At 64.8% G+C, this 55,092-nt stretch carries 55 protein-coding genes (2 of these 55 cut by a window edge); 19 read left to right on the top strand and 36 right to left on the bottom strand.

All coding sequences use genetic code 11. The features are described 5' to 3' along the window. The 6 genes from DAEP_RS0117380 to miaB all read right to left on the bottom strand — a co-directional run. Positions 1-848 carry the 5' portion of a hemolysin family protein gene (locus DAEP_RS0117380; protein ID WP_008556035.1) on the bottom strand. It extends 52 nt beyond the left edge of the window, so 848 of the gene's 900 nt are visible here — the first part of the coding sequence; its start codon is at positions 846-848; the stop codon falls past the left edge of the window. A 22-nt stretch (positions 849-870) separates the two neighbouring features. Beyond that, entirely contained in the window at positions 871-1,383 is a 513-nt protein-coding gene (gene ybeY / locus DAEP_RS0117375) for an rRNA maturation RNase YbeY (RefSeq protein WP_027245560.1), read from the bottom strand. 68 nt (positions 1,384-1,451) lie between these two features. Next, a complete protein-coding gene (locus DAEP_RS0117370) occupies positions 1,452-2,462 on the bottom strand; it encodes a PhoH family protein (RefSeq protein WP_008555755.1) in 1,011 nt (336 codons plus the stop codon). 143 nt (positions 2,463-2,605) lie between these two features. Beyond that, positions 2,606-2,911, bottom strand: coding sequence for a hypothetical protein (locus DAEP_RS0117365; RefSeq protein WP_008558037.1), 306 nt, complete (start codon positions 2,909-2,911; stop codon positions 2,606-2,608). Positions 2,912-2,924: 13 nt separating this feature from the next. Further along, positions 2,925-3,503, bottom strand: coding sequence for an OmpA family protein (locus tag DAEP_RS0117360; RefSeq protein WP_036760809.1), 579 nt, complete (start codon positions 3,501-3,503; stop codon positions 2,925-2,927). Positions 3,504-3,782: 279 nt separating this feature from the next. Then, positions 3,783-5,105, bottom strand: a complete 1,323-nt coding sequence (miaB, locus tag DAEP_RS0117355) for a tRNA (N6-isopentenyl adenosine(37)-C2)-methylthiotransferase MiaB (protein ID WP_027245558.1) — start codon at positions 5,103-5,105, stop codon at positions 3,783-3,785. A gap of 126 nt (positions 5,106-5,231) precedes the next feature. On the opposite strand from miaB, the gene DAEP_RS0117350 reads away from it, so the two are divergent. After that, positions 5,232-6,101, top strand: coding sequence for a glycosyltransferase family 2 protein (locus DAEP_RS0117350; RefSeq protein WP_027245557.1), 870 nt, complete (start codon positions 5,232-5,234; stop codon positions 6,099-6,101). A gap of 148 nt (positions 6,102-6,249) precedes the next feature. Beyond that, positions 6,250-6,933, top strand: coding sequence for a histidine utilization transcriptional repressor HutC (locus DAEP_RS0117345; protein ID WP_245595113.1), 684 nt, complete (start codon positions 6,250-6,252; stop codon positions 6,931-6,933). A gap of 75 nt (positions 6,934-7,008) precedes the next feature. On the opposite strand, the gene DAEP_RS0117340 is transcribed toward DAEP_RS0117345, so the two are convergent. Together DAEP_RS0117340 and DAEP_RS0117335 are read right to left on the bottom strand one after the other, a co-directional pair. Then, positions 7,009-8,382, bottom strand: coding sequence for an ammonium transporter (locus DAEP_RS0117340; RefSeq protein WP_027245555.1), 1,374 nt, complete (start codon positions 8,380-8,382; stop codon positions 7,009-7,011). 380 nt (positions 8,383-8,762) lie between these two features. After that, entirely contained in the window at positions 8,763-9,479 is a 717-nt protein-coding gene (locus DAEP_RS0117335) for an SDR family NAD(P)-dependent oxidoreductase (RefSeq protein ID WP_027245554.1), read from the bottom strand. Between the two features lie 220 nt (positions 9,480-9,699). On the opposite strand from DAEP_RS0117335, the gene DAEP_RS0117330 reads away from it, so the two are divergent. After that, on the top strand, positions 9,700-10,254 hold the full coding sequence (locus tag DAEP_RS0117330) for a sigma-70 family RNA polymerase sigma factor (RefSeq protein ID WP_027245553.1): 555 nt from the start codon (positions 9,700-9,702) through the stop codon (positions 10,252-10,254). Continuing rightward, positions 10,255-10,890: a ChrR family anti-sigma-E factor gene (locus tag DAEP_RS0117325; protein ID WP_008555851.1), complete on the top strand. Its 636-nt coding sequence runs from the start codon at positions 10,255-10,257 to the stop codon at positions 10,888-10,890. 39 nt (positions 10,891-10,929) lie between these two features. On the opposite strand, the gene DAEP_RS0117320 is transcribed toward DAEP_RS0117325, so the two are convergent. Together DAEP_RS0117320 and DAEP_RS0117315 are read right to left on the bottom strand one after the other, a co-directional pair. Next, on the bottom strand, positions 10,930-11,655 hold the full coding sequence (locus DAEP_RS0117320) for an SDR family NAD(P)-dependent oxidoreductase (RefSeq protein ID WP_027245552.1): 726 nt from the start codon (positions 11,653-11,655) through the stop codon (positions 10,930-10,932). After that, the gene (locus DAEP_RS0117315; protein ID WP_027245551.1) at positions 11,652-12,422 is read right to left on the bottom strand and encodes a DUF1365 domain-containing protein; all 771 of its coding nucleotides are present in this window, start codon (positions 12,420-12,422) and stop codon (positions 11,652-11,654) included. The genes DAEP_RS0117320 and DAEP_RS0117315 overlap by 4 nt, the downstream gene beginning before the upstream one ends. Before the next feature lie 124 nt (positions 12,423-12,546). Between DAEP_RS0117315 and DAEP_RS0117310 the strand changes: the two genes are divergently transcribed. From DAEP_RS0117310 to DAEP_RS0117285, 6 genes are read left to right on the top strand one after another with little or no spacing between them, the layout of a single operon-like run. Then, positions 12,547-13,896, top strand: coding sequence for an NAD(P)/FAD-dependent oxidoreductase (locus DAEP_RS0117310; RefSeq protein ID WP_027245550.1), 1,350 nt, complete (start codon positions 12,547-12,549; stop codon positions 13,894-13,896). After that, positions 13,835-14,992, top strand: coding sequence for an SAM-dependent methyltransferase (locus DAEP_RS0117305; RefSeq protein WP_027245549.1), 1,158 nt, complete (start codon positions 13,835-13,837; stop codon positions 14,990-14,992). Before DAEP_RS0117310 ends, DAEP_RS0117305 begins: the two co-directional genes overlap by 62 nt. Next, positions 14,985-15,476: a hypothetical protein gene (locus DAEP_RS0117300; protein ID WP_027245548.1), complete on the top strand. Its 492-nt coding sequence runs from the start codon at positions 14,985-14,987 to the stop codon at positions 15,474-15,476. The genes DAEP_RS0117305 and DAEP_RS0117300 overlap by 8 nt, the downstream gene beginning before the upstream one ends. Positions 15,477-15,478: 2 nt before the next feature. Next, complete coding sequence (locus DAEP_RS0117295) at positions 15,479-16,705, top strand: MFS transporter (protein ID WP_027245547.1); 1,227 nt, start codon at positions 15,479-15,481, stop codon at positions 16,703-16,705. Then, positions 16,702-17,250: a DUF3833 family protein gene (locus DAEP_RS0117290; RefSeq protein ID WP_027245546.1), complete on the top strand. Its 549-nt coding sequence runs from the start codon at positions 16,702-16,704 to the stop codon at positions 17,248-17,250. Before DAEP_RS0117295 ends, DAEP_RS0117290 begins: the two co-directional genes overlap by 4 nt. Positions 17,251-17,268: 18 nt before the next feature. After that, positions 17,269-18,816 carry a cryptochrome/photolyase family protein gene (locus DAEP_RS0117285; protein WP_027245545.1) on the top strand — a complete coding sequence of 516 codons (1,548 nt, stop codon included), beginning with the start codon at positions 17,269-17,271 and terminating at the stop codon, positions 18,814-18,816. Positions 18,817-18,854: 38 nt separating this feature from the next. Here DAEP_RS0117285 and phnY read toward each other — a convergent pair whose 3' ends face one another. Genes phnY through DAEP_RS0117270 form a run of 3 tightly spaced genes read right to left on the bottom strand, consistent with a single transcriptional unit; the run spans position 18,855 to position 22,787 of the window. Next, positions 18,855-20,303, bottom strand: a complete 1,449-nt coding sequence (phnY, locus tag DAEP_RS0117280) for a phosphonoacetaldehyde dehydrogenase (protein WP_027245544.1) — start codon at positions 20,301-20,303, stop codon at positions 18,855-18,857. A 16-nt stretch (positions 20,304-20,319) separates the two neighbouring features. After that, entirely contained in the window at positions 20,320-21,579 is a 1,260-nt protein-coding gene (gene phnA / locus DAEP_RS0117275; protein ID WP_027245543.1) for a phosphonoacetate hydrolase, read from the bottom strand. Positions 21,580-21,599: 20 nt separating this feature from the next. Further along, a complete protein-coding gene (locus DAEP_RS0117270; RefSeq protein WP_027245542.1) occupies positions 21,600-22,787 on the bottom strand; it encodes a 2-aminoethylphosphonate--pyruvate transaminase in 1,188 nt (395 codons plus the stop codon). Positions 22,788-22,901: 114 nt separating this feature from the next. On the opposite strand from DAEP_RS0117270, the gene DAEP_RS0117265 reads away from it, so the two are divergent. Further along, the gene (locus DAEP_RS0117265; protein WP_027245541.1) at positions 22,902-23,798 is read left to right on the top strand and encodes a LysR substrate-binding domain-containing protein; all 897 of its coding nucleotides are present in this window, start codon (positions 22,902-22,904) and stop codon (positions 23,796-23,798) included. An 80-nt stretch (positions 23,799-23,878) separates the two neighbouring features. On the opposite strand, the gene DAEP_RS0117260 is transcribed toward DAEP_RS0117265, so the two are convergent. Genes DAEP_RS0117260 through DAEP_RS0117250 form a run of 3 tightly spaced genes read right to left on the bottom strand, consistent with a single transcriptional unit; the run spans position 23,879 to position 26,930 of the window. After that, on the bottom strand, positions 23,879-24,913 hold the full coding sequence (locus DAEP_RS0117260) for an ABC transporter substrate-binding protein (protein WP_027245540.1): 1,035 nt from the start codon (positions 24,911-24,913) through the stop codon (positions 23,879-23,881). Then, a complete protein-coding gene (locus DAEP_RS0117255) occupies positions 24,883-26,268 on the bottom strand; it encodes a sensor histidine kinase (RefSeq protein WP_008555052.1) in 1,386 nt (461 codons plus the stop codon). The genes DAEP_RS0117260 and DAEP_RS0117255 overlap by 31 nt, the downstream gene beginning before the upstream one ends. After that, a complete protein-coding gene (locus tag DAEP_RS0117250; protein WP_027245539.1) occupies positions 26,265-26,930 on the bottom strand; it encodes a response regulator transcription factor in 666 nt (221 codons plus the stop codon). The genes DAEP_RS0117255 and DAEP_RS0117250 overlap by 4 nt, the downstream gene beginning before the upstream one ends. 115 nt (positions 26,931-27,045) lie before the next feature. Here DAEP_RS0117250 and DAEP_RS0117245 point away from each other — a divergent pair, with 115 nt between their 5' ends. From DAEP_RS0117245 to DAEP_RS0117235, 3 genes are all read left to right on the top strand, one after another. After that, positions 27,046-28,029 carry a tripartite tricarboxylate transporter substrate binding protein gene (locus tag DAEP_RS0117245; RefSeq protein WP_027245538.1) on the top strand — a complete coding sequence of 328 codons (984 nt, stop codon included), beginning with the start codon at positions 27,046-27,048 and terminating at the stop codon, positions 28,027-28,029. Positions 28,030-28,266: 237 nt separating this feature from the next. Then, the gene (locus tag DAEP_RS0117240) at positions 28,267-28,761 is read left to right on the top strand and encodes a tripartite tricarboxylate transporter TctB family protein (protein ID WP_027245537.1); all 495 of its coding nucleotides are present in this window, start codon (positions 28,267-28,269) and stop codon (positions 28,759-28,761) included. Position 28,762: 1 nt separating this feature from the next. After that, entirely contained in the window at positions 28,763-30,280 is a 1,518-nt protein-coding gene (locus DAEP_RS0117235; RefSeq protein WP_027245536.1) for a tripartite tricarboxylate transporter permease, read from the top strand. Positions 30,281-30,381: 101 nt separating this feature from the next. On the opposite strand, the gene DAEP_RS0117230 is transcribed toward DAEP_RS0117235, so the two are convergent. The 3 genes from DAEP_RS0117230 to DAEP_RS0117220 all read right to left on the bottom strand — a co-directional run bounded on the left by DAEP_RS0117230 (position 30,382) and on the right by DAEP_RS0117220 (position 32,298). Next, positions 30,382-31,047, bottom strand: coding sequence for an acyl-homoserine-lactone synthase (locus tag DAEP_RS0117230; RefSeq protein ID WP_027245535.1), 666 nt, complete (start codon positions 31,045-31,047; stop codon positions 30,382-30,384). Between the two features lie 61 nt (positions 31,048-31,108). Further along, a complete protein-coding gene (locus DAEP_RS0117225) occupies positions 31,109-31,744 on the bottom strand; it encodes a helix-turn-helix transcriptional regulator (protein WP_084204452.1) in 636 nt (211 codons plus the stop codon). A 197-nt stretch (positions 31,745-31,941) separates the two neighbouring features. Beyond that, positions 31,942-32,298, bottom strand: coding sequence for a helix-turn-helix domain-containing protein (locus tag DAEP_RS0117220; protein WP_245595112.1), 357 nt, complete (start codon positions 32,296-32,298; stop codon positions 31,942-31,944). 333 nt (positions 32,299-32,631) lie between these two features. Between DAEP_RS0117220 and DAEP_RS0117210 the strand changes: the two genes are divergently transcribed. Beyond that, the gene (locus DAEP_RS0117210) at positions 32,632-32,901 is read left to right on the top strand and encodes a hypothetical protein (RefSeq protein ID WP_161787065.1); all 270 of its coding nucleotides are present in this window, start codon (positions 32,632-32,634) and stop codon (positions 32,899-32,901) included. A 53-nt stretch (positions 32,902-32,954) separates the two neighbouring features. On the opposite strand, the gene DAEP_RS0117205 is transcribed toward DAEP_RS0117210, so the two are convergent. The 8 genes from DAEP_RS0117205 to DAEP_RS0117170 form a co-directional block, all read right to left on the bottom strand. Further along, positions 32,955-33,875: a nucleoside hydrolase gene (locus DAEP_RS0117205; protein ID WP_027245531.1), complete on the bottom strand. Its 921-nt coding sequence runs from the start codon at positions 33,873-33,875 to the stop codon at positions 32,955-32,957. A 16-nt stretch (positions 33,876-33,891) separates the two neighbouring features. Continuing rightward, complete coding sequence (gene pth / locus DAEP_RS0117200; RefSeq protein WP_027245530.1) at positions 33,892-34,575, bottom strand: aminoacyl-tRNA hydrolase; 684 nt, start codon at positions 34,573-34,575, stop codon at positions 33,892-33,894. 75 nt (positions 34,576-34,650) lie between these two features. Beyond that, positions 34,651-35,892 carry an NAD(P)/FAD-dependent oxidoreductase gene (locus DAEP_RS0117195; protein WP_008553812.1) on the bottom strand — a complete coding sequence of 414 codons (1,242 nt, stop codon included), beginning with the start codon at positions 35,890-35,892 and terminating at the stop codon, positions 34,651-34,653. A gap of 139 nt (positions 35,893-36,031) precedes the next feature. Continuing rightward, a complete protein-coding gene (locus DAEP_RS0117190; RefSeq protein WP_008554034.1) occupies positions 36,032-36,655 on the bottom strand; it encodes a 50S ribosomal protein L25/general stress protein Ctc in 624 nt (207 codons plus the stop codon). 147 nt (positions 36,656-36,802) lie between these two features. Continuing rightward, positions 36,803-38,545, bottom strand: coding sequence for a di-heme-cytochrome C peroxidase (locus DAEP_RS0117185; RefSeq protein ID WP_027245529.1), 1,743 nt, complete (start codon positions 38,543-38,545; stop codon positions 36,803-36,805). A 96-nt stretch (positions 38,546-38,641) separates the two neighbouring features. After that, entirely contained in the window at positions 38,642-39,808 is a 1,167-nt protein-coding gene (locus DAEP_RS0117180) for an alpha-hydroxy acid oxidase (RefSeq protein WP_008556215.1), read from the bottom strand. Between the two features lie 203 nt (positions 39,809-40,011). Then, positions 40,012-40,803 carry a tryptophan synthase subunit alpha gene (trpA, locus tag DAEP_RS0117175; protein ID WP_008555201.1) on the bottom strand — a complete coding sequence of 264 codons (792 nt, stop codon included), beginning with the start codon at positions 40,801-40,803 and terminating at the stop codon, positions 40,012-40,014. Positions 40,804-40,908: 105 nt separating this feature from the next. Further along, positions 40,909-41,406, bottom strand: a complete 498-nt coding sequence (locus DAEP_RS0117170) for an acyloxyacyl hydrolase (protein WP_027245528.1) — start codon at positions 41,404-41,406, stop codon at positions 40,909-40,911. Between the two features lie 206 nt (positions 41,407-41,612). Between DAEP_RS0117170 and ychF the strand changes: the two genes are divergently transcribed. From ychF to DAEP_RS0117155, 3 genes are all read left to right on the top strand, one after another. Beyond that, on the top strand, positions 41,613-42,710 hold the full coding sequence (gene ychF, locus DAEP_RS0117165; RefSeq protein ID WP_027245527.1) for a redox-regulated ATPase YchF: 1,098 nt from the start codon (positions 41,613-41,615) through the stop codon (positions 42,708-42,710). A gap of 165 nt (positions 42,711-42,875) precedes the next feature. Continuing rightward, positions 42,876-43,253 (top strand): DUF2237 family protein, encoded by a 378-nt coding sequence (locus DAEP_RS0117160; RefSeq protein WP_027245526.1) that lies wholly within the window; start codon positions 42,876-42,878, stop codon positions 43,251-43,253. Between the two features lie 26 nt (positions 43,254-43,279). Then, entirely contained in the window at positions 43,280-43,624 is a 345-nt protein-coding gene (locus tag DAEP_RS0117155; RefSeq protein WP_036760803.1) for a lysozyme inhibitor LprI family protein, read from the top strand. A gap of 69 nt (positions 43,625-43,693) precedes the next feature. Here DAEP_RS0117155 and trpB read toward each other — a convergent pair whose 3' ends face one another. From trpB to DAEP_RS0117115, 8 genes are all read right to left on the bottom strand, one after another. Then, positions 43,694-44,953, bottom strand: coding sequence for a tryptophan synthase subunit beta (gene trpB, locus DAEP_RS0117150; protein ID WP_027245524.1), 1,260 nt, complete (start codon positions 44,951-44,953; stop codon positions 43,694-43,696). A gap of 502 nt (positions 44,954-45,455) precedes the next feature. Continuing rightward, positions 45,456-46,100 (bottom strand): phosphoribosylanthranilate isomerase, encoded by a 645-nt coding sequence (locus tag DAEP_RS0117145; protein WP_027245523.1) that lies wholly within the window; start codon positions 46,098-46,100, stop codon positions 45,456-45,458. 7 nt (positions 46,101-46,107) lie between these two features. Continuing rightward, on the bottom strand, positions 46,108-46,458 hold the full coding sequence (locus DAEP_RS0117140) for a V-type proton ATPase subunit G (protein WP_008555367.1): 351 nt from the start codon (positions 46,456-46,458) through the stop codon (positions 46,108-46,110). Beyond that, on the bottom strand, positions 46,458-46,742 hold the full coding sequence (ihfB, locus tag DAEP_RS0117135) for an integration host factor subunit beta (protein WP_008557618.1): 285 nt from the start codon (positions 46,740-46,742) through the stop codon (positions 46,458-46,460). The genes DAEP_RS0117140 and ihfB overlap by 1 nt, the downstream gene beginning before the upstream one ends. A 244-nt stretch (positions 46,743-46,986) precedes the next feature. Beyond that, positions 46,987-48,210, bottom strand: a complete 1,224-nt coding sequence (locus tag DAEP_RS0117130) for a class I SAM-dependent methyltransferase (protein WP_027245522.1) — start codon at positions 48,208-48,210, stop codon at positions 46,987-46,989. A 200-nt stretch (positions 48,211-48,410) separates the two neighbouring features. Next, entirely contained in the window at positions 48,411-50,090 is a 1,680-nt protein-coding gene (gene rpsA, locus DAEP_RS0117125; protein WP_008554375.1) for a 30S ribosomal protein S1, read from the bottom strand. A 288-nt stretch (positions 50,091-50,378) separates the two neighbouring features. After that, complete coding sequence (locus tag DAEP_RS0117120; RefSeq protein WP_245595111.1) at positions 50,379-50,828, bottom strand: hypothetical protein; 450 nt, start codon at positions 50,826-50,828, stop codon at positions 50,379-50,381. A gap of 234 nt (positions 50,829-51,062) precedes the next feature. Continuing rightward, positions 51,063-51,704: an NAD(P)H-dependent oxidoreductase gene (locus DAEP_RS0117115; RefSeq protein WP_027245520.1), complete on the bottom strand. Its 642-nt coding sequence runs from the start codon at positions 51,702-51,704 to the stop codon at positions 51,063-51,065. 125 nt (positions 51,705-51,829) lie between these two features. On the opposite strand from DAEP_RS0117115, the gene DAEP_RS0117110 reads away from it, so the two are divergent. Continuing rightward, positions 51,830-52,207 carry a winged helix-turn-helix transcriptional regulator gene (locus DAEP_RS0117110; RefSeq protein WP_008557730.1) on the top strand — a complete coding sequence of 126 codons (378 nt, stop codon included), beginning with the start codon at positions 51,830-51,832 and terminating at the stop codon, positions 52,205-52,207. A 111-nt stretch (positions 52,208-52,318) separates the two neighbouring features. On the opposite strand, the gene DAEP_RS0117105 is transcribed toward DAEP_RS0117110, so the two are convergent. Then, on the bottom strand, positions 52,319-55,092 hold the 3' portion of the coding sequence (locus tag DAEP_RS0117105; RefSeq protein ID WP_027245519.1) for a 2Fe-2S iron-sulfur cluster-binding protein. 424 nt of this gene lie beyond the right edge of the window; the window shows 2,774 of its 3,198 coding nt (coding positions 425-3,198); the start codon falls outside the window, past its right edge — the gene reads right to left on this strand; its stop codon occupies positions 52,319-52,321.

Here is a 55,092-nt window from a genome sequence, read left to right as displayed (position 1 = left end):
TCGGCGTCGATCACCTCAAACTCGGCCCCTTCGGGGTGTTCAATGACCTCGCCGCGGGCGGGCACCCGGCCCGACAGCATGAAGACCAGACCGCCCAGGGTGTCGATTTCTTCCTCATCGACCGCGTCATGGCTGGTCAAAGACTGGCCGATCTCGCTCTCGAATTCCGGCAGCGGGGTGCGGGCCAGGGCAATGTAGCTGCCCGGCTTCTCCTGGTACCAGGTTTGCAGCTCGTCGGCGTCGTGCTCATCCTCGATCTCGCCGACCACCTGTTCGATCAGATCCTCGATGGTCACCAGACCGTCGACACCGCCGTATTCGTCGATCACCAGCGCCATGTGGCGGCGCTCGGCCTGCATCTTGGTCAGCAGCACCCCGATCGGCATCGACGGCGGCACAAACAGCAAGGGCCGCAGCATCCGCTGCAGGTCGAACTCGGTGCTGCCGCCATTGAAGCCATGGGTGAGCGAGAAATCCTTGAGGTGGACAAAGCCGAGCGGCGTGTCCAGCGTGCCCTCGTACACGGGGATCCGGGTAAAGCCGCTTTGCCGGAAGATGCCGACCAGGTCGTCCTTGTCGATGGTGACCGGCACAGCGGCAATCTCGGCGGAGGGGATGGCCACGTCTTCCACCCGCAGCCTGCGCAGATTGATCATGCCATGCGCCCCGGAGCCGGCGGCCGGCTGGCCGGTGCCGGGTTCGTCTGCGGCCTGCGGTTCTGAGCTGAACACGCTGAAAAGCCGTGCCCAGAAACCTGTTTTCTCAGTGGCCGGCGCTTCTGGCGCCGTGCCGTTCATGTTCTGCAGCGCGCCCTGCGCCGCGTTAGAACTTCCTTCTATGTCGCCCATCGGTCCTATCCAAAAACCCCGCCTAGGGGGCGTCCTCAATTATATATGGGTTTGCGATACCCATTTTGCCAAGTATCAGCACCTCAATCCCTTCCATTAATGCGGCATCGCGGTCACGGATGTGATCATAGCCCAGAAGATGCAACGTTCCGTGAACAATCAGATGGCGGGCATGGTCGGCCAGCGTCCTGCCTGCCTCCGATGCCTCGCGGGCGCAGGTGCCATAGGAGATGGCGATGTCCCCCAGCGGGATTTCGCCAGTAAAATCAGGCTCCGGCGGCACCGGCGTGCCGCCGTCCGTGTCCGCTGCGCGCTCCTCAGCGGGCCAGCTCAGCACATTGGTCGGCACGGGTTTTTCGCGGAACTCCGCGTTCAGCCCGGCGATTTCGGCATCATCGCAGCCCAGCAGCGAAATTTCGCACATCTCCGCATCCAGCCCGAAATGGGCCAGGACGGCAGCAACGGCCTCCTCTGCCAGCGGCTCGAGTCCGGCCTGCTGCCAGCGGGCGTCTTCGATGGTGATGTCGAGCGTCATGGATATCTTCCGGAAACGGGGGCCGCCCCCCGCACCCCCGCGGCATTTCGGGAAAGAGGAATGCGGGATCAGGCCGGCATGGCGTCTGCGTCATAGGCCTCGATGATGGCCGCCACAAGGGGGTGGCGCACCACGTCGCGGGCGGTGAAGTAGTTGAAGCTGATCTTGGGGATGGATTTCAGCAGCCGTTCGGCATCAGCCAGCCCCGACTGCACCCCGCGCGGCAGGTCGATCTGGCTGCGGTCGCCGGTGATCACCATGCGCGAGCCTTCGCCCAGGCGGGTCAGGAACATCTTCATCTGCATGGTGGTGGCGTTCTGCGCCTCGTCCAGCACCACAAAGGCGTTGGAGAGCGTGCGGCCGCGCATGAAGGCGAGCGGCGCAATCTCGATGCGCTTTTCCTCGATCAGCTTGGCGAGCTGCTTGCCCGGCAAAAAGTCGTTCAGCGCGTCGTAAAGCGGCTGCATGTAGGGATCGACCTTGTCCTTCATGTCGCCGGGCAGATAGCCGAGCTTCTCGCCCGCCTCCACCGCCGGGCGGGACAGGATGATGCGGTCGACATGGCCGGTGATGAACATGGAGACCCCCACCGCCACGGCCAGATAGGTCTTGCCGGTGCCGGCCGGGCCGATGCCGAAGGCCAGCTCGTTTTCAAACAGCGAATGCACATAGGCCTTCTGCGCCTCGGTGCGCGGCTCCACCAGCTTCTTGCGGGTCTTGATCTCCACCCGGCCGCCGCGGAACATCTGCAGCTGGCCGTCTGGTTCGGCCTCGTCAGCCTCCTGGCCCATGCGCAATTCGCGGTCGATGTCGCCGCTTTCGACGCTGCGGCCGGTCTCCAGCCGGTCATAGAGGGCGGTCAGCACGCCGGCCGCCTGTTCGCGTGCCGAATCCTCGCCCATCACAGAGAGCTGGTTGCCGCGGCGGACGATCTGCACGCCTAGTTTCTGTTCGATGTCAGCCAAGTTGCGGTCGTATTCGCCGCACAGGTCGATCAGCAAGCGGTTGTCGGGAAATTCCAGAAGCACTTCATGGGTTGCGGTCTGGTTTTGCGCGTCATTCAGGGCACCGATGGCCAAGCTGATCTCCTCATTCCAAGGTTGCCCTTTCAGTTTGCCGCCCCCGTTCCGTTTGCGCAAGCATGAGCAGCGGAAATTCACTCAATTGAAACAAAACAGCCGCCCCGAGAGGGACGGCTGCGGGCGGCGCATGTCTGCCGCGGTCAGATCGGATCCCAGAGGGTCGAGCCGTTTTTGAACGCGCCGGTTGCCACATTGCGCGGCAGGTTGCTGTTGCAGACCGGCTTGCCATCGGGCGTGCGGCGCAGGTCGGCATAGCCTTCCAGGCCGTCATCAATGATCCAATGCTCGCAGCCATTGGGGTCGACCCAGATGCCTGCGGTCATGTTCGACAGGGTCGAGGAGCTGCCATCGCCGAAATGCCCGTCGCGGCCTTTGTCGGAGCCCGTGGCACAGGCCGAAACTGCGGCGGCGGCGGCAAGGAGGATGGCGGTTTTCATTGCTGTCATCGTCACTCTCCCCTCAGCGCAGGCAATAGATTTCGACACGGCGGTTCTTTGCCATGTTGGCGGCGCTGGTGTTGGGCACCTGCGGCTCACGCTCGCCGTAGGCGCGGATGTCGTTGACATGTGCGCCCGCCGAACGGGCCACCTGTGCCACCGCATTGGCGCGGCGCTGCGACAGGCCGATGTTGTATTCGTCCGAGGCGCGGCTGTCGGTGTGCCCGGCAATCACAAAGGAGCGGGCGCCGTTCGACTGGGCCTTCTGGAAGAATTCGGTCAGGCGCTTGCGGCCAGCGGCATTGATCTGGTGCTTGTTGGTGGCAAAGAACTGGTCGGACGGCATCACGCCGCAGATGCTGCCGCGGCGGCAGACCGGCTTGCCGTCGGGGGTGACATGCGGCGTCATGAAGCCCTCGGCGCCATCGTCCATCACCCAATGCTCGCAGCCGTCCGGGTCGACCCAGATGGTGGGCACGTAGCGTTCGCCCTTGATTGTCCGCTGCTGCGACTGCGCGCCGACGGGCGCGGCGGCGATGCTGAGCGCGGCCGTGGCAGCGGCAGCCAGCGCAATCACCTTGTTCAATTTGATTATCGACACAACCAGATTTCCTTCACCTCAGTTCCTTAGGGTGTGAGCCGCGTTGGTGCCCACCGCTCAGGCTTGGCAGCAGAACTATCTGAACTTGATACGGTATACCTGTTAAATTTCTCTTTTTTTCCGCGTGCGTTGATTGTGCGCCACGGATACCGGGCGCACGCGGAGCGGATTGTTGCAGAAGGAAGTGCGGAAAGAATACGCCCGGCCCGCGCCCGAAGGGCCGCGGCGGGCCTGCAGAAACCGGCCCGCCGCAAGAGATTCACTGTTGCGGCGGCAGGCTTAGCCGATCAGTTCGCCCGCCAGGGAGTTTGCGCCCGAGGAGACGATCCGGACCCGCGCCAGCTCTCCGGCGTCCCGGTTGCAATCGGCGACGTGGACGGCGTGGAGGTAATCGGATTTGCCCACCATCTGGCCCGGCAGGCGGCCGGGCTTCTCAAACAGCACGCCAACCTCGCGGCCGACCATACTGTCCTGCACTTCGCGCTGCTGCCGGGTGAGCAGGGCTTGCAGGCGCTGAAGCCGTTCGTCTGCCGCAGCGGGGTCGACCTGCGCGCGCTCCGCCGCCGGGGTGCCGGGACGGGTCGAGTACTTGAAGGAATAGGCGGTGCCGTATTTCACCTCTTCCACCAGGTCCATGGTGGCCTGGAAGTCCTCTTCGGTTTCTTCCGGGAAGCCGACGATGAAATCGCCGGAGATCAGGATGTCAGGACGCGCCGCGCGGATGCGCTCGATCAGCCGGATGTAGCTTTCGGCGGTGTGCGAGCGGTTCATCCGCTTGAGGATCTTGTCGGAGCCCGCCTGCACCGGCAGGTGCAGATAGGGCATCAGCTTGGCGCAGGTGCCATGCGCCTCGATCAGGTCGTCCTGCATGTCATTGGGGTGGGAAGTGGTGAAGCGGATGCGCTCCAGCCCGTCGATCTTGTCCAGCTCCCAGATCAGCTGCGCCAGGGTCAGGTCGCCGTTGGGGCCGGCGCCGTGGTAGGCGTTCACATTCTGCCCCAAAAGAGTGATCTCGCGCACGCCGCGCTCCACCAGGTCCTGGGCTTCGCGCAGGATGCGGTCCGCCGGGCGCGACACTTCGGCGCCGCGGGTATAGGGCACCACGCAGAAGGCGCAGAACTTGTCGCAGCCTTCCTGCACGGTCAGAAACGCGGTCGGGCCGCGCTTGGCCTTGGGGCGGTTCTTCAGCTTCTCGAACTTGTCTTCCTCGGGGAAATCGGTGTCCAGCACCTTCTGCCCCGCGCGGGTCTTCGCTTCCATCTCCGGCAGCCGGTGATAGCTTTGCGGGCCGACCACCAGATCGACCAGCGGCTGGCGGCGCATGATCTCCTCGCCCTCGGCCTGGGCGACGCAGCCCGCGACACCGATTTTCAGGTCCGGCTTCTGCGCTTTCAGCCCCTTGAAGCGGCCCAGTTCGGAATAGACCTTTTCCGCCGCCTTTTCCCGGATGTGGCAGGTGTTCAGCAGGATCATGTCGGCGTCGTCGGCGGATTTGGTCTCGACATAGCCCTCGCCGCCCAGCGCTTCGGCCATGCGTTCGCTGTCATAGACATTCATCTGACAGCCATAAGTCTTGATAAAAAGCTTTTTCGGGGCGCTCATGAGTCTCAGCCTTTTAGCCTGATCCGGGGTCAGCGGCCTGCCATACAGGCAAATGCCGGTGCTTGCAATGATGCCGGAATTACCCGATTTTGGCCGCAAAGGCCAGAAAGGCAGGGGCAGACGGGCATGATGCATTCTTCGCTGGAGGATTTCCTGAAGCAGGGCAAGGTGCTCTTGGCCAAAGGCCCGGTGGCGCTGGTGTTCATCGAGGATGAGGTGGAGATTGCAACCACCCTGCGCCACCACCTGCAATGCGGCTTCACAACGGTGGCCGCGCTGATGCCGGATGCCTTCGACCTGCCGCAGGACGTGCGCGCCAAGGTGCACCGGGTGCCGTTTGACTGCGGGCCGGAGGGCGCGGTCACCGAGGCTGTCAACGCGGTGATTGCGGCGGCGCAGCCGGGCTGCTGGCTCTATTACTGCTACAATGCGGAATACCTGTTCTATCCGTTCTGCGAAACCCGCAGCATCGGCGAGATGCTGACCTTTCACACCGAGGAGCGGCGCGATGCGATGCTCAGCTATGTGATTGATCTTTACGCGGGCGATCTGGACAGCTGCCCCGGTGCGGTGTCGCTGGAAAATGCCCATCTGGACAAGTCCGGCTATTACGCGCAGTCGCGCGTCGACCCCGCAACCGGCCACCCGTACGAGCGGCAGCTGGACTTTTTCGGCGGCGTGCGCTGGCGGTTCGAGGAGCACATCCCCCCGGCCAGCCGCAAGATCGACCGGATTTCGCTGTTCCGGGCCAAACCGGGGCTGAAGCTGCAGCAGGGCCATATTTTCAACGATCAGGAATACAACACCTATGCCTGCCCCTGGCATCACAACCTGACCGCTGCCGTCTGCTCCTTCCGCACCGCCAAGGCGCTGAAGCGCAATCCCGGCTCCACCTTTGATATCGCAACCTTCCGCTGGCACAATTCCGCGCCGTTCGAGTGGCACTCGCGCCAGTTGCTGGATCTGGGGCTGATGGAACCCGGTCAGTGGTTCTGAGCGGCTGACGCCCGGCAAGCCCCCCCTGCCCGCGCGCCCAGGCCGCAGGGACGGATGCCGCTTCCCTGCCCGGGGATTATGTGTATTCTTATAGGTGATAAATTTCTTTATGACCCTGAGAGGCACCATGGCAGCACCGCGCCAGAACATGAGCTACCGGGATATCAAGCAGGTCGTTCTTGACCGGATCCAGAACCGGATCTGGGCACCCGACAGCCTGCTGCCGAGCGAGACCGAGCTGGCAGAGGAGTTTTCCAGCACCCGCACCACCGTCAACCGGGCGCTGCGGGAGCTGGCGGAGGAAGGCTTCCTGGAACGCAAGCGCAAGGCGGGCACAAGGGTGCTGAATTCGCCGGTGCGCAAGGCGCAGTTCTCGATCCCGCTGGTGCGGGATGAGATTGCCGGAACCGGCGCGGAGTACCGCTATGCGCTGGTGGAGCGCAGCGTGGCCGCCGCCCCGGCCTGGCTGTCGGCGCGGCTTGATCTGCCGCAGGGCCAGGAGGTGCTGCATGTCAGGTGCATGCATTATGCGGACAATGCGCCCTTTCAGTACGAGGTCCGCTGGGTGATCCCGGACAGCGTGCCGGAGATCCTGGAGGCGGATTTTTCGCAGTCAGGCCCGAATGACTGGCTGGTGCAGAAAGTGCCGTTCACCAATCTGGAGCTGAGCTTCATGGCCACCAAGGCGGATCAATCGGTGGCGGAGTTTCTGGATGCGCCTCTCGGGGATCCTGTGTTCACCGCGGAACGGATCACCTGGCTGCGCGGCAGCCCGGTGACGCTGGCCAAACTGTACTTTGCGCCGGGCTACAAGCTGACCACGCATCTTTGATGCCCGGGCGGGAGCCGGCCCGGTCATGAAAAAAGGCTCCGGCAGATGCCGGAGCCTTTGCGGGTGCGGGCGGGATCAGGCGTTCTGCGCGCTGTCCGCATGGGTGAGCACGTCAGGCTCCAGATCCCATATCTTGCCGTCCAGGCCCTCGATCTGGTCGTCCTCATGCACCCGCAGGCCCACGGTGCGCTCCAGGATGAAGGACAGGATCAGCGCCGTGACCACGCCGGTGCCGATGCAGGCAGCCGTGCCCGCCAGTTGCATCACCAGCGAGATTTCCCCGTGCTGGAACGCATAGGCGCCCTCCTCGATGCCGAAGTAGCCGCCGCGCGGAGTGCCAGCCTTGAAAATCCCCAGCACGATCATTCCGAAGACGCCGGCGCCCAGGAACAGCGGGAACAGCTTATGCTCGTCAATGCCGCGCTTCAGCGTGAACTCATACACCGCGTAGGCCACAAACGGCGCCGCAAGGCCAACGATGAAAGCCTGCCAGGGCAGGTAGACATCGAAACCCGACGCCCCGGCGACATAGCCCGCCAGAGGGCCAAGCAGGGTATAGGCGTATTTGCCGGTCGAATAGGCAATCAGCAGGCCGGTGATCGCGCCGCCGGCCCAGACCATCGCATAGTTGTTGATTGCGATGCCGACGCTGGTGTCGGCCATGGTGACGCTGACCGCCAGTGCTTCGGGATCAAAGAAGAACAGGCAGGACAGGATCACCATCGGCAGGCCCGCAAAGATCAGCAAAAGGCCCGGCGCGCACAGGCCGATGCTGGGCGCCAGATAGGCCGAGATCCGCGGGTGCGGTGCCATCATGCCGGGGCGCGCGCCCAGTTTCGGCGTGAACACCAGCGCCATGCCCGCAGGGAACAGATACACAAAGCCAACGCCGAAGAAGTCATGGAAGCCCGCATTGGTCAGCGGCCCGACCGACCCCCAGGTTGCCCAGCTGAGCGCCGAGGACACAACGGTCGCCACGATGCAGGTGATGAAATAGGCCGGGGCCTTCATCCGCTCGGACACCGCGAAGTGCAGCAGGATGTTGATGATCCCGGCAAACACCGCCAGGAAGAAGATGAAGATCTGGAAGGTGTTCAGCCCCGGAAAGGTCCCCGGATCGGTATGGTGCGCCAGGGCGTTTGTCATCGCGCCGCCCAGCCACCAGTCATTGATGGAATCCATCATGGTCGCGCCTTCCATGATGTAATACTGCCCGGCCCACAGGCCGAACCCGATGATGTAGTAGGTGGCAAAGCCGAGGAAGAAGCCCAGCGTCTTTTCGATGGTCGAGTTGAACAGGTTCCTGCGGCGCGCGGTGCCCGCGTCGATCAGCAGAAGCCCGACAACCACCAGGATTGCCCCGACGATCCCCGATGCGTACAGAATGTTCTGCACCAGCGAGTTCAGAGTGACTTGCTGAGCAAATATTGTGCTCACGTCCAATGACATTTGAATTTTCCTCCCGGTTCATTGCCATTTTTGCCGAGTGTGTTGCCTCGGCTTTTTGTCTCCCGGCGTGCGCAGCCGCGACAGGCGGGGCGGGCCGGTGTTCAGCGCACCAGATCAGGGCCGATGTGCGGACTCATCTGGTCTCAAGAGAATGATGCGAGGAAGAAGGCGCATCACAAAGACATTTTTTATTTTCCGGAAATGTTTTTTACCCAGAGTGCGCATTTGCGGCGATGCCTGCCGCATACGGCCAGGCAGACGGCGGCCTTGTGCCAGAAATTTGAGCTCCGCTTCCGCGACGGGGGTGCCAGCCCTCGACCACGCCCCCGCCATAAGCCCCCGGGACAGGCCTTCGGGGCAGATCTGGCGCTGGCGGCCGGTCAGGGGTCGATAAGGCTGCCGTCCCAGGCGAAACACTGGCCGCTGTGCTCAGGTGTCAGGGTGGTGATCACATCCAGCATCCGGGACACCGCATACTGCGGCGAGAAGCGTTTCTCCGGGGCGACGTTGCGCAGGAAGGGCTGAGACAGGCCGCTTTCCACCGTGCCGGGATGCAGCCCGGCGGCAATGGCCTGCGGGTTGCGGCGGCGGATTTCGATCGCGGCATTGCGGATGATCATGTTCAGGGCGGCCTTGGACGCCCGGTAGGAGTACCAGCCGCCCAGATGGTTGTCTGAGATACTGCCGACCCGGGCGGACAGGGCGGCGAAGACCCCCCGCCGGTCCCGCGGCAGCAGCGGCAGGAAATGCTTGGCGGTCAGGGCCGGGGCGACCGTGTTGGCGGTGAACAGCGCCAGGAGTTTTTCGGCGCTCAGCTCCCGCAGCGACTTTTCCGGCATCATATCCCCCTGATGCAGGATTCCCCCCGCCACGATCATCAGATCAACCGCGCCCGCCTTGGCGACCTGTTCTGCCGCGGCTTTCAGGCTTTCCTCGTCCAGATAATCCACCTGCAGCCTATGCACGCCCTCCGGGACGGGGGCATCCGGGTTGCGCGACAGGCTGTGGATGCGGGCGTGCGGGTATTTGCGGGCCAGTTCGCCGACAAAGGCTGACCCGATCGCCCCGGACCCGCCGCTGACAACAATATTGCGCATAAGCAGTCACTTTCCTGAAAACCGTTTGCAGCGGTTACGCGCCGCTGCCGCAGGCGGATCAGTTTGCCTGGGCGGACGGCATCTGCCCCGCGTAAAAATTGCAGCAGCCCGTGATCCAACTTTCCCAGCGCTCCGTAACCGGACTATGCTGACACTAAACTTGGATAGGCCGCCCGGGAATACCGCTGTGCTTCGGGCATCCCCTGAGGGCAAAGCAGTAGTGTCAAAAGACAAAACCTATTCGCAGCTGACCGTCTGGCTTCTGGCTGTGCGCGACCATCGGGACCGCGCGGCGTTCGGCGACATGTTCGATTTCCTGGCCCCGCGCCTCAAAGGGTTCATCATCCGCTGCGGCGCGCGGCCTGCCCTGGCCGAGGAGATTGTTCAGGACGTCATGCTGACGATCTGGCGCAAGGCGGCGATGTTTGACCCGCACAAGGCGCAGGCGTCGGCGTGGATCTACCAGATCGCCCGCAACCGCCATATAGATATCGTCCGCAAGGAAAGCCGGCCGGTGCCCGATGAACTGGGCGAGGATCCCGGAACCGAGCCCGACGCCAGCCAGATCCTTGCTTTGGAGCAAGAGGCCCTGCACCTGAAGCAAGCGATCCAGCAGCTTCACCCCGATCAGAAGGAGATGATCGAAAAGGCCTATATCGGGGATTTGACCCATCAGGAGATCAGCACCCAGACGGGCTTGCCCTTGGGAACAGTAAAGTCGCGTATCCGCCTTGGCCTTGGGCGGCTGCGCAAGGAACTAAAAGGATTGCGTTGAATGCCTGCAATCACACATCACATCCCCGATCCGATGATCGCGGCCTATGCGTCCGGCAGCCTGCCGCACGCCTATTCCATGGTTGTCGCCAGCCACCTGTCCTATTGCCGCGACTGCCAGGCGGCGCTTGGCGCGCATCAGGCGGTTGGGGGCGCGCTGCTGGAAACGTCCGCTTGCGCGGCCTTGGCGCAGGACGCAAAGCCGAAACTGATGGCGCGGCTGGACGCCCCCGCAGCGCCGGAGCCGGTGTATGACGCTGCCGGAATCTACCCCGGGCCGGTGATGCAGTCGCTGAAAGGGCGGCCGCTGCGCTGGAAGACACTGGGCATGGGGGTGAAACAGGACATCCTGTTCGAAGATGCGGCGGGATCCGCCCGGCTGCTGTATATCCCTGCGGGGCAGGCGGTGCCGGATCACAGCCACAACGGGCTGGAGCTGACGCTGGTGCTGCAGGGCAGCTTCAGCGACGAGACCGGGCGGTTTGGTGTGGGCGATGTCGAAATCGGCGACGAAGACCTGGATCACACGCCGGTTGCAGATCCCGGCGATCCCTGCATCTGCCTGGCGGCCACCGACGCGCCGCTGCGGTTCAAGGCGCTGATGCCGCGCCTGCTGCAGCCGCTGTTCCGGATCTGAGGCCCGCACGCCGGGACGCCGCCCGTGCGGCGGCCCGGCTTATTTGCCGCGGTAGACCAGCCAGTCGGGCAGCAGCTCAAACGCCCGGATCGCATAGGAAAACGGGCGCGGGAAATCCGTCCGGAACCGGCGCGAGCGCATCGCGGACACCACGTGCCCGGCGGCCTCCTCAGGCTCCATCAGCTGCGGCATCTTAAAGCTGTTCTTGTCCGTCAGACGGGTTTTGATGAAGCCCGGATTGACCACGCGGACGGTGACGCCGCTGTCCCTCAGGTCAAGGCGCATCGTTTCCGCCAGGCTGATCAGCGCCGCCTTGCTGGCGCCATAGCCGATGGAGGCCGGCAGCCCCCGGTAGCCCGCCAAGGACCCGACCAGGGTGATATCGCCGCGCCCGGCCTTCACGAACTCCGGCACGATCTGCCCCAGCACCCGCAGCGCCCCGGTGAAGTTCACATCGCTCATCCCCAGCACCGCGTCCGCATCCCAATTCTGGGTCCGCATCGGCTCGTAGGCGCCGGCGTTGTAGACCAGCGCATCCACCGGCCCGGCCCGGCGGTAAGCCTCTGCGACCGACTCCGCATCGGTCACATCCAGCGGCACCGCCTGCGCCTGTGTCAGCTCGCCTGCCAGCTCCTCCAGCGCGTCTTCGGACCGCGCCGACAAAATCAGCCGGGCCCCCTCCTGGTCCAGCTTCTGCGCCACCGCGCGCCCCAGCCCGTGACTGGCCCCGACCAGCCAGATGGTCTTGCCTGCAAAATCTGTCATGCTCCGCCTCCGGAAAATGTCGAACTGTCGGAAATCAGCGGCTTTGGCGGTGGCGGCTTGCGCAGGAACGGCGCCCGCTTGATCCAAAGCCTGAGCGCCTGCCAGTAAATCAGCGCCACCACGCGGGCCGCCCCGAAGGGCCTGCGCAGCGCGGCGCGCAGCAGGCCGCCGGATGTCACCGGGCGGCGCGCCCCCTCCAGCGTGGCAAGCACACCCTCGGCCCCGTTGGTATAGGAAATCCGGATATTGAACGCCTGTTCCGTCATCCCGAAGTTGAACCGGTAGCGCCCCGCGACCTGCTGAAACGGCGAGACATGCATCAGCTTCTCCGCCTCGATCACATCGCTGTGCAGGATCGGGCGGAAATCCGGATGCGCCGCGAAATAGCAGTGGCGGTGGCCGAAGGTGTTGTTCACCTCCGCAATGAAGGCGCGCGGACTGCCGTCCCTGACCGCAATCCAGAAACTCACCGGATTGAAATGGAACCACAGGAAGCTCGGCTGGGTCAGCAGCATCAGATGGGCGCCCTCCAAGGGAAAGCCGCGCCGCTCCAGCTCCTCCCGGAACCACAGGAGGCCGCGGCCGCGGCCGCGCGGGCCGCCGTGACGCCGGTCGTGGATCGAAAACAGGTTGAAGCGGTTGCGCGACAGCAGCGGCGGCGCGCCGCGGGTCATGTCGGTCAGAATATAATCCACCCCATAGCGGAAGGCGTTCTTCAGCCGCCCCCGGCGGGCATGAAACGTCTGTGCTGAAACATGCTCAATCATGCACAGGTTACGCAGCCGCCGCCGCCCCGGATCACCCGCACGCACAGTTTTATCGCGAATGCGGTGATCCGCTTTCTTGCCTGCGGCGTATCCGGTCCAAACAACAGCAAGGGAAAACCGACGCATGCTGGATCAAACTCAGGGGCCACGCCGCAAGATCGCCATCGCGGGAGGCGGCATTTCCGGACTGTCCGCGGCGTATTATCTGGCTGGCAGCCATGACGTCACCTTGTTTGAGGCCGCGCCCCGGCTGGGCGGCCATGCCCGCACGGTTCTGGCGGGCAAGAACGGCGATCAGCCGGTCGATACCGGCTTCATCGTGTTCAACTATGTCACCTACCCTTACCTCACCCGGCTGTTCCGCGAGCTCGACGTGCCGGTGATCAAAAGCGAGATGAGCTTTTGCGCCAGCATCGACAACGGCCGCCTGGAATACGGGCTGAACAGCCTGCGGATGCTGGCGGCGCAGAAGCGCAATCTGGTGCGCCCGCAGTTTCACAAGATGGTCGCGGACATCGTGCGTTTCGGAAAACGGGCCGAGGCCGCCGCCACCGATGACGACAAGACCATTGGCGAACTGGTGGAGGAACTGGGCCTGGGCAGCTGGTTCCGCGACCATTACCTAATGCCGATGTGCGGCGCGATCTGGTCGACCCCGGTCACCGACGTCGATGCCTTTCCGGCCAAGTCGCTGGTCCGTTTCTTCCGCAACCACGCGCTGCTGGCGGGCACCGGCAAGCACCAGTGGTGGACGGTCAAGGGCGGCAGCATCGAATACGTCCGCCGGCTGGAGGCGGCGCTGGTTGCGCGCGGCTGCGAGATCCGCACCGGCAGCCCGATCCGGCAGGTCACCCGGCAGGCGGGCGGCGTTTTGGTGCAGGCAGAGGGCGCAGACCCGCGCCTGTTCGATGACATCATCCTTGCCTGCCATTCCGATCAGGCGCTGGCCATTCTGGGGGCAGATGCCACACCGGCCGAGGCCGCAGCGCTGGGGGCGATCCGCTATCAGCCGAACACGGCGGTTCTGCATTGCGACGAAGGCCAGATGCCCAAGCGGCGCAGCTGCTGGTCCAGCTGGGCCTACCGCAGCCAGGACGGCGGCGTCGGCGTCACCTACTGGATGAACCGCCTGCAAAACATCCCCGAAAGCGACCCGCTGTTCGTGACCCTGAACCCGACCCGTCCCATTCCCGCGGAGAGGGTCTATGACACGGTGGAATTCTCGCACCCGGTCTTCGACAAGGCGGCGCTGCGTGCGCAGCACCAGATCCGGGCGATGCAGGGGCAGAACCGGACCTGGTTCGCCGGTGCCTACAACCGCCACGGCTTTCACGAAGACGGCATCGCCAGCGCCATGCGGATTGTCCGCATGATGAACTCTCTCACCTCCTCTCCGGTCAAAGGAACAGATCATGGCATTCACGGACAAAGCCCTTCAGTCGGAATTCCTGGACACCTGCGCGAGACTGCGTGAGGGCCGGCTGACGCTGCGCACCCCGGATGGCGCACGGTATGAATTCGGCGACAGCGGCCCCGAGGCTGAAATGCAGATCAACGACTGGGCCGCGGTTTCCGCGATGGCGGCGCACGGCCAGGTCGGTCTGGGCGAGACCTATGTGCAGGGCTTGTGGGACACCCCGTCGGTCGATGCCCTGATGCAGCTGGCGATGCGCAACCGGGATCACCTGGGCAGCTACGATCAGGCCAGCCCGCTGAACCGCGCCAAGTTCCGTATCGTCGACACCCTGCTGCGGGCCAATTCCAAACGCGGCGCGCGCAAGAACATCCGCGCCCATTACGATGTTGGCAATGAGTTCTACCAGCTGTGGCTGGACGACGGCATGACCTATTCCTCCGGCCTGTTCGGGGCGGAGGGCGACGACCTGGCGCAGGCGCAGACCCGCAAGAACGCCCGCATCCTGTCACGGCTGGGCGAGGGCGAACAGGTGCTGGAGATCGGCTGCGGCTGGGGCGGCTTTGCCGAACAGGCCAGTGCCGAAGGCCGCAATGTGACCGGCGTCACCATCTCCCGCAACCAGCACAGCTATGCCGAAAGCCGCCTGGACGGGCGCGCCGACATCCAGCTGCGCGATTACCGCGATATCGAGGGCAAGTTCTCCAGCATCGTCTCCATCGAGATGATCGAGGCCGTGGGAGAGCGGTATTGGCCCAGCTACTTCGCCAAGCTCAAAAGCAGCCTGGCCGAAGGCGGCCGGGTGCTGCTGCAGGCGATCACGGTGCGCGATGACTTCTTCCCGACCTACCGCACCTCCTCCGACTATATCCGCCAGTATGTCTTTCCCGGCGGCATGCTGCTGTCCGACCAGATGATCGCGCAGCAGGCAAGATCCGCCGGGCTGCAGGTCGCGGACAGTTTCGCCTTTGGCCAGGATTACGCCCGCACCTGCCGGATCTGGGCAGAGCGACTGGCCGCGCAGAAGCGCCGGATCGCGGAACTGGGACACGGCGAGGCGTTCTTCCGCAACTGGCAGTACTATCTGGAGATCTGCGCCGCCTCCTTTGCCATCGGCCACACCAACGTGGTGCAGGTGGAGCTGGCCCATGCGTAAGCTGTTGCTGACCCTCTGTTTTCTTGCGGTCCCGGCCGTCGGCTTTGCCTCCTCTGTACAGTCGCTGCTGCCGGGGGCCGAACAGCGCGGCGTTGCCACCTTCCGGCTGCTGGGCCTGCCGGTCTATCAGGCGCGGCTGTTCACGCCTGGCGCGGCTCCGCTGGACTGGTCGCAGGATTTCGGAATTGAGCTCACCTATCAGCGCAGGCTGAGCCAGGACGATCTGGTCGAAGCCACCCTGCGCGAAATGCGGCGCCTGGGGCAGCCCGCCCCGGCCCGCGCCCGGTTTGAGGCCTGTTTCCAGGCCGTCTCCCCCGGCGACCGGTATCTCGCCGTCAGCCAGGGGCCGGACCGGGTGAAATTCCTGCGTAACGGGCGCACCGCCTGCACCCTGAGCCAGCCCGGCATCAAGCGCGGTTTCATGTCGATCTTTGTCGGCGCAAACACCCGCTCCGCCCGGTTCACCCGCGCGCTGCTGGGCTGATGATGCTGTATCCCCGCGTCAGCCTCTATGCGATGATGCTCGCCTCGGCGGGGATCCCGCTTTATATTCACCTGCCGCAATTTGCCTCGGTGAATTTGGGGATCGGCCTGGGGGCGCTTGGCGGCATCCTGCTGTTGATCCGCCTGTTCGATCTGGTTCAGGACCCGCTGATCGGCTGGGCCATCGACCGCTGGCCGCAGGCGCAGCTTTGGTTTGCGCTGGCGGCGGCAGGCGGTCTGGCCGTCGGCTTTCCGCTGCTGTTTGGCCTGACAGCAGGCCCGCTGGTGGTGCCTAAGCTGGTCTTGATCCTGCTCTTGCTGTTCTCGGCCTACAGCCTTGGCATGATCCTGCTTTATGGCCGCAGTGCCACGCTGGCCAAACAATCCACCCCGCGCGAGCTGATGACGCTGGCCGCCTTCCGCGAGGCGGGGATGCTCAGCGGCGTGATCTTTGCCGCCATCGCGCCAGCGGTTCTTGTGGCGCTCGGAGCCGCGGGACAGGGCTATGCCGCCTTTGGCCTGACCCTCGGCGGCTTTGCCCTGCTGACCGCTGCGGCCACCCGGCCCATGTGGAGGCGACCGGCCGTCACCGGGCAGCCGCTGTCGGCGATGGCGCTGACCCAGGCCGGCGCGGTGCGCCTGCTGGCGCTGGCAGTGCTCAACAGCCTGCCGGTGGCGCTGACCTCCACCCTGTTCCTGTTCTTTGTCGAGGACCGGCTGAACCTGCCCGCCTACGCAGGGCCGCTGCTGGTGCTGTTTTTTCTCTGCGCCGGGCTCAGCGTGCCGCTGTGGGCGCGCCTCAGCCAGCGGATCGGCGCGAAACAAACCTTGCTGATCGCCATGCCGCTGGCCATTGCCAGCTTTGCCGGCGCAGCCTTTATGGGGCCGGGCAGTCTGCTGGGCTTTGCGGTGATCTGCGCGGTATCGGGCGCCACCCTGGGCGCTGACATGGTGCTGCTTCCCGCCATGTTCAGCATCGCGCTGACCCGCGCGGGCCTCAACGCCTCCGCTGCCTTCGGGATCTGGTCCTTTGCCGGCAAGCTGGCGCTGGCGCTGGCCGCCGCCCTGGCGCTGCCGCTGCTGGAGCAGCAGGGCTTCCAGCCCGGGGCAGACAACAGCCCGCAGGCGCTGAGCGCCCTGGCCCTGGCCTATGCCGTCCTGCCCTGCGTTTTGAAAACCGCCGCCTTCGCCTTTGCCCTGACGCTGCCATCAGAAAGAGCAACCGCATGAAACTCCTGACCCTCGCCCTCGCCCTCATCGTGCTTGTGATGATCGCGAAAACCTACCTGTTCAGCTTCCGCTTCCAGTCGCCGCAGGATTACGCGGACACCGGCCCGCAGTTCATCCTGACCAAGCACCTGTCCGGCGAGATCCTGTCGGAAGGGGTGATTTTCGGCCCCACCGGCAAGATGGCCAACAGCTTCACCGCCAAAATGGTGGGCGAATGGGACGGCGATACCGGCACGCTGAGCGAAGAGTTCACCTATTCCAACGGCGTCACCCAAAGCCGCAAATGGTTCCTCACCCTTGGGCCCGGCAATACCTTCACCGCCACCGCCGATGACCTGGCTGGAGAGGCGCAGGGCATCGTGTCCGGCGCCACCGTGCAGCTGACCTACGAGATCATCCTGCCCGAAAGCGCTGGCGGGCACACCCTTAAAGCCACCGACTGGCTGTATCTCACCGCGGACGGGGTGATCATGAACAAGTCCGAGATGCGCAAATTCGGCCTCAAGGTTGCGGAGCTGGTCGCCACCATGCGGCCTGCCAGCTAAGCCCTGCGGTGACACCCGATGACCTCCTCTGACGATCAGTCCGGCGGCCGCAGCCTCATCCTCATTCTGGGCGATCAGCTCAACCGCAACATCGCCGCGCTCAAGGACGCAGACCCTGACCGCGACATCGTCCTGATGGCGGAAGTTGCGGAGGAAGCCGGCTATGTCCAGCACCACAAGAAGAAGATCGCGTTCCTGTTTTCGGCAATGCGCCACTTTGCCAAGGCACTAATGGAGGACGGCTGGCAGGTGCATTACGTGCGGCTGGACGACCCGGAAAACACCGGCAGCCTGACTGGCGAGATCGACCGGCTGCGCGCGGCGCATGCGGTTGCCCGCGCGGTTGTGACCGAGCCCGGCGAATACCGGCTGAAAACTGCCCTTCAGGACTGGGCGGAGGCGGCGGAAATTCCCCTGAATATGCTGCAGGACAGCCGGTTCCTGTGCTCCCACGATCGGTTTGGCGAATGGGCCGAGGGGCGCAAACAGCTGCGGATGGAGTATTTCTACCGCGAGATGCGCCGCGAAACCGGGCTGCTGATGGACGGCGATGAGCCGGAGGGCGGCCAATGGAACTTCGACCACGAAAACCGCAAGCCCGCCGAAGTCGGCCTGACGCTGCCAAGGCCGCCGCAAACCACCCCGGATGAGATCACGGAGGAGGTTCTGGATCTGGTGGAGGAGCAGTTCGGCGATCACTTCGGCACCCTGCGCCCGTTCTGGTTTGCGGTGACCCGCGAGGATGCGCTGGCGGCACTGGAGCGCTTCGCCGGGGAGGCGCTGCCGGATTTCGGCGACTATCAGGATGCGATGCTGGAGGGGGAGAAGTTTCTCTACCACTCCGTCCTGTCGCAGTACATCAACGCGGGTCTGCTGGAGCCGCTGGAGGTCTGCCGCCGGGTGGAGCGGGCCTATTACGAGGGCGATGCCCCCCTCAATGCGGCCGAGGGGTTCATCCGCCAGATCATCGGCTGGCGCGAATATGTGCGCGGGATCTACTGGCGCAACATGCCGGGCTATACCGAACAGAACTTTCTGAAGGCCACCCGCCCCCTGCCCGGCTTCTACTGGACGGCTGAGACGGACATGGCCTGCGTGGCGGCCGCGGTCAGTCAAACCCGCGACGAGGCCTATGCGCATCACATCCAGCGGCTGATGGTGACGGGAAACTTCGCCATGCTGGCAGGCGTCGACCCGCATCAGGTGCACGAATGGTATCTGGCGGTTTACGCTGACGCCTATGAATGGGTGGAGGCCCCCAATGTGATCGGCATGAGCCAGTATGCCGACGGCGGCCTGCTGGGGTCGAAACCCTATGCCGCCAGCGGCAATTACATCAACAAGATGTCCGACCATTGCGCGGGCTGCCGCTACAGCGTGTCGAAGAAAACCGGCGAGGACGCCTGCCCGTTCAACCCGCTTTACTGGGATTTTCTGGTGCGCAACCGGGACAGGCTGCGCAACAATCCCCGCCTGAAGCGGGCCTACAGCACCTGGGACAGGATGTCCGGGTCGCGGCAGCAGGAATACCTGGACAGCGCGCAGAAGGTGCTGGACCGGCTTTGAGCGGCGGTGCGGGGCGCGGGCCCGGCCTAGGGCGGGGGTCAGTCCGGCCAGGGCAGCGAATAGGTCTTCACATTGGTGAAGAACTTCATCGCCTCGATCACCCCTTCCTTGACGCCGTTGCCGCTGTCCTTGATGCCGCCGAACGGGGACATTTCGATGCGGTAGCCGGGCTGCTCCCAGATGTTGCAGGTGCCGACGTCCAGCCCGTTGATAAAGGCAATCGCCCGGTTCAGATCGTTGGTGCAGACGCCCGAAGACAGGCCGAACTGGGTGGAGTTTGAGATCCGCATCACCTCTGCGTCGTCATCCGGCACCCGCACGATCGGGATGATCGGGCCAAAGGTCTCCTCCATCACCAGTTCGCTGCCGTGCGGCACCTTGTCCACGACGATCGGCGGCAGCAGCGCCCCCTGGCGGCCGGGGTGATAGAGGATTTCGGCACCCTCCCGTTCCGCCTGCAACACCCGGTTCTCGAACAGTTCGGCCGCCTGTTCATGGATCACGCAGCCCAGTTCCGTTTCAGGGTCCTGCGGATCGCCGAACCTGATCTTACGCGCCTTCTCCAGCACCATGGGCACGAAGCGGTCCGCAACGCTTTCCTGCACCAAGATGCGCTTGATGGCGGTGCAGCGCTGGCCGGAATTGCCGGTGGCGCCGGCCACGGCAATCGCCGCAGCCTTGTCCAGGTCGCCATCGCTGAGGTCATTCAGCACGATCAGCGGGTCGTTGCCCCCCAGCTCCAGCGCCTGCCGCTTGTAGACGCCCTTTTCGGCGATCATCTTGCCCACCGGCACGCCGCCGGTGAAGGTGATGATGTCGATATTGCCGTTGGTGATCATCTCATCACCGATGTCCTGCGGCCAGCCGGTCACCACCTGGAACATCTCCGGCGGCAGCCCCGCTTCATAGAGGATATCGGCCAGCGCGATGCAGGTCAGCGGCGTCAGCTCCGTCGGCTTGCAGACCATGCAGTTGTTGGTGGCAATCGCGGGCGCGACCTTGTGGCTGACCATGTTCAGAGGGTGGTTGAAAGGGGTAATGGCCGAGATCGCCCGGACCGGCTCGCGCTTGGTGAAGATCTTACGCGCCTTGCCGTTGTGGGTCAGGTCGCAGGAGAAGATCTCGCCATCATCCTTCAGCGCCTCTGCCGCCGCAAACTGGAAGACGTCCTGCGCCCGCTTGGTCTCATAGATCGCATGCTGGCGGCTGATGCCCAGCTCCAGCACCAGCCATTCGGCCAGCCAGCCGCGCTTCTCGCCGATCAGCTCGCCAGCCCGCTGCAGAATTCGGCTGCGCTCATAGCGGGTGAGCTTGGGCCTGTAGTTTGCCGCAATCTCAAACGCCATGCGGGCGTGTTCCGCCTGCCCCGCCGGCACGGTGCCGACCACCTCGCCGGTATAGGGGTAGCGGACCGGCACGGTTGCTTCGGTGAAAACGGCCTCGCCGCCGATGCGCATGCCCTCGTTGCGGATTTCGATACTGGTCATAGCGTCCCCCCTTGGTTCACAGCGCTGCCGCGGTGCAGGCGTAGAAGAAAGCGTCAAAGTTGCGCAAAGCCTCAGGCTGCTCCGGCAGATCCAGAACCCGGTTCACGATAAAGGGCACCTCCTGTTCCGTCAGCCCGCCGTGGCTGCGCAAAGGCTCCTTCAGCGCGGCCAGGTCGTGACGGTGGGCCGAGGTGCCAATCGTGACGTTCTCGCCGGAGATCACCACCAGATGGCCGATCCGGTCCTTGGGCAGCTCAAAACGGCGCACGGCCTCGTCCTGGTCAAAGACATGGGTAATCCCGTCCAGGGCCTCAATCTGCGGAATGATCTCGCTCATTATCACGCCATCGGGCAGGTACACAGTTGCAAAAGACCCCAGCGCGCCGTGGTGGACGACATAAGGATCGGTGATCGGCAGGATCACCCGGGCCTTTCCCGCGCCCAGGCTTTCATCCAGATAATCCTGAAGGTAGACCACATTGGGCGACCCGTCGGCATGGTGCTTGGGTTTCATGCCGTGATCGGCAGTCACCACGATGGCCGCGCCCGTTTCATCCAGTTGCGCCAGATACCTGTCGAACATCGCATAGAAGTCCAGCGCGCCCTGCTCGTCCGGGGCGAACTTGTGCTGGATGTAGTCGGTGGTCGACAGGTACATCACGTCCGGGCGGAACTCCTGCAACAGCTTTACCCCGGCGGCAAAGACGAACTCGCTCAGCTCCGCCGAATAGACCTCCGGCACCTCCATGCCGAGCCACGCGCTGGCGTTGTCAATGCCGTGCTCCGCCTTGGTGGTCTCCCCCGACCGCTCCGAGGAGAACGCGACCGCCCGGTTTTCGTCGAACCTGAGGCCCGCCCCCAAAAGCGCCCGCAGCTTGTCCTTGGCGGTGACCACGGCAACCCGGCAGCCCGCCTCGTAGAATTGCGAGAAGATGGTGGGCGCGCGCAAAAACCGCACGTCGTTCATCATCACTTCTTCGCCTGTGTCCGGGTCGATAAGGTAGTTGCCGCAGATCCCGTGCACCGCAGGCGGCCGGCCCGTCGCGATGCTGAGGTTGTTGGGATTGGTGAAGGACGGGATCACCGAATGCGCCAGCCGGTCCGTGCCAGTCTCGCGGATCCGCTTCAGCGTTGGCATCAGCCCCTGGGCGATGGCCGCCTCCAGGTAGTCCGGCTCGCAGCCGTCCAGGCAGATCGCAATCGCCGGAACCTTGGGCGCCGGATAGCTGCGCCCGTTGGCGTTGACAGGCCCGGTGAAGGGGGTTCCAGTGGTCATGTCTTGAAGTCCTTTGTGTCTCAGGCGGCCAGTTTGGCGCGTTCTTTCAGGGCCGCAGCGGGGGGCGCCGCGCTGGCGACCCCCATTTCGGCCAGGGTTTCCTTGGCGGCGGCCACAACCCGCCGTATCACATGTTCGTCCATCTGCCCGATGCAGCCGATGCGGAAGCTGTCCACCACCGTCAGCTTGCCCGGGTAGAGGATAAAGCCCTTCGCCTTCATCAGATCGTAAAAGCGGCTGAACTCGAAATTACGGTCCGCAGGGCAAAAGAATGTGACGATGATGGGGCTCAGCCAGCGGCTGTCCAGCAGGGTCTCGAACCCCAGCTGCCGCATCCCCGCCACCATCACGTCGCGGTTCCTGGCATAGCGCGCGCCGCGCGCGGCCACCCCGCCCTCCGCTTCATGCGCGCGCAGCGCCTCCAGAAAGGAGGCCGCAACATGTGTCGGCGGCGTGAACCGCCACTGGCCGGTCGCCTCCAGCGCGGCCCATTGCGCATGCACATCCAGGGACAGCGAATGGCTGTTACCCTCGGCGGCCTCGATTTCCGCCTTGCGGGCAAGGATAAAGCCGAAGCCCGGCACCCCTTCGATGCACTTGTTGGCCGAGGACACCATCGCCTCATACCGGATCTGCGCAGGCTCCAGCCCGATCGCGCCAAAGGCCGACATCGAGTCTATCAGCAGCTTGCGCCCCGCCGCATAGGTGGCTTGCGAAATCTCCTCCACCGGGTTCAAAATGCCCGAAGACGTCTCGCAATGGACCGCCACCACATGGGTGATCGCGGGGTCTTGCGCCAGGATCTGCGCCACCTCCGCCCCGCGCGGCGGCAGGTAGTCGCCCTTGTCCAGCACCGCATGATCGCGGCCCAGATACCTGAGCGTCTGCGCCGCGCGCTGGCCGTAGGCGCCGTTGGCCAGCACCAGCGCCTTGCCGCCGGGGGGAATGAAGGAGCCCAGCATCGCCTCCACCGCAAAACTGCCCGAACCCTGCATCGGCACGCAGTCAAACGCTTCCGCGCCTGCGCCCAGCAGCGCCAGCAGGCGGCGGCGGATCTCGCGGGTCATGGCGCGGAAATCATCATCCCAGCTGCCCCAGTCCCGCAGCATCGCCTGCTTCACCGCATAGGAGGTGGTCAGCGGCCCCGGCGTCAGCAAATAGGGCTCGCCCAGCCGGGGCGGTTCAAGCGGGTCCGTCGAAACACTCATCTGCAATCTCCCAAAGCAGGTTGCCCGCATCATTGCCGCCGGGGTTTCCATATGTAAAATTGCAAAAAACGATCTAATCATAGGCTCAGCCTATGGAAAAACAGGACTTCCGCCATGCGCCATTCCCAGCTCAAGGCCTTCCATCATGTCGCCCTCCTCGGCGGTTTCTCCCGCGCCGCAGAGGCCCTGCACCTCACCCAGCCCGCGGTCTCGGAACAGGTGCGGAAGCTGGAGCAGGACCACGATGTGCTGCTGTTTCACCGCGAGAAGAAGCGGGTCATCCTGACCGGCGCGGGCGAAAAGCTGCTGCAGCTGACGAAGCAATATTTCGAGGTCGAGAGCCAGATCGCCGAGCACCTGTCCGAGAGCGGCGCTGCGGCCGGGGGCGAGCTGCGGATCATCGCCGATTCCGCGCAGCATCTGACCGGCTTTCTGGGGCCGTTCCAGCAGCGTTACCCGAATATCACCATTTCCCTGCGGGCCGGGAACACCGGCGCTATCCTGGATGAACTGCGGGCCTACAACGCCGAAATCGGCGTCGTCGGCAGCCTCACCCCCGGCAAGGACATGAGCGTTCTGCACCTCGGCGCGACCGAAATCACCGCCTTTGCCGCACGCGGCCTGCTGCCGGCCTCGCAACGGACGCTGACGTTCAGGGAACTGGCCCGCCTGCCGCTGGTGTTCCGCGAAGACGGATCGAAAACCCGCGAAAAGGTCGAAGCGGCCGCCCGCACGCAAGGGATCACGCTGAAGCCCGCGATTGTCGCCGAAGGACGGGAGGCGGTGCGGGAGCTTGCCGCCTCAGGCGCGGGCGTCGGTTTCGTGTCGGCGGCGGAGTTCGGCCATGACAGCCGACTGGTGCAATACCGGCTGCAGGGGGCCGGTCTGGAGATGAGCGAAAGCATGGTCTACCTGACCCAGCGGCGCGACGTGAAGGTGATCCGGGCCTTCATGGAGTTCGCAACCGGCCTGCAGGCACAGAAAGCCGCCGCCGCGCAGGCGGGGGCATAGCATAGGCCGATTGGGCGCCATCGGCGGCCCTCGCCGCCAAGGCTCATCCCCGGCGCTGGCGGATCATCCGCGGAACCGCGTTATTGCTTGCGCACGGCGCTGAACCATTCTGCCATGAAGCGGCGGCGCTTCTCGGCGTCCAGATAGACCAGCAGGCCCGGCCCCAGCTGAATCGGCCGTTTCGGGCTGGCGCTGTCCACAAAGGCAACCGGCGGCTGCGTGAACGGATAGTTTTCCGCTGGCGGCTGCGACCAGGCCGCGGCGGCCAGATGGTCGGCAAAGCTGCGCGCCAGACCGGGCTGACGCCCGCCCTTCAGCAGCACGGCAGAGCGCATCATCAGATGGGTGTAATCCTCGGGGTCGATCACGATGATCTTGTCCGCCAGATCCCGCCGGGCCCGCGCATAGCTGCCCAGAACGTTATAGGCCACCAGGATCTCCCCGGACGCGACGCTTTCGATCATGCTGGAGGAACAGCAGAACAGCTTCGGGTCCAGGCTGCCGATGACCTCCATCAGCCGCCAGTAGGTTTCCGACGTGCGCGCGTCCTGCGTCGCAAAGAGATACCCCAGCCCGCTCAGCGAGACATCATAGGTGCCAACCTTGCCGCGGAACCGCTCCGGCTGCGCGCGCAAGAGCGAAATCAGGTCCTGCCGCGTGCGCAAGGCCTCGCCGCCGGAAAACGCCGCCGCCGACACGACGATGGACGCGGGTTCCAGGGAAAAGGCGAACACATGGCTGCGCCACTCGCCCCATTCCGGGATCAGCGCAGTCGCCGCTGAGCGGTGCGGGCGGGTGAACCCGTCATTGGCCAGCTTGGTCTGCAAGTCCATGGCCGAAGACAGGGCCACGTCGAACGGCTCCTGCCCCTCCAGCACCGCCTTCATCACCTCGCTGCTGTTGGCCACGGTGTATTCGATTGCCGCCTCCGGATGATCCTCCAGAAAGCTGCCGATCAGCGGCTCCAGAATCGCCGTGTCCGTGGTCGAAATCACCCGCAGCGGGGTGCCGTTCTCGGGGCCGATCCAATGCCGCTCCTCCACCTCGAACCCCGCTGCCGCTGCGGCCGCAAGGGTCAGGCACGTCAGGAGAGCGGAAAACAAAGCGTTACGCACGCGCCTGCTCCTGTCTGGCTGTTTTCGATAATCAGGCGGCCGCCGTGAGCCTCGGCCACCTCGCGGGCGATGGTCAGGCCCAGCCCCGAGCCAATGGTGTCCGCCGCATTGGCGCCGCGGACGAACCGGCGGGTCAAAACTTCCGTGTCCTCGCCTGCAAAGCCGCCGGCCTCATCTTCGACTTCGATGCGAGCCTCGCTGCCCGCGCGGGAGGTGCGCACCTGTATGTCCCTGTCCCGGCCGGAATACTTGATGGCATTGTCCAGAATATTGCGCACCGCGTTTTGCAGCAGGATCGCATCGCCCAGGATGCTGATATCGTCAGCACCTTGGAAATGCAGCACAATATCCTTAAGCTCCGCCACCGGCTGCAGCCGCTCCGTCAGGTCGCGGGCCAGCGCGGTCAGATTGACCTCCTGCCGCTCCAGGCTGTCAGCGCGGAACGACACCATGGCGTGATCCAAAAGCTGCCCCGCCGCGCGGGAGCTTTCGTCGATGGCGCGGATCATCTCGCGCAGGCTGGCCCGGTTGTCTTCATTCTCCACCCGCATCAGCGTGACCTCGGCCTGGGCGCGCACTGTCGCCAGCGGCGTGCGCACCCGGTGCGCGGCTTCGGCGATGAAGTCCTCGGACCGGCCCAGCGAGGCCTGCAAGCGGCGGATGAAACTGTTGAGCGACAAGACCAGCGGCGACATCTCGGCGGGCACCGGGCGGGTGACCGGGCGCAGATCCTTGGGACCGCGCCGCGAGATCGCCTCGGTCAGCGAGCGCAGCGGGGTGATGCTGGACTGCGCGGCCCAAACCGCCAGGCCCGAGGCCAGCACGAAAAAGCCCACCCCCAGAAACAGCGCGGACCGGAACAGCTGCTCCAGCAAGGCCGCCTGGCCGGTGCGGGTCTGGGCCACCGACACCTGCACCGCCACCGGCGCGCCCTGCGCCGCCAGGCGGCGCGACACCGTCACCGCCCGGATCGTCTCCCCCTTGTACGCGGCGGTTTCAAACAGCGGCTGCCGCGGCTGCACCGGTTGCTCAGCCACCGGCAGATCGGCATATCCGGTCAGCACCCCGGCGGGGCTTGCGATCCGGTAAAACACCCGGTCATCGCTGACATTGCCCAGCATCGACAGGGCGGCATAGGGGATGTCGGCAGTGATTTCCCCCGCTTGCACCGAAACGGAGTCCAGTATCGAGGTTGCCGAGGCCTGCAGGATCCTGTCGTGGCTTTCCTCGGCCACCGTGCGGACAAACCCCAGCACCGCAAAGAACAGCACCGCCGCCAGCAGCGCTGCGCTCCCCACCAGCTGCAGCAGCAGGCGGCGGCGGAGGGAGCCGCTGACATTGACCGCTGCGCTCATTCCAGGCTCAGCCGGTAGCCCAGGCCGCGCACCGTGGTGATCTGCACGCCGGAGCCGGCCAGATGCTTGCGCAGCCGGGCGACATAGACCTCGATGGCATTTTCCGACCCCTCCTCGTCATAGGAAAACAGCCGGTCGACCAGATTCGGTTTGGAAAAAATCCGCTCCGGCGCGTTCAGAAACACCTCCAGCAGCCGCAGTTCCCGGTTGCGCAGCGCGACGGTCCTGCCGCCGGCGGACAGGGTTCCCGCCATCGGATCGAACTGCAGGTTTCCGAATCGCCGCAGGTTGGAACTGCCGCCGCCCCGCCGCCGCAAGACCGCCCGGCAGCGTGCCTCAAGCTCAGAAAAATCAAACGGCTTAGTGATATAATCGTCGGCGCCGAGGTCCAGCATCCCAACCCGGTCAGACACCTCGGAGCGGGCCGTGAGAACAATAACAGGGGTTTCCTTCCGGTTCTCCCGGTGCGCCTTCAGGAAGCTGCGCCCGTCCCCGTCCGGCAGCATAATATCCAGCAAAATCAAATCGTAATCCGTGGTGCCGGAAAATGCAGAGGCGGTGCTCACATCCGGCGCGTGGTCCGCAACATGCCCGTCCAGCCGCAGCCGGTCCAGGATCGCCTTTGCCAGGCTTTCATTGTCTTCAACCAGCAGGAAGCGCATCGGCGCCGCTCCTTCCCAATCGGCCTTGTCGGCCCCGTGACAGGTTTGTGTCAGCTTGCTGTGCTTCTTTCAGTCATGAGCGGCTTGACCGCGATTTGTCAAATGGGAGGACAACATGAACAAATGGACCCTGACCCGCCGCGCAGCGCTGGCGGCAACAGCGGCAGCACTGGCGTTTGCCAGCCCGTCCTGGGCCGGCGAGCAGGTGGTCGACAGCATCCACTTCCTGATCCCCGGCGGCGCAGGCGGCGGCTGGGACGGCACCGCCCGCGGCACCGGCGAAGCGCTGACGGAGGCCGGGCTGGTGGGCAAGGTGTCTTACGAAAACATGTCCGGCGGCGGCGGCGGCAAGGCGATCGGCTACCTGATCGAAAACGCCGCCAGCCAGCACGGCACGCTGATGGTGAATTCCACCCCGATCGTGATCCGCTCGCTCACCGGTGTGTTCCCGCAGAACTTCCGCGATCTGACCCTGGTGGCAGGCACCATCGGCGACTATGCGGCCATCGTGGTGGGCAAGGACAGCCCGATCAATTCGATGGAGGACCTGCTGGCCGCCTACAGGGCCGACCCGCGCGGCACTGCGGTGGGCGGCGGTTCGGTTCCGGGGGGCATGGACCACCTGGTTGCGGCGATGGTGATGGAGGCCGCGGGCGAGGACCCGACGGCCTTCAAATACATCCCCTATGACGCCGGCGGCAAGGCCATGGCCGCACTGCTGTCGGGCGAGATCGCGGCGCTCAGCACCGGATTCTCCGAAGCCATCGACCTGGCCGATGCAGGCGAGGTGAAGATCATCGGCGTCACTGCCGATGCGCGCGTGGACAGCTATCCGGATGCGCCGACGATGAAGGAACAGGGGCTCGACACCACCTTCGTGAACTGGCGCGGATTTTTCGGGGCCCCCGGCCTGCCCGAGGACAAGCTGGCCGCCTACCAGGACGCGCTGGCCAAGATGTACGATACCCCGGAATGGGAAGAGGTCCGCGCCCGCAACGGCTGGGTCAACATCCATAATTCCGGCGATGATTTCCGCGCCTTCCTGGAGAACCAGGAACAGGCCATCGGCGATCTGATGAAAAAGCTCGGTTTCCTCTGAACCCTGCGCAACCGCGGGGGCTTTGCCCCCGCACCCCCAGGATATTTCCAGCCAGAAGAAGCCCGCCCCTGCGCCGCCGATCGCAGAGTGCCGGTTCCGCCCCCCGGGCCCGCACCCTGTCGTCAAAGCGCAGAGCACGGCCTTTCTTCTGGCCGCAAATATCCCGGGGAGCCGCGCAGCGCGCGGCGGGGGCAGCGCCCCTTTTCCTTCAATACCTTCACAATACCGGAGGAGCATATGGCACTCGACCGCTGGATTGCCCTGGTCATCCTGATGATCTGCCTCGCCTATGGCTATGCGGCTTTCTTCACCATGGACGCCGCCCTGCCGCCGTTCATGAAACGCAACCCGGTCTGGCCCAGCACCTTTCCCAAGGTGCTGTCGGTGATGGCCGTTCTGGCCGCGCTCTTTGTGCTGCTGGGGTTTGAAAAAGGCGCCGACGATCCGAAACCGATGGACATCAACTACCGCCGCCTGACGGAGTACAAGCTGGGCCAGGCGCTGGCGCTGCTGGGGCTGATGGCGGCCTACGCGCTGCTGCTGCGGCCCGCGGGCTTCCTGCCAGCGACCGTGGGCTTTCTGGTTGCCGGCGCCTGGGTGCTGGGCGAGCGCAAGCTGCACATCCTGCTGCCGGTCACCGCCGGGGCGGCCGGCGTGGTCTGGTATCTGGTGCAGCAGGTGCTTGGGATTTTCCTGAGCCCCTGGCCCGCATTTCTGACAAACGGAGGCTGACATGCTCGAAGGCATCATGGTCGGGCTGGCAACAGCCTTTTCCCTCACCAATCTTCTGATGGTCATCGGCGGCTGCCTGATCGGCACTTTCATCGGCATGCTGCCGGGGCTGGGGCCGATGTCGATCATCGCCATCATGATCCCGGTCGCGATCTCCATCGGCGATCCCTCCGCCGCGCTGATCCTGCTGGCCGGTGTTTATTACGGCGCGATCTTCGGCGGCTCCACTTCCTCGATCCTGATCAACGCGCCCGGCGTGGCCTCCACCGTGGCGACCAGTTTCGACGGCTATCCGCTGGCGCGGCAGGGCAAAGCCGGCAAGGCGCTGACGGTGGCGGCCATCGCATCCTTCTCGGGCGGCAGCATCGGGGCGGTCCTGCTGATGATCTTCGCCCCCGCGCTGGCGACCGTGGCGCTGCTGTTCCACTCAGCCGAATATTTCGCGCTGATGGTCGTGGGCCTGTCGGCGATCGCCGCCTTCGCCGGATCCGGCCAGGTCGGCAAGGCGCTCCTGATGACGCTTCTGGGGCTGATCATGGCGACGGTGGGCGAAGGCGCGCTGTTCAACATGCCGCGCTTTACCATGGGCATCATGGACCTGCAGTCGGGCTTTGGCTTCATCACCCTGGCAATGGCGATGTTCGCCCTGCCCGAGGCGATGTACCTGGTGCTGGACCCCTCCCGTTCCAGCTCCGGCAGCGGCAGCGGCGAGATCAAGGATCTGCGCATCACCAAGGCTGAGGCCAAGGCCATCGCCCCGGTGATCGGCCGCCAGTCGATCCAGGGCTTTCTGATCGGTGTGCTGCCCGGTGCCGGGGCCACCATTGCGTCCTTCCTCGGCTACGCGGTGGAGCGCAACATTGCCCCGAAGGAAGAGCAGGAGCAGTTCGGCAAGGGCTCACTCAAAGGCCTCGCCGCGCCGGAAAGCGCCAACAACGCCGCCTGCACCGGCTCCTTTGTGCCGCTCCTGACGCTGGGCATCCCCGGCTCCGGCACCACCGCGATCCTGCTCGGGGCGCTGATTGCGCTGAACGTCTCGCCCGGGCCGCGGCTGATGGTGGATGAGCCGCAGATTTTCTGGGCGGTGATCATTTCGATGTACCTCGGCAACCTGATCCTGTTGATCCTGAACCTGCCGCTGATCCCCTACATCGCCAAGGTGCTGGCAGTGCCGCGCAACTACCTGATCCCCTTCATCCTGTTCTTCACGCTGATGGGGGCCTACATCGGCCAGAACAACGCCACAGAGCTGCTGATCCTGGTCGGCCTGGGCATCTGCGCGACGGTGCTGCGGTTTGCGGACTATCCGCTGGCACCGCTGCTGATCGGCTTCATCCTGGGACGGATGCTGGAGGACAACTTCGCCCGCTCGATGCAGCTCTATGACGGGCTGGGGTTCATCCTGGAGCGGCCGATGACCCTGGGCCTGCTGGGCCTGGCCCTGATCCTGGTGGTTCTGCCCAGCTACCGTGCCCGGCGCGCCCGGCTGCGGGCCGGAGGCGCCGCCGACGCGGACTGATCCCGGCCGGCATAGCCCCTGCCTGCCCTACCCGGCTGCACGGCCAGGCGGGTCAGGGCGGTTCAGGCTCCCCTCAAGGGAGCCTGAACCGCATCATGACGTTACGCGGCCCCCTGCAGCTCATGCAGCGGAGCGAATTGCGACATCGGCGACATATGGAACGCGGCCAGATCCCGGTTCACCGCGGGGTCGCAGGCCATCAGGAACGACCGGTACTCCCGCCCGTCATCCTCGCAAATATAGCGGGCCGCCTCCCTGCGCACGGAATACCCAAACCGCCTCAGCAGCAGCCCCAGGCTGCGCGGCGACAGCGACATCATTTCCGAGGCGCCAAGGCTGAAGGCCGCCTGGCACAGGCCCGCGACGACCAGCTTGGTCTCGATGGACGGCTGCGCGCTGTCCGCCAGGGTTTCATCCATGACAAAGCGGGTGCATTCCCAGGTCCTCCCGGTCTCCGGGTAGGCGCTCAGCAGGCCGCCCGGTATGCCCTGGATCTTGCCGTCCCTGGCATCCTTCAGCATGTAGCTCCAATAGCCGTCGCTGCCGCCGCAGGACGCGGCACGCGCCCCGGCGACGACCCGGCCGCGCTGCGTGACAATCGAGTAAACTGCCCCCGGCCGGTCGTACTGGTCCTGCTCGAAGGTTCCGTCGTGGTCCAGGCCCCAGCCCAGTTCATCCACCAGCTTCTGCTTGCGCAGGGCAAGAAACCCCTGATATGCCGCGTTGAAACCGGACCGCTGCTCGTAAGAAAAGATATGTAGATGCATGGCGCTCTCCTTGTTGCAGCGCCATGATCGAAGGGTCCAAGCCGTTTGAAATCCTGAAGTGTCAGATCAGTCCGAATTTTATTACTTGTGATATGAGCTGAGCGCTTGTTTTTGCGTCCAGAGCTTGCATCGCCGTCCGCCGCCGCGCCCTGACCGTTTCCAGTTTGACGCCCAAATTCTCCGCGATTTCCTGATCTTTGCAGCCGTTGCACATCATCCGCAGCACATCTTTAACGGGAGCCGTAAGGGTGATGGAATGCGACGGCTCATACTCCAAGGCGTGCAGGGCATAGAGCGCGGCGCGGGCGATCCGCAATTCCTCGTCGCTCCATTCGGGGCCAGAACAGCTGAGCACGGAGACCCGCCCGTCAGCGCTGATCGCCAAGGTGTTGCCGTGAACCAGACCGTATTTCGCGGCATCCTCGAAGAAGTGTTTAGAAGACGGAAACAGCCGCTCCAGCTCCTTCCAGGTCACCCAGCCTGTGCTGCTCAGCCCGAACTGGATGGTCGGATCGACAAGCAGGTAGGCCTGATCGACATAGCGGTCCACCCACCGCTGCGCGTAGGTGCTGTGGACAAACACCGGCTCGACCCCGTCAAAGCCCACCCCAATGGAATAGCCGCTCTCCGAGATTTTATCCAGCGACCTTAAAAGAATGCCGCGAATATCACTTCTCATATTGTAATCCACACGCATAGTATGCAACCAAATATTACGATACCGCAAAAAGCGATTATCACAAATGATAAATTTTAAACCTGGGCTGGACTATGCAAAGAGAGAAAATCACCGCGGCGACCCTTGAAGCGCTGCTGCGCACGGTCGCCAAGGCCAACCAGGAAAGCCCCCACCAAGGAACCCACCTGTTCGAGCGTATTGTAGAAAGGATAGAATCAGCGCGCGCGGGCGCTGCTGATGAGCCGGTTAACTAGTTTCGCGTCGTCTTCGGAAAGATCCGCTGCCTTGTCCAGAACGCTGCGGTCATCCGCATTCGGCTCATCCGAGAAAAGATAAGCCATATCTATATTTGCGACCTCGCAAATCCGGATGATCCGGGCAACTGTCGGGTTAAAGCGGCCATTCAGCACCTTGCTGACGTATTCCGGGTTATTGCCTGCCGCCTCAGACACCTCATCATAATCCAGCCCCCGGATGTCCAGCGCCTGACGCAGGCGCTGCCGCCAAAGTTCCACCCCCTCATCCGCGGAGAGTCGCCTATTTTCTTCGTGTCTTGTCATGCCGAGCAGCATACACAGAACTATAGTTCCTGCAAATAGAATTATACATCTATACCCAACTCATCCAGAGCAGGTATTTGAAATGCGCCCCTCAGAAACCGATTTACACCCGCCTGCTGATAGAACTATATTTCTACCGCACCGAAGCGCCGGAGGACGCGATGACATTCAGAATCCCAAATTCCCGGCGCGGCGGGCCGCACGGCCCTGCCGTCCTGATGGCGGCCGCCGGCCCCGTCAGCCGCGGCACGCTGCCCGGCCCTTTTTGATAACGCTTGGAGATTTTTTCACATGAACGCCAGCCCTGCGCCCCTTCCTGAAACGCAGGCGGAACGCATTCGGGCCGTGATCGCGGCAGCCCAGGACTATGCCCGGGCGCGCGAAGCCTTTGAAGCCGCCTCCGAAGAGCTGGAGCGCGCGCACCGCCAGAACAGCAGCACCGCCGGCCAGGACCTGGAAGAGCTCGACGCTGCCGCCGATGCCATCGGCAGGACCCAGGCGCGGGTCGCTGACCTGATCGCAACGCTGGCGACCGACGGCTCGCTGGAAACGCTCAGCAGGCTTCTGACGTCCGAAGCCGCCCTGCCCGGCACGCCCAACGGCAACGGCGCCTAACCCCGCCGCCGGGGCTGCCCTCCCGCCACCGGGCAGGACATGAAGTCACGCCGTCACGGCAGCAGCGCCAGTTGCTCCAGAAACAGCGACTTCACCGCTTCCGCGTCCACCGTCATGCAGACCTTCACCGGGTCGCGCCCGCCCTGTGGCGCCGCCAGCGTGGCGCCGGAGGTCTCCCCCTCGCAGGACACCTCAAGCGGCACATCGCGCATCCCGAACAGCTGCGGATGAGTGCAGGCGATCACCGCCGCCGGGTCATGCAGCGAGCAGCCGTTCTTGCCCGCTACCTCCTGATAGAACTTGAGGTAGAAGTACGACATCTCCTGCAGCATGCCGCCCAGCTCCGGCGACTTCGCCGCGATGGTCTCGAAATCCGCAGCTAGGCAGAGAATGCGGTGGGTGACGTCCAGCCCGACAAACACCACCTTGGAGCCACCCTGGCAGACCACATCCGCGGCGTGCGGGTCGTGATAGATATTGGCTTCCGCGTGCGGCGTGATATTGCCGCCCTCCTCCAGGGAGCCACCCATCACCACGATGGATTTGACGTTCTGGATGAACTCCGGGTCGCGCTGCATGGCCAGGGCGATATTGGTCAGCGGGCCGATCGGGCAGACCACCAGCTCGCCCTTGTGCTCGCGCGCCATGCGGCACAGGAACGCCGCGGCGTCCTCCTCCAGCGGTTTGCCCTTGGGCTCCGCCGCCGGGATGTCGCCAAAGCCTTCGTCGCCGTGAACATGCGACGAGGGTTTGAACGGCGGCAACACCAGCGGCGCGGTGGCGCCTGCGGCCACCGGCACATCCAGCTCCGCGGCCTCCAAGAGGCGCAGCGCGTTGCGGGTGGCCGTCGCCGTCGTCACATTGCCGAAGATCGTGGTCAGACCCAAAAGGTCGATGTCCGGTGCCGCCGCGGCATAGAAGATCGCCATCGCATCGTCGATGCCGGGATCGGTGTCGATAATCAGTTTCACCATTGGTCTGCCTCTTGGCTCACTTGAACTTGTCCATCAGCTTTTCCAGCGGCGAGCGGGCGTCCGGCGCCGACTCCTCCCTGGCCGCCTTCTCCGCCGGCGCCTCTGCCTTGGGCTTGGTGGCGGAGCTGCGCGGCGGCGCCACGCGCAGGGCAACCGCATTCATGAACTTGCCGCCATTGCCCTTCGCCAGCTCTGCCGCACCGTCGGAGATGCCGCGCATCAGATCGTCCAGCCAGCCCTCATCCGCCTTGGGAAAGTCGCGCAGCACATACCCCGCGACCGCGTCCTTGTGGCCCGGATGGCCGATCCCCAGCCGCACCCGGGCGTAATCGGCGCCGATGTGCGAATGGATCGAGCGCAGTCCGTTGTGCCCGGCATGGCCGCCGCCCTGCTTCATCCGCGCCTTGCCCGGCGCCAGGTCCAGCTCGTCATGCAGAACCACCACATCGGCAGGCGTCAGCTTGTAAAACCGCATCGCCTCGCCCACCGACTGGCCGGACAGGTTCATGAAGGTCTGCGGCTTCAAGAGCAGCACCTTCTCGCCGCCCAAGGTTCCCTCGCTGATCAGCGCCTGGAACTTGGATTTCCAGGGGCTGAACCCATGGTCCGACGCGATCTGGTCCAGCGCCATGAAGCCGATGTTATGGCGGTTGCGCTCATACTTCGGGCCGGGATTGCCCAGCCCCACAAAGAGTTTCATGGCCTCTGCCCGCTTGCGTTTCAAGGAAACCGAGTGATGCCCTATTTGAGCCGCGGAATCCAGAGGCCGGCGGCCTCAGGCAAAGGCCCGGTCCGCCGCAAACGGCGCCAGGGCGATATTGGGCTGGCGGCCTTCCGCCAGATCCGCAATCAGCCGCCCGGTGATGCCGCTCAGGGTCAGCCCGATGTGCTGATGGCCAAAGGCATACAGCAGCCGGTCCGATTGCGGGCTGGGCCCGATGACAGGCAGCGAATCCGGCAGCGTCGGGCGGAAGCCCAGCCAGTCGCTGTCCGGTTCCGGCAGCGGCCCCAGCATCTCGGCCCCCTTGCGGGCGATATAGGCCAGCCGGCGCGGGTTCGCAGGCGCCTCCAGCGCGGCAATCTCCACCGTGCCGGTCAGCCGCAAGCCCTGCGCATGGGGCACCGCGTAAAACCCCGCCTCGCCCCAGCCCACAGGCCGCGTCACCCGGTGCGCCTCGCCTTTATACATCAGGTGATAGCCGCGCTCGGTGCCCAGCGGCAGCTTTTCCGTGCCTGCCCCCTCAATCCGCTTGGAAAACGCGCCGCCGGCAATCACCGCCCGGCCCGCCGTCAGGCTTTGGCCGTCTGCCCGCACTTCAACCCCGGTGGCAGAGGCCCGCACAGCCTCCACCGGTGCCCGCAGCGTGGTGCCGCCCAGCTCCGTGAAGGCCCGGTGCATCCGGGTGATCAGCTCCTGCGGGTCGCGCAGATGCCGGGCTGCGTGGAAATGCACCGCGCGTTTGACGGGCAGCCGCAGGCCGGGTTCCATCTCCAGTGCTTCCTCCGGGCCGACCTCGCGCCAGGGCACCCCCAGCGCGCGGCGCTGCTCCAGATCCGCCGTCGCCGCCTCCGCCGCTCTTTCCGTCGACCAGACCGACAGCTGGCCGCGCGCCACCACCAGATCCTGGGCGCCTGCCGCCTCGATCAGCGGGTTGATCCCGGCATCCGCATGGGCCAGCAGATCCGCCAGATGGCCCGCAATCCGGCGCGAGGGCGCGGCGCGGCAGTTGGCCAGGAAGGACAGCATCCAGCGAGGGTTGCGCAGCGCATGGGCATAAGACAGCGACAGCGGGCTGTCCTTGGAGAACATCAGGCCGGGCAGTCCCGTCAGCACCGACGGGTCGTTCACCGGCAGGCAGGCATAGGTCGCGAGCGTGCAGGCATTGCCATAGCTGGCGCCCGATCCCGGCGGGTTCGGATCCGCCAGCAGCACCCGGTGCCCGCGCATCTGCGCCCACAGGGCGCAGCTCATGCCGACAGCACCCGCGCCCGCAATGGCAATATCGTAATCGGCCATGCCCTGCTCCCCTTTGTTTCAGACGGAACTGGGGCAGCGGCGCCGGTGAAAGTCAATCACCTGCGCGATGCGCAGCGCACAAAAGAAAACGGGCCCCCGGATGGGAGCCCGTGAAACCGTTGCCCGATGGGCGCAGGTCTTATTCGTCAGCGGCTTCTGCCTCTTCGCCTTCCTCGTCATCGGAAGACGCCAGGCCGGCCGGCGCAGAGATGTTGGCGATCACGAAGTCGCGGTCGATGACCGGCTTGGCGCCTGCGGGCAGGTCGACCGACGAAATGGTGATCACGTCGCCGATGTTCAGGCCTTCCAGGTCCACCACGATCTTCTCGGGGATGTCGCCGGCGGTCACGTTCAGCTCGACTTCCGGACGCACGACGGTCAGCATGCCGCCTTTCTTGATGCCGGGGGCCTTGTCCTCGTTGATGAACTCAACGTGGATGTACAGGTTGATCTTCGAGGTGCGGCGCAGGCGCATCAGGTCGAGGTGGGTCGGCAGGTCCTTCACCACGTCGCGCTGAACGTCGCGGCAGATCACGCGCACGTCGTCATGGCCTTCCACTTTCAGGTTCCACAGGGTGGACTTGAACTGGCCGGCTTTCAGCTTTTTCAGCAGCTCGTTGAACGGAACCTGGATTGCCAGCGGCTCTGCGTCGCCACCGTAAACCACACCCGGAACCATGCCTGCGCGGCGCGCAGCGCGAGCGGCGCCCTTGCCTGTCCCCGCACGTTCCTGGACTACGAGATCAGGAATCTCTTTTGCCATCTTAATTCTCCAATATGTCTGCCGGGGTGCCTCCAAGGCTGTCACCCCGCGTGAAGCCGTGCCTATAGACCTGTTCAGCCATTTTGGAAAGGGGTTTCCTGCCGCCGCAGCCCTTGAAAACAGGGCTGCGGCGGCTTTTCGAGAGGCTCAGATCGACTTCAGATACTCCAGCAAGGCCGTTTTGTCCGCCGCGGACAGGCTGGTGCCGTAATCGTGGCCGCAGCGGCTGTTGCCCGAATCAAGCTGGTCGCAGCCGGTGGTCTCGATCACCTGGTCGAAGGCGGTCTGCTCCGCCGCCATGCCCACCGCCTCGATATCGTAGTTCGGGCCGGGCCTGAACGACGCCGGGCGGTCAGCGGGCGCGGTCAGCAGATCGCGCAGCGTCGGCACGGAACCGTTGTGCAGATAAGGCGCCGCAGCCCAGATCCCGTCCAGCACGCGGGCTTCGTATTTGCAGCCCGGCTCTGCCGCGGATTTGAGCATCCCTGCATTGTCGCCCGTCGGGAAAGCCTTGCGCAAGTCCTCGAACTCCGAGAGCGCATCGCGGTCGTCTTCGTTGCCCGGCGTCGCCTCTGCGGCCTTGGCGGCCCTCACGAAATCCTCACCGAAGGCACCCAGCGAGTGCTGCACGATGGCACCGATCACCGACACCGCCAGCACGTCGAACGCCTTGGCCTCTGCGCCCAGCGTGGTGCCGGTCAGCGGGATCGACGCCCCCTCCAGCACGCCCGTCTTGACCGTGCGGGTCAGCACCCCGCATTCCCGCGTGTCGGTGCCCGCATCCAGGACCGGCGTCTCCCAGGTGGTGTGGAAGATCGAGCGGAACTTGCCCTTCTTCTTGCCATGGCAGGCCACGCAGCCGCCCTCTGCCGCGGTCCGGTTGAACACCGCCTCGCCCTCAGCCGCCAGATCATGGTCCAGCTCCCACGGCCACTGCGGCGCGCCGATGTCCCAGATCCAGTCCTCCAGCGCCTTCAGCCCGGCCCAGTTGGCGGAGTTCTGCGAGATGTAATCCCGGTTGAACAGCACCCCGGACTGCGGCTGCGGATGGAATTCGGCAAAGACGCCATAGACCTCGCCCAGGTTGCGCGACAGCCCCAGCAGATCGTTGCCGTTGGCGGAGAACCCAGGCCATTGGGTGAAGTCCTGACGCGCCGCGTTCCACAAGAACGGGTAGCGGGTGGGCGCGTCGGCCACCGCGATGTTTTCCGGAATCAGATGGTCGTCCGCCGGGTCGCCGATATCCAGCCCCGCCAGCCGGTTGAAAATCATCGACACCGCATCCAGCCGCGCAGGCCCCCAGGCCGGGTCCGGCAGCGAGCGGCCGATCAGTGTGTGGAACCGGTTGCTCCAGACCTCCACTTCTTCCTTAAGCGCATTGCGCCCGGACACCGAAGCACCGCTGCCCAGCACCTTGTCCGCAAAGGCGTCGAACGCGGCATCCTCTGCCAGCACAGCCAGCACCGCATCGTCCAGATCCTTCAGGAAGCTTTGGAAATCGACGATGCCGGGGCCGCCGTCGATCCTGTAGGCGGTGCCGCTCACCTCGATCTGCCGGGTGTGGCAGGCGGAACAGGTCATGCCCACCGCCATATCCGCGCCGCTGCCATTGGTGGTGAAGCCCGCGGGAAGGTCCGCCTCCTGCCGCCCGGCCATTGGCAGATAGCCATAGCGCGCCAGCGCATCGTGCAGGAATGTTTCGCCGCCCGGCAGGGTCAGCGCCCGCATCCAGCCAAGCGGCATGATGCGGGCGCCCTGGTCCTGGGTATAGAACTGCTGGCGCAGGCCGGGTGTCCAATCGCTGCCCTGATTGACATATACCGTCTGCGCTGCTGCCGGCGCGGCCATGGCTGCCGCGCCAATCGCGCAGGTTGCTATCAACGTCCTCATCAAATCCTCCGGTTACAAATTAACAACCCATGGTTGCGCTTCTGCGGGAGGCTTGGACAGGGAAATCTCCGTTCGTTTGTCTTTATTCTGCTGGCTTCACGGTTGCCAGCGGCCGCCAAAGTCCTCCGGGATCAGCAGGTTGTGGCGCCCCAGCCCCTCAACCGAGCGTTCGCCGCACAGCGCCATGGTGGTGTCCAGCTCCTTGCGGATCACCTCCAGCGCCGCCGTCACGCCCTTCTGGCCCATCGCGCCCAGGCCATAGACAAAGGCGCGCCCGATCATGGTGCCCTTGGCCCCCAGCGCCAGCGCCTTCAGCACGTCCTGGCCAGAGCGGATGCCGCTGTCCAGATGCACCTCGACGTCATTGCCGACCGCATCCACGATCTCCGGCAGCATCCGGATCGAGCTCAGCGCCCCGTCCAGCTGCCGCCCCCCGTGGTTGGAAACCACGATGGCATCGGCCCCCAGCTTGGCCGCCATGCGCGCATCCTCGGCGTCGAGGATTCCCTTCAGGATCACCTTGCCGCCCCACATCTCCATCAGCTTTTCGACCTTGCCCCAGTCCAGTGCCGGGTCGAACTGCTCTGCCGTCCAGGCGCCCAGCTGCGAGGTGTCGGAGACGCCGTGCACATGGCCCACGATATTGCCGAAGTTGCGCCGCTTGGCCCCCAGCATCTCGATGCCCCAGGCCCATTTGGTCATCAGGTTGGCAATGGTCTTGGGCGTGAGCTTCGGCGGTGCCGACAGGCCGTTCTTCAAGTCCTTGTGGCGCTGGCCCAGGATCTGCAAATCCAGCGTGATCACCAGCGCCGAGCATTTCGCATCCTTGGCGCGCTGGATCAGGCGGCGGATATAGTCCTCGTCCTTCATCGTATAAAGCTGGAACCAGAACGGTTTGGAGGTCGCCTCCGCCACTTCCTCGATCGAGTTGATCGACATGGTGGAGAGCGTGAACGGCACGCCAAAGTCTTCCGCTGCGCGGGCCGCCTTGATCTCGCCGTCGGCGTGCTGCATCCCCGTCAGCCCCACCGGCGCCAGCGCCACCGGCATCGCCACGTCCTGGCCGATCATCCGGCTGGCGGTGGTCCGCCCCGACATATCCACAGCAACCCGCTGGCGCAGTCGGATCTTTTCGAAATCAGAGGTGTTCTCGCGGAAGGTCTGTTCGGTCCAGCTGCCGCTTTCGGCATAGTCGTAGAACATCCGCGGCACGCGGCGTTCATAGATGCGCTTCAGGTCGTTGATATTGGTGATCACCGGCACCGGATAGTCTCCCGCTTTCGTTTGGTAAAGTTTTCTTACCAATTCAGAGCAGCAAAAGCAACGCTGCCTTTGCCGCACCCCTTGAAACGCAAAAAACCGCGCCGGGGCGCGGTTTACTCTATTCATTTCAGGTCCGCCCGGCGGCACCGGCGGGCAGCGCCGACCCTCCCAATGGGAGAGCGCCGCCCGAAGTGTATCGAAACTCAGCCTTTATGCGCGCCATCCGCGAGGGACTTCACAAAGGCCAGCACCTCTGCCGGAGATTTACCTGCGCCGATCTGGCTGACGATAGCACTGCCCACCACCGCACCGTCGGAGATCGAAGCGATGTTCTGCGCCTTCTCCGGCGTGTTGATGCCAAAGCCCACGATGATCGGCAGATCAGTCGCCGCCTTGATGCGCGCCACCTCGGGGCCGACGTCGCCCGCCTCGGCCTCCGCCGCGCCGGTGATGCCGGTGATCGAGACGTAATAGACAAAGCCGGAGGTGTTCTGCAGCACCTTGGGCAGGCGCGCGTCGTCAGTGGTCGGGGTCGCCAGGCGGATGAAGTTCAGCCCCGCCTTCTGCGCCGGAATGCACAGTTCCTCATCCTCTTCCGGCGGCAAGTCCACCACGATCAGCCCGTCGATGCCCGCGGCCTTGGCGTCCTCCAGGAATTTGTCCACGCCGCGGTTATAAATCGGGTTGTAGTAGCCCATCAGCACGATCGGGGTGGTGTCGTCGCCCTTGCGGAAGTCGGCCGCCAGCTGCAGCGTCCTCTCCAGCGTCATGCCGCCGTCCAGCGCCCGCTGCCCGGCCAGCTGGATGGTCGGCCCGTCGGCCATCGGATCGGTGAACGGCAGGCCCAGCTCGATGATGTCCACGCCCGCGCCCGGCAGCCCCTTCACCACCTCCAGAGAGGTCTCGTAATCCGGGTCGCCTGCCATCACGTAGGTGACAAAGGCTTTCTTTCCGGCAGCGTTCAATTCGGCAAATTTGGCATCAATGCGGGTCATGGGCGGGCCTTGCTTTCAGGTTTCCGCCCCGGTGTGCCGAATGTTGCGCGGGAAATCAATCCCGCGCCGCGCGCCGGGCCGCCCAGCCCGGCAGCCGGCCCCGGCTCAGCCGCCCAGCGGAATGTGCCAGCGCAGCGATACTGAGTTCACGCCGGGGTTATCGTCCGCGGTGGAGGCGTTGGATTTGTGGCTGAACGCCAGCGACACCGCCTTGCCGCTGTGGAACCGCTTGCCCACCGCCAGCAGCGTGCGGATTTCAAAGGCAGAGCCCAGGTCATTGGCATCGGAGCTTTCGTGATAGGCACCGGGCATCAAGCTGGACTCGATGAACCAGTCATTGTTCAGATCAAACACACCGCTGATGCCGACACCGGCAAACACGTCGCCCGTCTCCTGCACCTCCAGCGCGGCGCCAAAGCGGGCCGACAGCCGCCCGCGCTCGTAGAAAGGCGCGTGCAGGTAATCCACCGCAAACATCGCACCGTCTTCCGCCGCATCCCGGTGATAGTCGGAATACCCCAGCCCCAGCGTCACCTCCTGGGCAGCCGCGGGCAATGCCATCGCAGCCGACAGTGCCGCCGCCAGCAAAGCTGTCTGTTTCATTTCTGGCCCCTCGCAGAATTATTTATTTTGCTTAAAGATATTTTATTGCAGTGGTTTTCCAAGCCACCTCACGAAAAAGCAATATGAGGGCCTGCTGTGCAAAGCCGCACAGATGGCGATTGTGGCTCTTTTGCCAGCCATACTTGGCTTGCGCGCACGTCCAATGCTGCCTAGAAGCAGCTCCCAAGTGGCATCAGGAGGCCGAAATGGGCTTTAAAATGGGAATCGTCGGCCTGCCCAACGTGGGCAAGTCGACGCTGTTCAACGCGCTGACCAAAACCGCCTCGGCGCAGGCGGCCAACTTTCCGTTCTGCACCATCGAACCCAACGTGGGCGAGGTTGCGGTGCCGGACGCACGGCTGGACAAACTGGCGGAGATCGCCAAGTCGAAACAGATCATCCCGACCCGGATGACATTCGTCGACATCGCGGGCCTGGTGAAGGGCGCGTCCAAGGGCGAGGGCCTGGGCAACCAGTTCCTGGCCAACATCCGCGAAACCGACGCCATTGCCCATGTGCTGCGCTGCTTTGAAGACGGCGACGTGACCCATGTGGACGGCCGCGTCGATCCGGTAGCGGACGCCGAGGTGATCGAGACCGAACTGATGCTGGCCGATCTGGAAAGCATCGAGAAGCGCCGCGCCAACCTGGTGCGCAAGCTCAAGGGCAACGACAAGGAAGCCCAGCAGCAGGACCGCTTGCTGGCCGCCGCCCAGGCGATGCTGGAAGACGGCAAGCCCGCCCGGCTGGTCGAGGTCGACGCCGAGGACGCCAAGGCCTGGAAGATGCTGCAGCTTCTGACCACCAAACCGGTGCTCTATGTCTGCAACGTGGGCGAGTCGGAATCGGTCGAGGGCAACGCCCATTCCGCCAAGGTGGCCGAGATGGCCGCGGCGCAGGGCAATTCCCACGTGATCATCTCCGCCCAGATCGAGGAAGAGATCAGCCAGCTGGACCCGGAAGAGGCCCAGATGTTCCTGGAGGAAATGGGCCTCAGCGAAGCCGGCCTGGACCGGCTGATCCGCGCAGGCTACGACCTTCTGCACCTGGAGACCTATTTCACCGTCGGCCCCAAGGAAGCGCGCGCCTGGACCATCCGCCAGGGCACTGCCGCGCCGCAGGCGGCGGGGGTCATCCACGGCGACTTCGAGAAGGGCTTTATCCGGGCCGAAACCATCGCCTATGACGATTTTGTCGCCATGGGCGGCGAGCAGGGCGCCAAGGAAGCCGGCAAGATGCGCGCCGAAGGCAAGAGCTATATCATCAAGGACGGCGACGTGCTGCACTTCCTGTTCAACACCTGATCCGCGTCTCGGCTGAGATGTTCCGCCGCCCGTCAGCCCCGCTGGCGGGCGGTTTGCGTTCCGCAGCCTTGCCGCCCGCGCGGGAAATACCGGGACGGACGGCGGAATTGCCCTACCTTAACGCGCAAACAGATCCGGGCCACACACTGCAGGGATGGGCACTCCATGGAAAAAGAAGACAGTATCAACGTGTTGGGCGGCCCGCTGGCGCCTTGCTCCACTGCGCCGCTGACCGGCTTTTTCCGCGACGGCCATTGCAACACCTGCGCCGAGGATCACGGCAGCCACACCGTCTGCGTGGTGACCACGGCGGAGTTTCTGGCCTTCAGCAAATACGTCGGCAATGACCTGTCCACGCCGCGGCCGGAATTCGGCTTTGCGGGCCTGCAGCCCGGCGACCGCTGGTGCCTGTGCGCCGCCCGCTTCCTGCAGGCCGCAGACGAGGGCTGCGCGCCCAGGGTGAATCTTGAGGCAACCCACATGCAGGCACTGGAAATCGTGCCGCTGAGCATTCTGAAAAGCTACGCCGCCGACCCGGCCTGATCCGCCCCCAGCGAAGGAGGCTGCCCATGCTGCGCTTACTGACCCTGCTGGCCGCACTCAGCCCCGCTGCGGCAACCGCCCAGCCCCACTGCAACGGCCAGACCCAGATCGACGCCAATTTCTGCGCGATGGAGAAATGGGAGATCGCCGACCGGGAGCTGAACCGGCTGTGGAGCCAGGTGAAGCCGGCCGCCGATGCCCGCGGCACCGGACAGGCGCTGCTGGCGGAGCAGCGCGCCTGGCTGAAACGGCGCGATGCCGCCTGCGGGCCGGAGCAGGCCTCCGGCGGCAGCGCGGCGCCGATGTTCTACTGGGACTGCATGGAGCAGGAGACCCTGCGGCGCAATCAGGTGCTGCGGGCGTTGCAGTAGCCCGGCACAGGAAAGGCCCCGGAAATCCCGGGGCCTTTTGCATGAGGCAGTGGCGGTCGGGCGCCTGCCTTATTCCTCGAAGGTGCGCCCCTCTTCGGTGTCGGACATGTCAAAGCCCAGGTGCTTGGCGACGGTGAACACGTCCTTGTCGCCGCGGCCGCACATGTTCATCACGATGATGTGGTCCTTGGGCAGGTCCGGCGCGATCTTGGTCACATGGGCCAGCGCATGGCTCGGCTCCAGCGCCGGGATGATGCCCTCGGTGCGGCAGCTGAGCTGGAAGGCTTCCAGCGCTTCCTTGTCGGTGATCGAGACATACTGGGCGCGGCCCGTGTCGTGCAGCCAGGAATGCTCCGGCCCGATGCCCGGATAGTCCAGACCTGCGGAGATCGAGAAGCCCTCCTGGATCTGGCCGTCCTCGTCCTGCAGCAGATAGGTGCGGTTGCCGTGCAGCACGCCGGGGCGGCCGCCGGTCAGCGAGGCGCAATGCTGCATCCGGTCATCGACGCCCTTGCCGCCGGCCTCGACCCCGATGATGTTCACCGAAGGGTCGTCCAGGAACGGGTAGAACAGGCCGATGGCGTTGGAGCCGCCGCCGATTGCGGCGATCACGGTGTCCGGCAGGCGGCCTTCGCCCTCCTGCTCGGCCAGCTGCCAGCGGACCTCCTTGCCGATGATCGACTGGAAATCGCGCACCATCGCCGGATAGGGGTGCGGGCCGGCCGCGGTGCCGATGCAGTAGAAGGTGTCGCGCACGTTGGTCACCCAGTCGCGCAGCGCGTCGTTCATCGCGTCCTTGAGGGTGCCGCGGCCAGACGTCACCGGGATCACCTCGGCGCCCAGGAGGCGCATCCGGAACACGTTCGGCGCCTGGCGCTTCACGTCGTGGGCGCCCATGTAGACGATGCATTTGAGTCCGAACTTGGCGCAGACGGTGGCGGTTGCCACACCGTGCTGGCCCGCGCCGGTTTCGGCAATGATCCGGGTCTTGCCCATGCGCCGCGCCAGCAGGATCTGGCCCAGCACGTTGTTCACCTTATGCGCGCCGGTGTGGTTCAGCTCGTCGCGCTTCATATAGACCTTGGCACCGCCCAGCTCAGCGCTCAGGCGTTCGGCGTGATAGAGCGGGCTGGGACGGCCGACATAGTGTTTCCACAGGGCGTCCATCTCGGCCCAGAAGGAGGGATCGTCCTTGGCCTTGTTGTATTCTTCCTCAAGGCTCAGGATCAGCGGCATCAGGGTTTCCGAGACGAAACGCCCGCCGAAGATGCCAAAGCGGCCCTGTTCGTCCGGACCGTTCATGAAGCTGTTGAAAAGATCGTCGGCCATGGTTCTTCCCTCACTTTCGCAGCGCCCGCCATGACTATAGCGCGGCCGCGCCTTGGTAAAGGGAGATTGCGCAAGCGGGCGCATCCGGCCAGGGCCTCTGCCCCGCCGGTGCGTTCCTGTTCTGTTGTGCCTGCTGCCTGTCCTGAAGTTCGGACGGATAAGGATGGCGGCGCCGCCAAGGGGCGGAGGCGGGACGGGAGCTTCCTCCCGCACGCTGAACGTCGTCTTTGCGTGCCCTTGCCAGGGGGCCCTGTTCCAAGGTGCCGGGGGTGTCAGGCCCGGCGGTGACCGCGATCAGGGGGACTATGGCATCTGACAGCTAAAATCCGGTGAGGTCGGCGTCCGCAGGGGGCGCAACACCCTGAAGGCTGCACTGCGGGGCAGCGGCGGCGCAGTGAGTATTTATGGAAAGATGAAGGCGCGGGCGCGGTGTTTCATCTTTCCCCAAATACTCAAAATCCGCCCCGGCAGCCCCCGCGCCGTCCGCGGCGGTGCCCAGCCCTCAGCCGAGGGCGGCCCGGGTGAAGGCTTCGATCAGGCCCGCATCTTTTTCACCGGGGGCGCGCTCGACGCCGGAGGAGACATCGACCTGCCGGGCGCCGGTCATGCGGATCGCCTCGGCCACGTTTTCAGGCGTCAGGCCGCCGGCCAGCATCCAGGGTTTCTGCCAGTATTTGCGCCCGGCCAGCAGCCGCCAGTCAAAGGCAAGGCCGTTGCCGCCGGGCAGCTCTGCCTCCTTGGGCGGCTTGGCGTCGATCAGGAGCTGGTCCGCCACCTGTTCGTAGAGCGCGATTTGCGGCAGATCCGCGGCGCCGGCAATACCGACCGCCTTCATCACCGGCAGGCCGTAGCGGCTGCGCACTTCGGCCACCCGCTCCGGGGTTTCGCGCCCGTGAAGCTGCAGCATGTCGAGCGGGACAGCGCGGGTGATGGCGTCCAATTCGGCGTCGCCGGCATTCACCGTCAGCGCCACCTTGCACAGGCCGGCGGGCGCGTCGACCGCCAGGGCGGCGGCCTGTTCGATGCTGACGTTGCGGGGCGACTTCGCAAAGAACACAAACCCCGCATAGGCAGCGCCCGCCGCGGCAACGGCGGCCACATCCTGCGGGGTGCTGAGCCCGCAGATCTTGACCCGGATGTCCGTCATGACCGGCTCAGCCTGCGTCTTCGAGGAGCGCCAGGACTTCGTCCTTGCCTTCGTTCTTCTGCTTTTTCAGCCGCTTCACTTCGCGGTTCAGCTTGCGGGCTTCGCGGGCCTTTTCGGCCGCTTCGCGGCGGTGCTTGTGCTCGCGGATCCATTCCCACAGGAAGCCAAGCACCAGCCCGGCGCCGACCCCGCCCAGAACCACCGCAAACAGCGGCAGCGAAATGCCCGGGTTGAAGCCGAACAGCTCACCCAGCGCCTCGGGCATCAGTTTGAGCTCAACAAAGCTCCGGTTGGCAAGGCACACCGACACCAGCACAATGGCCAGAGATCCCAGAACCGCATAGCGAATGTAACGCATCAGGCTTTCCCGTTCAGGCGGTCCCTCAAGAGTTTACCCGTCTTGAAGAACGGCACATGTTTTTCCTCGACATGGACGGTTTCACCGGTGCGGGGATTGCGGCCGACCCGCGAGTCCCGCTTTTTGACCGAGAAGGCACCGAACCCGCGCAGCTCCACCCGGTCGCCGCGGGCCATCGCGTTGGTCACTTCCTCAAACACCGTGTTCACGATCCTCTCCACATCCCGCTGATACAGGTGCGGGTTTTCGTCTGCAATCTTCTGAATCAACTCAGAGCGGATCATGATCTGTTTTCCTCCCAGGATGCCGTGATGTTTTGGCTATTGTTCTGAGAGTATAGGAAAAATTCCTGCGCGGGGGAACAAAATGACGCATGCGGGACGGGAAAACCGGCAAGAGTTCACCCGCTTTCCAGCCCGCCGGGCCCGGATCGGGTGCCGCCACCCGGCGCTGCATCGCGGCATCCGTGGTCCGAATGCCGCCGCAGCCCGGGTTGATTCGCGCCCCTCAGGCCGCCCGGCGGCGGCCCTAGTGGCAGGGCTGCCCCGGAAGGCCGGCGTCCGCGGCGTTCCATGCGGCGGGCGGCGGAGCTGTCCGGCCGGCGCCTTCCCGGACCGGGCGGCGCAGGCGCCACGCCGGGTTCAGCCACACGGTGGCGGCAGCGGCCTCCCCGGCGGCGATGAGCGGGCCGTTTGCGGAGACGCTCAGATGCGAGGTGTCATGCTGCGCGGTGACCGCCAGGCGGCCGCCCGGCGCTGCGGCCTTGGCACGGTCCAGCAGGAACGCCGTGCGCCCCCAGTGCCCGCCAGCGTCCAGTCCGTTGGCCACCCGGATACCGGGCGCCAGCTGCATCTCAAAACTGACCAGGACCGCATGGACAGTGCCTGCGGCAGCACAGGTGAGATCGGTTTCAGCGCGCGCCGGTGTCAGCTCCGGACAGGCGAAGTCGAACCGGAACAGCTCTGCCGCGGGGCCCAGAGGCCGCAGGCCGCAGGCCACGAATTCGCCCGGCGTCAGCTGGGCGACGCGGGCAAAGCGGTGAAAAGCGCTCAGGTCGAAGCCTTCCGCCTCCTGCGGGCGCCACTGGTCCAGCAGGCCGCTGCTTTCCACAAGCTGCGCCTTCAGCGCACCCCATTCCGGCACCGTCCGCGCACCCGGCTTGGCCAGCGCGGACATGGCATGGGTGAGCGTCGCAAGCGCGCCCTCGCCCAGCAGGACGGTGTCCACGATTTCCGAGATCACAACATCCGCCGGCTCCGGAATATCCGTGCCCACCACAATGTCGTGCGACCACTTCGGGATCACTGTGATCCGGTCGCTGAGGCCGTTTTCCGCGATGACACGGGTTGCGGCCTGGGCGATCAACGGCTGCTGTTCGCAGGTGTAGACATGTTTCGCGCCGGCCCGGGCCGCCAGCATGGCCGTCAGGCCGGCACCGCAGCCGATGTCCAGAACCACATCCCCCGGCCGCACCTTGGCGGCGATGGCCTCGGCGTAGGCGCGGTTGCGCGCGGTGTCGGCGAGCATCGGGAAATGCCAGCGGGGCACGAACATCTGGTGCAGCCGCTCCTGCAGCACCTGTGCCTCGTGGTGGCAGGGATCCAGCGTGAGGGCGTCGTCAAGGATCTGCGAGGTCCGGAGGCCGCCATCGTCCAGCGGTTCGGATTTTGCGCGCTGGACCAGGGTGTCCGCGTGCCGGGCGCCTGCGCCGTGAAACCCCTGCGCAGGGTCAGCCGAGTGTCTTTTCGTCAACTTTTAGTCTTCCCGATTTGAAGCAAATGCCATTGGTTTGCATATTCATCATGCGCCTCTAACAAATGATGAAGGGAAGGCCGGGAACGGGACGGCGGCGGCCGCGCCAGGACCGTTTCGGCCGGGCGCCAGGAGCCGGAACAGAAAAAGCCCCGCAGTCGCCTGCGGGGCTTTCCAGTTCAGAGCCGTGAGGCCGGGTCTTAGTCGCCCGACTTCAGTGCGGCGCCCAGGATGTCGCCCAGCGATGCGCCGGAGTCCGAGGAGCCATACTGTTCCACTGCTTCTTTCTCTTCCGCGATCTCGCGCGCCTTGATGGACAGGCCCAGGCGGCGGGTTTTGGAATCGACGTTGGTGACGCGCACGTCGACCTTGTCGCCAACCGAGAAACGCTCGGGGCGCTGGTCGGCACGGTCGCGGGCCAGGTCGGAGCGGCGGATGAAGGACTTCATGCCTTCGTATTCCACTTCGATGCCGCCTTCTTCGATCGCGGTCACTTCGACGGTGATCACGGAGCCGCGCTTCACGCCGCCCACGGCTTCGGCGAACTTGTCGCCGCCCAGAGCTTTGATCGACAGCGAGATACGCTCTTTGTCGACGTCCACTTCGGAGACAACGGCCTGAACCACGTCGCCTTTGCGGTAGTTCTGGATCGCGTCTTCACCGCGCTCGTCCCAGGACAGGTCGGACAGGTGAACCATGCCGTCGATGTCGCCGTCGAGGCCAATGAACAGACCGAATTCGGTGATGTTCTTGACTTCGCCTTCGACCTGGGTGCCTTCCGGGTGAGTCTCGGCAAAGACTTCCCACGGGTTGCGCATGGTCTGCTTGAGGCCCAGGGACACGCGGCGCTTGGCACCGTCGATTTCCAGAACCATGACGTCGACTTCCTGGGAAGTGGAGACGATCTTGCCCGGGTGGACGTTTTTCTTGGTCCAGGACATTTCGGAGACGTGAACCAGACCTTCGACGCCCGGCTCCAGCTCAACAAACGCACCGTAATCGGTGATGTTGGTGACGCGGCCCTTGTGAACGGAGTTCAGCGGGTACTTGGCGCCAACCAGATCCCACGGGTCTTCCTGCAGCTGCTTCATGCCCAGGGAGATGCGGTGGGTGTCCTTGTTGATCTTGATGACCTGAACCTTGACGGTTTCGCCGATCGACAGGATCTCGGAGGGGTGGTTCACACGGCGCCATGCCATGTCGGTGACGTGCAGCAGGCCGTCAACGCCGCCCAGGTCAACAAACGCACCGTATTCGGTGATGTTCTTGACGACACCGTCGACTGCCTGGCCTTCGGACAGGTTGCCGATGACTTCGGCGCGCTGCTCGGCGCGGGACTCTTCGAGGATCGCGCGGCGCGACACAACGATGTTGCCGCGGCGGCGGTCCATCTTCAGGATCTGGAACGGCTGCTTCAGACCCATCAGCGGGCCTGCGTCGCGCACGGGGCGCACGTCAACCTGCGAGCCGGGCAGGAACGCAACAGCGCCGCCCAGGTCGACAGTGAAGCCGCCCTTGACGCGGCCGAAGATCGCGCCTTCGACGCGCTGGTCGTCTGCGTAGGCTTTTTCCAGGCGGTCCCAGGCTTCTTCGCGGCGGGCCATCTCGCGGGAGATGACGGCTTCGCCACGGGCGTTTTCTGCCGAGCGCAGGAACACTTCCACTTCATCGCCAACTGCGATGTCAGCGGCTTCGCCGGGGTTTGCGAATTCTTTCAGATCAACGCGGCCTTCCATCTTGTAGCCGACGTCGATGATGGCCTGGCCGGCTTCGATTGCCAGCACTTTGCCTTTGACAACCGAACCTTCGTCCGGGGTGTCCATTTCGAAGCTTTCGTTCAGGAGGGCTTCGAATTCCTCCATCGATGCGTTTTGAGCCATGAGGTCTCAGGTTTCCTTTACTAACGGTTTTCTGGCCGGGCGGTTGTCTCCGCCGGTCTTGGTTAGCCATACAGAACGTGGTCCGGAGCACATCTGATCAAACAAACACAAAGGGCCGAGGTGTTCCTCAGCCCTGCTCAGATATGCCACCCGGACGTTGGCCGCCCTTGTATTGACAGCGCGCGTATAGGCGGATTCCCGGAGTTGCGCAAGGGAAAAGCCCTTCTGCGCAAGGCGGAGACGGTATTTGTGCAGCCCCTGCCCCGCCGTTGGCGCGCCGCGGCCGCTTCAGGCCCGGTCCGGGCACAGGTATTCCTGCTCCAGCAGAACAACGCCGGTCATCACATAATCGACCGTCGTGCCCTCCCCCCGCAGGGGGAGCATGATCTCGGTGGAGCTGCGGTATTCCGGCAGCGGGCCGACATAGGGCAGCGATACCAGCAGCGGCCGGGGATTGGCGGCCACTTCGGCAAAGCAGGTCCAGATCATGGAGCCGGGGCCAAAGCCCGGGCGTTCAGACAGGCGGGTGCCGGCGACCTTGGTGCTGAGCGTGTTGATGATCTTGCTGCGCACATAGAGAGCCTTGAAATCCGCCGCGTCCCCGGTCCCGGTCCGCTCGATTTCAAAGACCGCCAGGATATTGGTCATCGTGCCGACATAAGGCAGGCCGACCTCAGCGAGCCGCGGGAAAGCGCCCGCATGCGATGCCTTCTGCCAAAACAGAAGCAGGGGTTTCAACGCCGGATCCAGATCACTCGCGGAAAAATCAGCGGTAAACATGGAAACTGGCACCCCTCGCAAAGCCACACGCAGCCCCCTTTCCCAGGGGACATGCCCGGAGCCGGAAAGGATGGCTGCCGGTCAGTATAATGCAGATGGAATGCATGAATAGCCTCCGCAGGCAGAATTTGCCTGCGGAGCAACCGGCAGCAGGCGCGGCAAAAAGCCGCCCGCCGCCGGGGATCAGCCCTCTCAGGCGATTTCGGTCACGATGGTGTCGCGGGATTTGCGCACCTTCTTCATCGGCAGGAGCCAGTCGCCTTCTTCGGCGCGGTAGCCCAGCGGCAGCAGCAGGACAGAGCGCAGGCCCTTGTCCTTGAGGCCGAGGATTTCGTCGATCTTCTCTGGCGTGAAACCTTCCATCGGGGTGCTGTCCACTTCCAGTTCGGCGGCGGCGGCCAGGGCAAAGCCCAGCGCGATATAGGCCTGGCGGGCAGCGTGGTCGTGGTTGGTGCGTTCCTCGCGCGGCAGGTAGGTCGCCTTGAGGTTCTCGTAATACTGATTCAGCATCGGAATCTCGCCGCGCTCCTGCGTCATCTGGCGGGTCACCGCGTCGATGCGGTCTTCGGAGTAGTTGTCCCAGGCGGCGAAGACCAGCAGGTGCGAGCCGTCGGTGATCTGCGCCTGGTCCCAGGCATGCGGGCGGATCTGCGCGCGGATTTCCGGATTGGTAATGACAAAGACCTCAAACGGCTGGGTGCCCGACGAGGTCGGCGCCATGCGGATCGCTTCGATGATCTGGTCGATCTTTTCCTGCGGGACCGTCTTGGAAGGGTCCATCTTCTTGGTGGCATAGCGCCAGTTCAGCTTCTCGATCAGGGTGCTCTTGCTCATGCTTCCGGTCCTTTCGGTGGCCTTGCGGGAAGGGTGGTATAAATTTGTAACCGGCTATATAAGCGGTACCGGAAGGGGCACAAGAAGGCACAATTTTTAGCCCCGGTCACACGGAAGGAACCATCATGGCAGGAGGGCAATGCCCGGAATGCGGGCGCATCAACGAGGTGCTGTCGCGGGTCGGCGACCGCTGGAGCGTGCTGATCGTGATCTCGCTGGCGCAATACGGGGTGCTGCGGTTCAATGAGCTGAAGCGGCATCTGGGGATTTCCCAGCGGATGCTGAGCCTGACCCTGCGCGAGCTGGAGCGTGACGGGCTGGTGAGCCGCACCTATCACCCGACGATCCCGCCCAAGGTGGAATACGCGCTGACGCCCCTGGGCGAGTCGTTCCGCGAGCCGGTCCGGGCGCTGGGGCTGTGGGCGCTGGAGCATCTGCCGGTGATTGATGCCGCGCGGGCGGCGTTCGACGCCGCTGCGGAGGCGGAGAAGAAAACCGCCTGAGGCCAGACGCCGGCCTGGCCGCGGCCGACGGGGACCCGTGCGGATTTGGGTCTGGCGGCAACCGGTTCAAGCACCGGCGCCGCCCGCCGCCCGGCTGCCTGTCCGGCCTGCCTAGAGGTCGATTTCCAGCACGCCGCCGGGCGCCTGCGCGCGGGACTGGCAGAGGATGATGGCGCCCTCGCGCTGCTTGTTCGACAGCACAAAGTCGCGGTGCTCGGCGTCGCCGGAAATCAGCCCGCACTTGCACACGCCGCAGATGCCGTCGGAGCATTTCACATTCACATGAATGCCGCTCTCGGCCAGCGCCTCGGTGGCGGTTTTCTCGGCCGGGACAAGTATCTCGCGGCCCGATTTTGCCAGCCGGAGGGTGAAGGGATGGTTTTCGTAGTCCGGCTGTTCGGGGACCGAGAAATATTCCATGTGGCGGGCCTCCTCGGGGAAGCCATTTGCCGCTGCCGCGTCCAGCACCGCCTGCATGTAGGCCGCCGGACCGCAGGCGTAGACATGGCTGCCGGGGGCATAGTGCAGCACGTCAGACAGGTCCGCACGGGTCCCTTGGTCAGAGAAATGCAGATGCGCTTTATCCGCCCAAGGGACATGTTTCAGGTCTTCCAAGAACCCGGCGTTTGCCATTTTTGAGCAGGAGTAGCGGAACTCAAAGTCCCGGCCCAGCGCGTGCAGCCGGTGGGCCATGGCGATCATCGGCGTCACCCCGATGCCGCCGCCCATCAGGTAGGATTTGGCGGCGTCCTCCACCAGCGGGAAGTGGTTGATGGGTTTGGAGATGAACACCATCCGGCCTTCCTCGAAGATCCGGTGCATCAGCTTGGAACCGCCGCGGCCTGCGTCCTCGCGCAGCACCGCGATCTGGTATTTCGATCGGTCCGCAGGGTCGCCCGACAGCGAGTACTGGCGGAAAAACTCAGGTGCGACCACCACGTCGATATGGGCGCCTGCGGCGGCTTGAGGCAGCGGGGAGCCGTCCGGCAGGGAAAATTCATATTTCGTGACAGCATCCGTCATATGCTCGGCCTTCGACAGCCGCACCCGCATCACCGGCGCGTCACCCTGAGCGGCGGTATAGACATGCTCGGGCGGCAGGCCTGCGGCGCGGCGGCGCTTGTGCTCATCGGCGGGGATCATCGCCTGATAGGCGGCAATTCCGGCCTCCCGGTCCATCGGTGCCGGCCAGGCGTAGGGCGGCGGCGCCAGCGGTGCGGGGTAGACGGCCAGGGTCTGGTCCTCGAACTTCAGGTCCAGATCCTTGGACAGCTTGCGCGCGTTGACCGGATGCTGTGAGGGCGCGTAAGGCCCCTCCTCCACCATCTCCAGGTCCCACCACCATTTCTTGGCCGGGTTGACCTCGCCATTGCCCAGCGCGTCGTCGAGTCTTGCCAAGAGCGGCGCGCTGCCCGGCACATTCATCGCGGCCCAGCGGAACGGCGCCTCGGCAAACAGGCCTTCGAGGTTCCAGGGGCAGGTCTTCATGCAGCGGCCGCACATGGCGCCGCCGGGGACGGTGACCCGGTAGGTGGTGCATTTCTGGCTGTCGGATTTCCAGATCTCGTAGCCGTTGAACATCAGCTTAGGCCCGGCGGTGATGGCGCCGGAGGGGCATTCGCGGGCGCATTTGTTGCAGGCCTCGCAAAACCGCTGCAGGCCGAAGTCGACCGGCTTGTCGTGGGTCATCGGCAAGTTGGTGGTGACCGCGCCGGATTTCAGGCGGGGGCCGAGGAAGGGATTGAGGATCACCTCGCCGATGCGGGAGACCTCGCCCAGGCCCGACAGCAGCAACAGCGGCGGCTGCAGCACCTCGCCGTCCATCACCGAATGCACGCGGGCGCTATAGCCGAGGTTGCGGATCTGCTGCGCGATCACCCCGCCCAGAAGCGAGAACCGCAGATAGGCGCGCATCGACTGGGCGCAGGCGATCCAGTCGTCGCCGGAGGCGCCTTCCATCGTTTCGTGGCCCTGGTCGATGATGATGCTGATGGCATTTTCGTGGTAGGGGGCCAAGGGCTCGCCCGCCGCGTCATGGGAGTAATAGGCCCAGTCCGGGCAGCGTGAGAGGCCCACCGCGTCGCAACCGAGGAAATAAGCCGCGGCCTTGATATTCGCAGCATTGCGGGACGCGTCCGCGGCGCTGGAATCGATATTCGGTGCCGGGTCGCCGTCCTGCAGCAGCACGAAAGCCGCGAGGGAGGAGCGGAAAGCGAAGGCGGAGGAGGATTTGCGGACGTAATTGCCGTTCCTCGCCGCCTCCTGCGGGCCTTTGCCGAGATCGCCGAACAGGGCGCGGGCGAACATGTCAGCGCGTTTCGGGACGCGCGCGACGTTTACCTCGTCGATGTAGGTGGTGGGATCGTCCACCCGTTTCAGGGTCTCGAACGGGTGCGGGCCGTCCATGAAGCGGCGCTTGCCGTACGGGTCGCGGGCGGCGGCGCTTTTGGCGTGGGTGCCAAGGCCCAGCCGGTACTTGAGGCCCGCCGCCTGGCCCGGCACCAGCGGCATATCGGCGGCCAGTTCCAGCGTGGTGGTGACGGCGGCGATGCCGAAGCGGGTGCCCAGAAACGGATTGGTGAGAACGCCGTTTTCGAACGTGGCCAACCCGGCCTGCACGGCCAGCTTGCCCAGATGCACATCCGTGGCGGCGCCGGTGTGGGCGCGCGCCTCCCACCCCAGGAGGCGGAGGTAATTGGCCAGCGTCACCACCGTTTCCGCCGCCCGCAAGCAGGCGCGCTGCTCCTGCGCATCCTCCAGCCACTCGGTGCCCTCCTCGCCCGTTTCGGGGTCGCGGGGGAATTCGTAGACATAGACCAGCGCGTGGCTGTGGTGGCGGCAATCCGCGGGCGGGGCCTGCATCGCCTCGCGCAGGTTGGCCATCA

The organism is Leisingera daeponensis DSM 23529, assembly GCF_000473145.1.
Taxonomy (GTDB): Bacteria; Pseudomonadota; Alphaproteobacteria; order Rhodobacterales; family Rhodobacteraceae; genus Leisingera; species Leisingera daeponensis.
This window is presented reverse-complemented; position numbering and strand designations above follow the sequence as displayed.

What these genes read in the sequence shown, in the direction of transcription:
- ybeY (WP_027245560.1), bottom strand. Translation starts at nt 1,383, where the DNA reads ATGACGCTCGACATCACCATCGAAGACGCCCGCTGGCAGCAGGCCGGA.
- DAEP_RS0117365 (WP_008558037.1), bottom strand. Translation starts at nt 2,911, where the DNA reads ATGACAGCAATGAAAACCGCCATCCTCCTTGCCGCCGCCGCCGCAGTT.
- miaB (WP_027245558.1), bottom strand. Translation starts at nt 5,105, where the DNA reads ATGAGCGCCCCGAAAAAGCTTTTTATCAAGACTTATGGCTGTCAGATG.
- DAEP_RS0117350 (WP_027245557.1), top strand. Translation starts at nt 5,232, where the DNA reads ATGATGCATTCTTCGCTGGAGGATTTCCTGAAGCAGGGCAAGGTGCTC.
- DAEP_RS0117345 (WP_245595113.1), top strand. Translation starts at nt 6,250, where the DNA reads ATGAGCTACCGGGATATCAAGCAGGTCGTTCTTGACCGGATCCAGAAC.
- DAEP_RS0117340 (WP_027245555.1), bottom strand. Translation starts at nt 8,382, where the DNA reads ATGTCATTGGACGTGAGCACAATATTTGCTCAGCAAGTCACTCTGAAC.
- DAEP_RS0117335 (WP_027245554.1), bottom strand. Translation starts at nt 9,479, where the DNA reads ATGCGCAATATTGTTGTCAGCGGCGGGTCCGGGGCGATCGGGTCAGCC.
- DAEP_RS0117325 (WP_008555851.1), top strand. Translation starts at nt 10,255, where the DNA reads ATGCCTGCAATCACACATCACATCCCCGATCCGATGATCGCGGCCTAT.
- DAEP_RS0117320 (WP_027245552.1), bottom strand. Translation starts at nt 11,655, where the DNA reads ATGACAGATTTTGCAGGCAAGACCATCTGGCTGGTCGGGGCCAGTCAC.
- DAEP_RS0117315 (WP_027245551.1), bottom strand. Translation starts at nt 12,422, where the DNA reads ATGATTGAGCATGTTTCAGCACAGACGTTTCATGCCCGCCGGGGGCGG.
- DAEP_RS0117310 (WP_027245550.1), top strand. Translation starts at nt 12,547, where the DNA reads ATGCTGGATCAAACTCAGGGGCCACGCCGCAAGATCGCCATCGCGGGA.
- DAEP_RS0117305 (WP_027245549.1), top strand. Translation starts at nt 13,835, where the DNA reads ATGGCATTCACGGACAAAGCCCTTCAGTCGGAATTCCTGGACACCTGC.
- DAEP_RS0117300 (WP_027245548.1), top strand. Translation starts at nt 14,985, where the DNA reads ATGCGTAAGCTGTTGCTGACCCTCTGTTTTCTTGCGGTCCCGGCCGTC.
- DAEP_RS0117295 (WP_027245547.1), top strand. Translation starts at nt 15,479, where the DNA reads ATGCTGTATCCCCGCGTCAGCCTCTATGCGATGATGCTCGCCTCGGCG.
- DAEP_RS0117290 (WP_027245546.1), top strand. Translation starts at nt 16,702, where the DNA reads ATGAAACTCCTGACCCTCGCCCTCGCCCTCATCGTGCTTGTGATGATC.
- DAEP_RS0117285 (WP_027245545.1), top strand. Translation starts at nt 17,269, where the DNA reads ATGACCTCCTCTGACGATCAGTCCGGCGGCCGCAGCCTCATCCTCATT.
- phnY (WP_027245544.1), bottom strand. Translation starts at nt 20,303, where the DNA reads ATGACCAGTATCGAAATCCGCAACGAGGGCATGCGCATCGGCGGCGAG.
- phnA (WP_027245543.1), bottom strand. Translation starts at nt 21,579, where the DNA reads ATGACCACTGGAACCCCCTTCACCGGGCCTGTCAACGCCAACGGGCGC.
- DAEP_RS0117270 (WP_027245542.1), bottom strand. Translation starts at nt 22,787, where the DNA reads ATGAGTGTTTCGACGGACCCGCTTGAACCGCCCCGGCTGGGCGAGCCC.
- DAEP_RS0117265 (WP_027245541.1), top strand. Translation starts at nt 22,902, where the DNA reads ATGCGCCATTCCCAGCTCAAGGCCTTCCATCATGTCGCCCTCCTCGGC.
- DAEP_RS0117255 (WP_008555052.1), bottom strand. Translation starts at nt 26,268, where the DNA reads ATGAGCGCAGCGGTCAATGTCAGCGGCTCCCTCCGCCGCCGCCTGCTG.
- DAEP_RS0117250 (WP_027245539.1), bottom strand. Translation starts at nt 26,930, where the DNA reads ATGCGCTTCCTGCTGGTTGAAGACAATGAAAGCCTGGCAAAGGCGATC.
- DAEP_RS0117245 (WP_027245538.1), top strand. Translation starts at nt 27,046, where the DNA reads ATGAACAAATGGACCCTGACCCGCCGCGCAGCGCTGGCGGCAACAGCG.
- DAEP_RS0117240 (WP_027245537.1), top strand. Translation starts at nt 28,267, where the DNA reads ATGGCACTCGACCGCTGGATTGCCCTGGTCATCCTGATGATCTGCCTC.
- DAEP_RS0117235 (WP_027245536.1), top strand. Translation starts at nt 28,763, where the DNA reads ATGCTCGAAGGCATCATGGTCGGGCTGGCAACAGCCTTTTCCCTCACC.
- DAEP_RS0117230 (WP_027245535.1), bottom strand. Translation starts at nt 31,047, where the DNA reads ATGCATCTACATATCTTTTCTTACGAGCAGCGGTCCGGTTTCAACGCG.
- DAEP_RS0117225 (WP_084204452.1), bottom strand. Translation starts at nt 31,744, where the DNA reads ATGCGTGTGGATTACAATATGAGAAGTGATATTCGCGGCATTCTTTTA.
- DAEP_RS0117220 (WP_245595112.1), bottom strand. Translation starts at nt 32,298, where the DNA reads ATGCTGCTCGGCATGACAAGACACGAAGAAAATAGGCGACTCTCCGCG.
- DAEP_RS0117205 (WP_027245531.1), bottom strand. Translation starts at nt 33,875, where the DNA reads ATGGTGAAACTGATTATCGACACCGATCCCGGCATCGACGATGCGATG.
- pth (WP_027245530.1), bottom strand. Translation starts at nt 34,575, where the DNA reads ATGAAACTCTTTGTGGGGCTGGGCAATCCCGGCCCGAAGTATGAGCGC.
- DAEP_RS0117195 (WP_008553812.1), bottom strand. Translation starts at nt 35,892, where the DNA reads ATGGCCGATTACGATATTGCCATTGCGGGCGCGGGTGCTGTCGGCATG.
- DAEP_RS0117190 (WP_008554034.1), bottom strand. Translation starts at nt 36,655, where the DNA reads ATGGCAAAAGAGATTCCTGATCTCGTAGTCCAGGAACGTGCGGGGACA.
- DAEP_RS0117185 (WP_027245529.1), bottom strand. Translation starts at nt 38,545, where the DNA reads ATGAGGACGTTGATAGCAACCTGCGCGATTGGCGCGGCAGCCATGGCC.
- trpA (WP_008555201.1), bottom strand. Translation starts at nt 40,803, where the DNA reads ATGACCCGCATTGATGCCAAATTTGCCGAATTGAACGCTGCCGGAAAG.
- DAEP_RS0117170 (WP_027245528.1), bottom strand. Translation starts at nt 41,406, where the DNA reads ATGAAACAGACAGCTTTGCTGGCGGCGGCACTGTCGGCTGCGATGGCA.
- ychF (WP_027245527.1), top strand. Translation starts at nt 41,613, where the DNA reads ATGGGCTTTAAAATGGGAATCGTCGGCCTGCCCAACGTGGGCAAGTCG.
- DAEP_RS0117160 (WP_027245526.1), top strand. Translation starts at nt 42,876, where the DNA reads ATGGAAAAAGAAGACAGTATCAACGTGTTGGGCGGCCCGCTGGCGCCT.
- DAEP_RS0117155 (WP_036760803.1), top strand. Translation starts at nt 43,280, where the DNA reads ATGCTGCGCTTACTGACCCTGCTGGCCGCACTCAGCCCCGCTGCGGCA.
- trpB (WP_027245524.1), bottom strand. Translation starts at nt 44,953, where the DNA reads ATGGCCGACGATCTTTTCAACAGCTTCATGAACGGTCCGGACGAACAG.
- DAEP_RS0117145 (WP_027245523.1), bottom strand. Translation starts at nt 46,100, where the DNA reads ATGACGGACATCCGGGTCAAGATCTGCGGGCTCAGCACCCCGCAGGAT.
- DAEP_RS0117140 (WP_008555367.1), bottom strand. Translation starts at nt 46,458, where the DNA reads ATGCGTTACATTCGCTATGCGGTTCTGGGATCTCTGGCCATTGTGCTG.
- ihfB (WP_008557618.1), bottom strand. Translation starts at nt 46,742, where the DNA reads ATGATCCGCTCTGAGTTGATTCAGAAGATTGCAGACGAAAACCCGCAC.
- rpsA (WP_008554375.1), bottom strand. Translation starts at nt 50,090, where the DNA reads ATGGCTCAAAACGCATCGATGGAGGAATTCGAAGCCCTCCTGAACGAA.
- DAEP_RS0117115 (WP_027245520.1), bottom strand. Translation starts at nt 51,704, where the DNA reads ATGAGCAAGAGCACCCTGATCGAGAAGCTGAACTGGCGCTATGCCACC.
- DAEP_RS0117110 (WP_008557730.1), top strand. Translation starts at nt 51,830, where the DNA reads ATGGCAGGAGGGCAATGCCCGGAATGCGGGCGCATCAACGAGGTGCTG.